Raw genomic sequence first — 57,671 nt, forward strand, 5'->3', positions numbered from 1 at the left:
ATTCCAGTTCAGGCGGCCGCTGCCGATTCTTACTCCGGATACTTGTGATGGAGCAGTTCCGTTATCCCGAATTTCATTTCCATCTGTTACAACAATATTGCCCCAGTTTGTTTTATTTGGCAGCAATTCTTTTAAATCGCTGAAGCTGCTTAAATGATGCCTTTGCAGAATTTCCTTTTTCAGCATCACACCTTGCTGAACGAATTCAGAAGGAGCAGAAGGGGGTACCTTATAAGCTCTGTCTTTAACAAATACGTATTTTCCGGATGTTAAACTGTCATCTGTTTTTGTTGGAACGAACTTCGCATTAAAAAGGTCTGTTGCAACAAGTCCCGCCTGCTGGCACATACTAGACGGCAAGTCCCCGGAGAGAGCGCAGTATGATTTTTGAACGATTCCGCCGGGCATTTTAAAGGTTTCTTTCGGTGCGATGAGCCCCGGATTCACGTCATGGGCTGCATTCATCAGCTTAGACCATAATAGGATGTTCCGGCGGCTGTAGGACATGCCCTTATAATCTTTTTGAACAGATTTAGGAGTATCGTATCCGATCCAAGTTCCAAATGAAACATTCGGATTTGTGCCTACAAACCATATATCCTTATAATCTTGGCTCGTTCCTGTTTTTCCTGCCCAGTCCGCGCTGAATGACAAGTAGCTCTTTGCGGATGAACCCGTTCCTTGTTTGATAACATCGCGCATCATGTCGATTGTTAAATAGGATGTCTGAGGTGTGAATACATCTACTGCATTTGATTTATGCTGATAAATGACTTCACCTGATTTTGTCTCAATTTTTTCAATGAGATAAGCATCGATAAACTTTCCGCCATTTGCAAATGTTGCATAAGCGTTTACGTTTTCTTCAACGGTAATGCCATTAGTCAGCCCCCCGATTGAAGTAGCTGGACCGCCATCAGCTTTAGAGATCGTTGTGACTCCCATTTTCTTTAAATAGTTAAGAGGATTCTGATCAATCACTTTTAAATAGGACTTAATCGCAGGTATATTATATGACTTTTCAAGTGCATAGCGTGCGCTTGTAAATCCGTGAAAGCGGCCATCGAAATTTTTAGGGCTCCATTCGCCGATTTGCATCGGTACATCGGCAAGAACCGATCCAGGCTGGATGGCGCCGGTTTCCATCGCCGGAGCATAGGCGAGCAGCGGCTTCATCGTTGATCCATTTGATCTCGGCGTATCCATCGCATGATTAACCTGTTCTCTTTTATGATTTCTGCCCCCGACGAAACTGATGATTTTTCCTGTTTTATTCTCAATTAAAACAGCACCGACCTCAACGGGCTCCTGAACTTGTATCTTCTTCCCGGTATCTTTGTCTATTTTCACTTCAGGTTTATCGTTTCCGTAGTATTCATACGATTCAGCGATGGTTTTCATTTTGTCATAAATATCTTTTTGAATTGTTGTATGGATTTTATAGCCGTTTTGCCTTAAGTTACGGTCAGCAAGTGCTTTGTATTCAGCGTATAATTCTTTATTTTTTTTCAGTTCATCCATTTTATGGCCGTCTTTTACAGCAAGCTGCGTTAAAATAATATCAGTAGCGCGCTCTTCGATTTCATAAGTCAGCCAAGGGTATTGTTCGATGGAAGAAGGCTTGGCCTTGGCCAGGCTTTTTCTTAAATCAAATTTGCTTGCTTCATCGTATTCTGCTTGCGTGATGAAGCCTTTTGCGTGCATGCGTCTAAGAACCGTCCTCATTCTTGATGTGCCGGCATCGAGGTTTTCCTTTATTTCACCCCTGTTTGTAAATGGGGTATAGCCAAATGGACTCTGAGGAAGTCCTGCAATAAAAGCGGATTGGGGAAGGGATAAATCCTTCGCATCCACACCAAAAATCCCTTGCGCAGCAGCCTGTACACCGGCTATATTTCTGCCGGAAGCGTTTCTGCCCAAGTCTGCTACATTCAGATAGGCCTCCAAAATTTCCTCTTTTTCAAAGAAGCGCTCAAGTCTGAGAGCAAGCAGGATTTCTTTGGCTTTGCGGTCGAAAGAGACTTCATCTGTAAGAATTTGATTTTTTATCAGCTGCTGAGTGAGTGTGCTTCCCCCAGAACGGTTGGAGGAGTTTGTGACTTCTTGAAAAAGAGCACGCATGATCGCTTTAGGGACAACCCCGTCATGTTCGTAGAAAAACTCGTCCTCTGTAGCGATGACAGCATTTTTTACGTGTTTTGAAATCTCATCAATCTTTACTTCCTGCCGTTCAATATCCGCACGGAGCTTTCCTAAATACACAGAATCAGAAAAATAGATCTGCGAGGTTTCTTCGTAATTATAAATATCTTTTTTCATGGAACTATAAGTGCGGAGAGGTTCATCTTTAACAAGCGATGCAAAATAACCTGCACCGATTCCGCCGCCAAATGATGCGGCAATTAAACCGATGACAAAAAAGATCAGCATCAGGTTCCAGACGACACCGTAAGTAATATTAAACCCTTTAACTGTTCTATGTTTGTAAGGCATAAATTTGCTGTACCAAGTTTTGAATTTATCCATTTATGTATCATCCCCCTATACAATCCTCTCAATTATATCATATAAAAACAGTACTTTTGTATGATTATGTCAGATGTTGAAGAATCGTTTGACAAGTGAAATTCTATATGGTAAAAAAGATTTATTAGAATTTAAAAATGCTTTGAATGGAATAAGTAGTGAACATCTCCCTGTTTTAGAAAGCTGATGTTTGATGCAAATCAGTACACAGATGAATCATGAATTACCTCCAGGAGCTTCTTTTGTGAACGGCTTATCCGCCAAATAGCAGAAGACGGTTAAAGTCCGTTATCTTTTCGAGACGGGAAGCATGCTTCCCAAAGCAGGGTGGTACCGCGTATTCCACGCCCCTTCATTTTTTGAAGGGGCGTTTTTTGTATTTTATGAAAAAGGAGAGAGTCAAAATGAGTGAATTGCTCAATGATCTTCAGTTCAGAGGATTAATTAATCAAATGACAGACGAAGAAGGCCTGAAAAAGGTGCTTGAAGAGGAGTCTGTTAAATTATATACAGGATTTGACCCGACAGCAGACAGCCTGCATATCGGCCACCTGCTTCCAATCTTAACTCTTCGCCGTTTTCAGCAGGCAGGACACCGTCCGATTGCCTTAGTAGGGGGAGCAACAGGGATGATTGGAGATCCATCCGGCAAAAAAGCAGAACGTACGCTGAATACATCTGATATCGTCAAAGAATGGTCAGATAAAATTAAAAACCAGCTGTCACGTTTCCTTGATTTTGATCCTTCAGGCAAAAATCCTGCCATTCTTGCAAACAACTTCGATTGGATCGGTTCCATGGATCTGATTACGTTCCTCCGAGATGTGGGCAAAAATTTCGGCATTAACTACATGCTCGCCAAAGATACGGTCTCATCAAGAATTGAATCCGGCATCTCGTACACTGAATTCAGCTACATGATTCTGCAGTCATACGACTTTTTGAACCTGTACAGAACAGAAGGATGCAGACTTCAGGTTGGAGGAAGCGATCAGTGGGGAAACATCACAGCAGGTCTTGAGCTGATCCGCAAATCAGAGGAAAATGCAAAAGCGTTTGGTTTAACGGTACCGCTTGTAACAAAATCAGACGGCACGAAATTCGGCAAAACAGAAGGCGGTGCCATTTGGCTTGATAAGGAAAAAACAACTCCTTATGAATTCTACCAGTTCTGGATTAACACAGATGACCGCGATGTCATAAAATACATCAAGTTTTTCACGTTCCTTTCTCATGAAGAAATTGCTTCACTAGAAAGGGAACTGACAGATGCTCCGGAAAAGCGTGCAGCTCAAAAAGCACTCGCTGAAGAAATGACAAAGCTTGTGCACGGAGAGAAATCACTAGATCAAGCCATTAAAATTTCACAGGCTTTGTTCAGCGGCAATATTAAAGAGCTGACTGGAGATGAAATCGAGCAGGGCTTTAAAGATGTGCCTGCATTTACAGTAGAAGAAGCTGAAATCAGCTTAATCGATTTGCTTGTTAATGCTAAGATCTCGCCTTCAAAACGCCAGGCAAGAGAAGATGTTTCAAATGGAGCAGTATACATCAATGGCGAGCGCATTCAGGACACGAACAAAATTCTTGGAGCGGAAGACCGCATTGATGCTAAATTCACGGTTATCCGCAGAGGGAAGAAGAAGTACACGTTAATTCAATACAAGGACTAACGAAAGTGGTTGTCCGATGAGTCTTTAAAATGAAGCAGGCAGGAAAACAAATGTTTTCCTGCCTGCTTTTTTCTGTAGTTTTTTTAATAAACTTTGTTGTTTAATAGTCTGAATATTGAAGATCCTAAGTGACTGGGGCGGAAAGGAATATTTATCATCAAAATCAACAATTTATGAGAAGACTTTCTGAACAGCCCTTTTTGTTGTAAAGAAATAATCTCGCCTAAGAATGTAATGGTTAAGTCAGTCAAAAGGTTTTTTTAAATACATTCTTCTATAACAGTATTTCTTCCAAAAATTACACAAAATGAATTTATTCTTATCCGTTGTAATAGAACGTTTGTTTGCATATGATGAAAGTAGAAAAAGGGGCTGATACGATGAAGGTTTTATTGGAGAAATCAAAAAATCAGCAGATGCCGATTGAAATGATTTATCTTTCTGAAAAAGGATTGCTTACGCAAAGAATGATTTTAGTGAATGAAATAAATGAACATTACATTAAGGCCTACTGTTTCTCTAAACAGCAGATAAGGATCTTCAAAAAAGGCAATATTCTTTCAGCTGCGATTCAAAAGAGAAAAAGAAACTTTGCTTAGTAGTTTATAAGGCAGAAGATTATGATTCGGCGTGAGGAATGCAGAAGTTTTTATATAAAAAGAAAAACCCTGGAAATCGTTTCATCAACGTTTCCAGGGTCTTTACAAAATTAACGTGAGTAGAACTCAACGATAAGAGCTTCGTTAATTTCAGCAGGCAATTCAGAACGCTCAGGTAAGCGAGTGAAAGTACCTTCTAATTTGTCAGCATCGAAAGTTAAGAATTCAGGAACGAAGTTGCTTACTTCGATTGATTCTTTAACGATGTCAAGGTTGCGTGATTTTTCACGTAAAGTGATTGTTTGACCTGGTTTCACTTGGAATGATGGAATGTCTACGCGGCTTCCATCAACCATGATGTGGCCATGGTTAACGATTTGACGTGCCTGACGGCGAGTGCGTGCTAAACCAAGACGATAAACAACGTTGTCTAAACGAGACTCAAGAAGAATCATGAAGTTTTCACCGTGTTTACCAGTCATTTTAGCAGCTTTGTCAAATGTGTTGCGGAATTGACGCTCGTTCACACCGAACATGTGGCGAAGCTTTTGTTTTTCTTGTAATTGTAAGCCGTACTCAGATAATTTTTTGCGTTGAGTCGGGCCGTGCTGACCTGGCGCGAATGGACGCTTTTCTAATTCTTTACCTGTTCCGCTTAATGAAATTCCCAAACGACGGGAAAGTTTCCAACTTGGACCTGTATAACGAGACATATATGTCTCCTCCTTACATGTTTTTATTTGGCATAAAATAAAAACAGACTGACCCTGAACTGACATGCACATTTTGTTTTCATATATCCTCGCTCCAGCAGCAGAGAGTTACACGATACACCTCACAATGGAGGAACAAAATGAAATCACAGCAGTGGTATCAATAGGCTGCGAATATTTATTTTACACAACGAATATTATATGATTTTAATAATATAAAGTCAAGCAAACATTCGAATAAAAGTGGAGAGCGGAAGATTAGAAAAACACATGAAATAGATAAATTGGAAAATATTCTATGTTATACTGAAATAAATAATGCAGGATTTGACAGTACGGGGGATTTTTGTGATACATCTATCAGAGTATACGTTAATGTCTATTAAGAGTCTTTTCTTTGATTATATCAGCAGCGAATGCCTGCAGAACAGCAAAAGGCATGAAGAATATTTTGTCTGCACTCTGCAAAAAGCAATGGAATCAGAGGATGCGGCTCTTTTTAAATATGAAAATCATCAATATGTTCTGCTTGCTTCAACAGCTGGCTTCTATCAATGCGATCGATTTATAAAACAGCAGGAACAGATTGAAGTGCATGATCTCAGGGCGGAGCTATTGATCCCTGGTGAATATCTTATAGTAATAAAGAATAAGAATGCTTTCAGCAAAGAATTTTACGAAAAGCTTCATAGTGAATGCGAAAAATTCCTTTCCTATTTTATTAGAAAGTCCAATAAAATGGAGAGTGATGCTAAATATAAATCACTGTATAAGCTGACTGAAAAACTTCATTCGACAATGAATAAGGACGAGGTATTGGATCAGCTGATCGATTCCCTTCAAACGATGTTTCCGGCCTATCTTTTTTATCTTTTTCTCTCACAGGATAATGATAACAAACAAAATTTGCCGATCAAGAGCTTGGATTACGAAGGGAATTACGGAAATGAAAAAGCGATGCAGGCGTATTTGTCGGGTGATGTGCAGTGGGAGCTGTATAAACAATCAAATCATCTTGTTGTTTATGCTCCGCTTAGAGGAAAACAGGGGGTTTACGGAGTTTTAGAAGCCACCAAGCAAAATCAGTCTCACTTAGACAAAGAAGTGATGGTGATTATTGAATCTCTTGCAAAGGCTGCGGGTCATGCACTTGAGAATGCAAAGCTTTATGAACAATCAAAAAAACTTGTTTCAGATCTGCAGCTTATTAATGAAACATCTCACCGTCTGAATAAAAACTTGAGGCTGGTTGAAACGATGACTTTCATGTCAGACCGAATCATCCGTTCATTTTCTGCTGAAGAGGTTGGCTTTTATTATATGAATAAGGATGGTCAGCCTTGTATATTGCCGGGCAGTACGCCTTTTTTTCACGAAGGAGAATCAGAGCCTTATTTGGATTTGGTTCACAGCAAATTCAGCCGGCACCTTGAAGGATTGTTTATCGGAGAAGCAAGTGGAGGAGATAAATCAGTATTTTCCTCTCTGATTGCCATACCGATGATTCAAAGCGAGCAGCTGAAAGGATTTGTTATTGTTCTTCATTCTGACTCGTATCATTTTACCTTTGAAATGTTTAAGCTGATGCAATCACTGATTCATCATTCTACACTGGCACTTATGAATTCCATGCTTCGGGAAGAGCTTGAGATGCTTGTGAAAACCGATCATTTAACTACTTTACATTCCCGCAGCTTCTTGGATGAGTTTGTACAGAGTTCTCTTGGAAAAGACAGCCAAGGAACGTTCATCCTTATGGACATAGATGATTTTAAGCTGGTGAATGATACATATGGACATCAGGTTGGTGATGAAGTTCTCATTCAAGTCGCAAAGATTATTAAAAACAATATCCGTGAACATGATGTGGGTGCAAGGTGGGGCGGAGAAGAACTTGCAGTTTACCTGCCGCAGACGGATCTTGCAACAGGTATCTCAGTAGCAAACCGCCTTGTTGGGTCCGTGCTCAAAGGAACAGAACCGACAGTCACTGTTTCTTGCGGAGTCGCTCATTGGAAGGATGACCGGAATGATACGCTGAAAAGAATTATCAGACGTGCAGACAAAGCTTTATACAGTGCAAAAGAAAGCGGGAAAAACCGTGTCATTTTTCAGCAGGATATAGAGGTCGGGTAAAAACGGTGTCACCTTACAGAGGTGATATCTTTTTTTATCGTTAAGAAAGCGCTTTCAAAATCTGTGGAACTATCATATGATAATGAATGTAAACAGAGAAGGGGGAGAGAACACTGGGGAAGGAATTCAGCTTTGAAACAAAAGTCATTCACGGTCAAAAACAATTGAAGGACCCATATAACAGTTTGACGCCTCCGCTTTATCAGACAGCGACGTTTGTATTTGACAGGGCGGAAACAGGAGAAAAGCGTTTTGCGGGAGAAGAAGAAGGTCATATTTATTCCCGGCTGGGAAATCCGACAGTACAATTGGCAGAACAGAAAATCGCGGCAATTGAAGAGGCGGAAGCGGCTCTTGCTTTCGGTTCCGGTATGGGTGCTGTATCAGCGGTTCTCATGTCTATGGTCAAAACAGGTTCCCATATTCTATGTTCTAAAGGAATCTATGGATGTACGTTTGGATTGCTGAAAATGCTTGAAGAAAAATTCGGGATCACTTATTCATTTTCAGAATTGAACAGTATAGAAGTAATAGAAGCAGCTATTAAGCCGGAGACTGCATGCATCTATATTGAGACACCCATTAATCCTACTATGCAGCTGATTGATTTAGCAACCGTGACTGCTGCTGCAAAAGCCCGCGGTTTAAAAGTAATCGTTGATAATACTTTTTGTTCGCCATATCTGCAGCAGCCGCTTTTGCTGGGGTGTGATATTGTTCTGCACAGTGCAACAAAATATATCAGCGGTCATGGAGATGTGATCGGCGGTTTTGTTGCAGGCAAGAAAGAATACATTCACAAACTTGCCATGACGGAAAGAAAAGATATCGGAGCCATTATGTCTCCTTTCGATGCCTGGCTGCTGCTTAGAGGATTAAAAACACTGCCTGTACGAATGGACCGGCACTGTGAAAATGCAGAGGAAATTGCAAAGAGGCTGCTTGTTCATCCATCTATTGACCGTGTTGTCTATCCATTCTTGGGAAATCCGGAACAGGTTGCTCTTGCTAAAAAGCAAATGAAAAAAGGCGGAGGACTCATTACCTTTACTCTTAAAAACCATGATAAAGCAGAAACACAGGCATTTATCAACGCGCTTGGGCTGATAAAGATTGCTGTTAGCCTTGGAGATGCAGAGTCATTAATTCAGCACCCGGCAACAATGACGCATTCCGTAGTGCCAGAGTTTGAAAGAATACAAATGGGAATCGAAGATAATCTCGTCCGGCTGTCTGTAGGTCTTGAAAGCGTTGAAGATATTTGGGGAGATCTAGAACAGGCTTTAGAGCGGAAATAAAATAAAACCGGAACTTTAAGGGTTCCGGTTTGTTCATGTTTACAAATAATCTTTCAGGGCTTCAGTAAATTGCTCTAAGTATTCTTGATCGAGTTCACTGAAGCGGTTTTTTACAGGGCTGTCGATATCAAGCACGCCTAACAGCTCTCCTTCTTTTACAATAGGAATAACGATTTCCGACTGTGATGCTGCATCACATGCAATATGGCCGGGGAAAGAATGAACATCAGCGATCCGGGCTGTTTCTTGTGTGGCTGCAGCTGTTCCGCATACTCCTCTTCCCATAGGGATTCTTACACATGCCGGAAGACCCTGGAAAGGCCCCAATACAAGTTCGCTGTCTTTATATAAATAGAATCCAACCCAGTTTACTTCTTGCAAAAACTGATTCAATAGAGCAGAAGCGTTCGATAAATTAGCGATTTGGTCGCTTTCACCGTCTAATAATGCTTTAAGCTGTTTAATGAGCAGCTGATAATTTTCTTCTTGTTTGCCACTGTATTTTTCGACATGAAACATGATGATTCCCCACCTTTGTGTATTTTTCCCCATTATTAAAATGAGCCGGACAAACTTTGTCGAGAAAACATTAAAGGATAAACCTCCTGCTTCCTTGAAATAACATAGTAATGATGAAAGGGGTGAGAATTATGCCAATCCAGCCGAACGTCCCCAATCAAACGAAAGAAAAGATTATCGACGCCGCTGTAGCATTATTTAACACACAAGGCTTTAATGGGACTTCTGTCAGGGAAATCGCCAAAAAAGCAAATGTAAATGTTGCTCACATCTCCTACTATTTTAATGGAAAGGGAGGCCTCTTGGAGTACCTGGTCTCCAAGTATTATGAAGGATACCTTTCTGTCATTGAAGAAGGCTATATTCGCCTTAGTCATGAAACACCGAAAAATTGTCTTTTGCTATTAATTCAGGATATTTTAAACTACCAGCATCAAAATCGTCAACTTGCAAGGTTTGTTCTAAGAGAAGTTACCTTAGATTCTACCTTAATCAGAGAAGTAATGACGACCTATCTGACTAAGGAGAAATACTTTTTTAAAGCCATTCTTGAAGAGGGCATTAAAACCGGTAATTTCCGCAAGGCGCCAATGGTGCACATTTTAGTGCAATTAAAGAGCCTGCTGAATATGCCCTATCTTCAGCCTCAGTATATGAGTGAAGTTCTCTATATACAGACACACGAATCTTATTTCGTAAAACAATACTTCCATGAAATTGAAATATGGATCGATCATCTTCTTTGTGATCCTGCACAAAAAGAAGCTATTGTTTAAGAGATATATGTAAGCTCTTAAGAAAGAGCCTCCTCATAAAGGGAAAAGTGTGCACCAACATCCTTTGCACTATGGGCGTCAGACCCGTATACGAGAGGGATGTTTTGTTTTTTTGCCTCGTTTATCATCCACGGATCAAGATAAATGGCTCCGCATAAATCTTTCCTTAAACCCGCCACATTAAAATCAAGCTCCATGTACTGTTCTTTAACGGCATGCAGCAGGTCTTGCTGCATGTCTTTTATATTGAAATCTGCCGGAAAACGTTTTTGGAATTTATTGATCAGAGTGAGATGACCGAGCCGTTTAGGTTTATGGGGACCTAGATTGGCTTTGACTGCCGCAAGCATTGTTTCATAATAGGTAATATGAAGAGATTTCAAACTTCCGGCTGCCTCCATCATTTGCAAGAACGTACTCTCATGAAAATCCGCGCAATAATATTCACCATTTAGTTTTAAAAAGTGAACTGACAGCACAGCATCGTCAATATAGTGGCCGTACCGAGACAGAAACGATTCTGTTTCACGTTCAAATCCTTCAATATAATCAATTTCAAATCCGAGATTAATTTTTATGTCATTTGAGTATTTTTCTTTTACTTTTAACACTTGTAAGATATAGTCATTTAAAAGTCTCATATTCATTGCACTGTCTTTATCAGGAACGGGATCGGAAAAACCCTCCGGCAGGGGAGCGTGCTCAGTAAATGTCAGCTCTTCTAATCCCATTTTCAGAGCTTTTTCGATATACATTTCAAAACTGTCTGCTGAACCATGGGGGCAAAATGGCGTATGGACATGTCCGTCTTTTTTTCTCAAGCTTTGTCACACCTCTCAAAAGCCGCGAAATATGGCGATAAATTATGTAAAAAAATTTAAATTATCGGTCAAAAATTGTCGTTTACATGGTATCATAAATACAACGAAATAACATCATTCACAAATAAATACACTTTACATAAGAATTCGACAATCGTTACTTACATTCATATAAAAATATTATACCTTGTTATGACGATTTGCTGGAACACAACGAGGGGGCTCATTATGGAAGTCGTTATTGGACTTATTGTCATTTTGCTGGTTTTATTTAGTGTCGGCTACGTTATCAGAAGGAACATATACAAAGAAGTTGACCGTTTAGAAGCATTGAAGATTGAGATTATGAACCGGTCAATTGTAGATGAGCTTTCAAAAGTCAAAGACTTGAAAATGACAGGACAAGCCGAAGAATTATTTGAACGGTGGAGGAAGGAATGGGATGAGATTATTACAGCCCAGCTTCCTGAAGTAGAGGAGCTTCTGTTTGATGCAGAGGACTATGCGGACAAATACCGTTTTACCAAATCCAAAAAGGTTTTGGAGCATATCGAAAAAACACTTAAGCTTGTTGATGAATCTATTGAAATCATTATATCGGAGATTAATGAGCTCATATCGAGTGAAGAAAAGAACAGCACAGAAATAGAGGACGTTAGGGCAAATGTGAAAAAAGCAAAAAAGACGCTTCTTGCACACAGCCATACGTTTGGAAAATCCCATGCAAAGCTTGATGCGATGCTTGGGGAGATAGTTGAAGCATTAAAACAATTTGAAACAGAAACCGAGGCAGGCAACTATTTGGCTGCAAGAGAGATTCTGCTCGTTCAAAAAGAAGAAATCCTGATTCTGCTGTCTAAAATCGATGACATACCAAAGCTTTTGGCAGAGTGCCACACGGTTATCCCGAATCAGCTTGCAGAGCTTTCGGAAGGCTATCAGGAAATGCTTGATAATGGCTTCCATTTGAAGCATATTCAGCTTGAAACAGAGCTTCACAAAATGACTAAACAGCTAGATTCACATATGGAGCTGCTTGCGGAAGCAAATACAGCTGAAGTAAAAGACAGCCTAGAAGAAATTCAGGAAGCAATTGACACATTCTATGATCTTTTGGAAAAAGAAGTACTGGCACATCATTATGTGCAATCTGCCACAAGCAAGATAGATCAGCAGCTTGCAGACCTTCTCGCTAAGCGAAAAGAAACACAGGAAGAAGCAGAACTTGTAAGACAGAGCTATCAAATTTCTGAAGCTGATTTAGATAAACAGAGGAAACTGGAAAAGCAAATTAACTCTCTTTATAAGCAATTCTCTCATATTCAAAACAACCTGCAGACAGAACAGCTTGCACATTCGATTTTAAAAGAAGAGCTTGAAGAACTTGAGAAGCATATAGCTTCTGTTAAAACCGAGCATCATGATTTCAGCGAATTGCTTCAGGCACTCCGCAAAGAAGAGCGTGAAGCAAGAAAAGCATTGTCTGATGCGAGAAAACAGCTGCACGACTCCAGCAGAAAAATCCAGAAAAGCAATGTGCCTGGACTGCCAGGAAGTCTTGCTCAGCTGCTTCAGGACGCCAGGCAATCGGTTTCTCAGGTGTCACGCAGGCTTGAAGAGATTCCATTGAATATGGTTGAAGTTAATGCACTGCTGGATGAGGCTGTTAAGAACATAGAGACGTTCTCCAAGCAGGCTGAGGAAATGATTGAACAAGTCTATTTAGCTGAAAAAGTAATTCAATATGGAAACAAATACAGAAGACGAAATGGAACGGTCGCTGATCAATTAAAAGAGGCGGAAGTGCATTTCCGAAAATATGAATACAGCCAGTCGCTGGAAAAAGCAGCAGCTGCTCTTGAACAAGTTGAGCCAGGCTCACTCTCGAAGCTTCAAATTATTTTGGATGAAGAGACTAAACCATCTTCATGAAAAAAACTCCCGTACCAAGAGGTACGGGAGTTTTTTTATCAATTTCTATCTTCTTCGCGGGCTTGCCATGGCAGCCCCGTTTTTCTGATTAGTCCTGACAATGGAGATGATATACCCGATTATTCCGCCAATGACAGCAGGAACTAAGAATCCAATGCCGTAGTCGAATAACGGAACAATGGATGTAAGCCACTCGTCAGCTTCGCCTGGGAGCAAGCCTCCAGCTTTTAATCCATCCGCGATGCTAATAACGGTCGTCAAGATTAAACTGCAAATGTATACTTCAGGTGCACCTTTAAAATAATGGTGAAGAAAAGATAGTACAATCAGAACGATTGCAAGCGGATATAAAGCAATTAAAACTGGGACAGAAAAGGCGATCAGCTTTGTTAATCCAGCGTTCGCGACAATTAAACTGAATAAACAAATAATAGTGATGATCAGTTTATACGAAATACTCGGAAAAACCTTTGAGAAATACTTGCCGCAGGCTGAAACCAGGCCAATGCTTGTTGTCAAACAAGCAAATGTAATAGCCGTGCTCAAAATCACATTTCCTAATGAACCAAATAGGATATTCACTGATTCCGATAAAACAGCTCCGCCATTATCGAGATAACCAATTTGAGTTACGCTTGTAGCTCCTAAGTACGCAAGGGAAATATAAACGGCTGCAAGGCCTGCAGCAGCGATTAACCCGCATCTGATGCAGATTTTTGCAATGGCAGAACGGTCTGTAATGCCTCTTTCTTTAACTGCATTGATTACAACGATGCTGAATACTAAAGCAGCAAGGGTATCCATTGTCAAATATCCTTCCAAAAAGCCTTTGAAAAAGGAACCCTCTGCATACTCTCCTTTTGGAGCCTGCAATTCTCCCATAGGTGTTACAAACATCTTAATCGAGATAAGCGCAAGTACAATCAGCAGGATTGGGGTTAAAAGCTTTCCAACTGTATCAACAATCTTCGTTGGATTAAGTGACAGCCAAAACGTAATGCCGAAAAAGATAATGGTGAATATAAACAAAGGCAAACTGCTGTCTGCAGCTGCAGCTGGCAAGAATGGCAATAAGCCAACTTCATATGTGACTGTGCCTGTTCTTGGAATGGCAAAGACAGGTCCTATGGCTAGATATAATATGAATGTAAATACTAATCCGAAAACTGGATGTACCCTGCCTGCAAGAGACTGGACATCACTGCCTGATACTCCTATTGCGACTACACCAAGGAGCGGAAGTCCGACACCTGTTATCAGGAATCCGATCATCGCCTCCCACATGTTTACACCAGCTTGCTGGCCTAATCCAGGCGGAAAGATTAAATTACCTGCTCCGAAAAATAAAGCGAAGAGCATAAGTCCTATAGTTAAAGTTTCTTTTAATGGCAATGATTTTGACATGAAAATCCTCCTGAAGACTGAGTGTTAGAAAATGTATCCGTTTTCATCCTACCACATTATCTAAAAAATTTGTCGAAAAATAAGATTAAATCAGTTTTTATTATATTCAAAAAATTTAATATGTCAAATAGTTAAATATTTATTTCTTATTTTCTGATTTTATGTTATTATGATGGTTTGTTTCGGACACATTACTCTTTTCTTTAACTATACAGATTCAAAACTCCCTTTTTTCAATGTATTGGAGGATCGAATATCTTGATTTATCTTGATAACAGTGCAACCACGAAACCATATGATGAAGTATTGCATGCTTTTGCACATGTTGCAACTCGTTTTTTTGCCAATCCATCCTCGCTGCACAGTCTGGGTGCGGAAGCAGAAAACCTTTTAGCGCAGGCAAGAAAACAAATGGCTGGCCTTTTAGGAGCAGATGAAAAAGAAATCATCTTCACATCAGGGGGAACTGAAGGAAATAATCTAGCCATTAAAGGCACTGCCTTTACCCTTAAAAAGAGAGGGAATCATATTATTACTACCCAAATTGAACATCCTTCTGTTATTGAAAGCTGCAGACAGCTTCAAGATCTTTTTGACTTTGACGTAACGTATCTGCCTGTAAATGAAGAAGGAATTGTTGAGGTTGAAGATATTAAAAAAAACATCAGAAAAGAAACCATTTTGGTATCCGTTATGCATGTGAATAATGAAACAGGATCGATTCAGCCCATAGAAAAAATCAGCAGTCTGCTTAAGGATTTTCCGGGAATTTATTTTCACGTTGACCATGTACAGGGGGCGGCTAAAGTTCCTCTTTCCCTTAATGGCATTGATTTATGTACACTATCAGGCCACAAATTCCATGCATTAAATGGCTGCGGAGTTTTATTTGCCCGAAAAGGAATCAAAATCGAGCCTCTTTTATCAGGGGGCGCACAGGAGATGCGGGCACGCTCAGGCACGGAGAGCGTCGCACTTGCGGTATCAATGGCAAAGGCGTTAAGATTATCCGCTGAAAAATACGAAGCCTGTAAAAATAATTTGCAGAAGATGAAAAGTATGCTGATCAGAGAACTGAATAAAATAGATGGTATTGTCGTAAATACACCTGAAATTATATCAGCACCACATATTATTAATTTTTCAGCACCCGGCATTCAGGCAGAAGTGCTATTACATATGCTTGAACAATCAGGAATCTTTGTTTCAACAACATCTGCCTGTTCGTCAAAAAGAAAAAAGAGCAGCAAGATACTGCTTGCTATGGGAAAAGGCGAAGCTGTGGCATCAAGCTCAATCCGCATAAGCCTTTCATATGAAAATACAATGGAAGAGCTGGAAGAATTTATGGCTGTATTAAAGAAATCTCTTGGAAAATTAACGAAATTAACGAGGTAGTAAGATGAATTATGATCATATTTTAATTCGATATGGAGAAATTTCTACAAAAGGAAAAAATCGAAAACGGTTTGTTGATCAGTTGAAAGAAAATATTAAACTGGTGCTGCATGAGTTTCCGGCCTTAGTCTACAGCAGCAACAGAGACCGTATGTATATAAGGCTTCAAGGAGAAAATCACGTACCTATTCTTGAAAAGCTGGAAAATGTCTTCGGCATCCATTCTTTTAGCTTAGCATTAAAAACAAAGAATGAGCTTGAGTCTATTAAAAGTGGAGCACTTGAGCTGATGTCTGGGCAATATAAACCGGGGGATACCTTTAAAATATCCGCCAAAAGAGCGGATAAAACGTTTCCTCTCCTTACAAATGAAATCAATCATGAAATCGGCAGCCACATTCTGCAAAATACGGCGGAGTTAACAGTAGATGTGCACAAACCTGACATTGATTTAAGAGTTGAAGTCCGTGAAGAAGCAGCCTATTTGACCTGTAAGGATTATCAGGGAGCTGGCGGTCTTCCTGCAGGGGCGAGCGGAAAAGCTGTCTTAATGCTCTCGGGCGGAATTGACAGCCCAGTAGCCGGCTTCTTTGCGATGAAGCGCGGCATCGAAGTGGAAGCCATTCACTTCTTCAGTCCGCCGTATACTAGTGAGCGCGCCAAGCAAAAAGTAATGGACCTGGCAAAAAAACTTACTTCTTTCAGCGGACAAATCAAGCTGCATATCGTACCGTTTACGGAAATACAGGAAACGATTCAAAAACAGGTGCCCGAAAGCTATAACATGACATCTACACGGAGAATGATGCTGAAAATAGCTGACAGAATCCGTGAGAAACAGGGCGGTTTGGCGATAATCACCGGAGAAAGCCTTGGACAAGTTGCGAGCCAGACACTTGAGAGCATGTTTGCTATCAATGATGTCACAAGCACTCCTATTATCCGTCCGCTGATCACTTATGATAAAACGGATATCATCTCTATAGCCAAGCAAATTGGAACCCATGATACCTCCATTTTGCCATACGAAGATTGCTGCACCATTTTTACACCAGCATCTCCAGCTACAAAACCAAAACTTGAAAAAGCGCAAAGGTTCGAAAGTTTTCTCGACTTTGAAATGCTGATTAATAGAGCCGTTGAAAATACGGAAGTAATCGCCATATCACCATCTGAAGATAAGAAGTTAAAAAGTTTATTTTAAACATTTGAATTGTGAACAATTACCAAAATTAGTTTGAATGAAGCCATGTGTTTTTACACAATCTATACTCACAAGGAGGTGAAAACACATGGCAAACAACAGCTCAAACCAATTAGTAGTACCAGGTGCACAACAAGCAATCGATCAAATGAAATACGAAATCGCTTCTGAGTTCGGAGTGAACTTAGGACCTGAAACAACTGCTCGTGCTAACGGTTCTGTAGGCGGTGAGATCACTAAACGTTTAGTATCTTACGCTCAACAAAACATGGGTGGATTTTCAAAATAACTTGAACTAAATAGATATGGCTACGAAGGGTGGGGACCATACCCCACTCTTTTCTATTCGGATTTTTTATGCTTGCGGAGCATTTTAAATAGAGGAGGGTTTATCAGGATGACAAAGAATAATCGTCCAAATACTGAATTTGAAGGCGGACAGGAACAGGATCAAAAACAGCAGAAGTCTAAAAAGCAAGGCAGAAAAAGAAGCAGTGAACCTAAAAATGCAGTAGAATCGAACGAGCAAAGCTGAGCGTTAGTGCGGATGATCATATCCGCGCTTTTTTTTATGGATAGAAACGAAGGAATAAACAGGTAAGATATTTCGCAATAATATTCAAAAATGTTAAAATATTATGTATAATTTACTATGAGATAACAAGGAGGGGTCACAATGCTGAGAGATGAGCTAATTGCGCCAGAAAACTATAACCTAGTAGAAGAAGTAGAAAAGCATGCAAAAGATGCAGACCGGATCGCATTGAAGTGGGAGAATGAAAAAGGTGATAAAGAAGAACTTACATACGGACAGCTTCTTGACAAAGCAAACAGAATTGGAAGCGCTTTATTAAGTAAAGGACTTACACAGGGAGATAAAATTCTTGTCATCATTCCGCGGTTTCCAGAAGCTTATGCAGTATACTTGGGAGCATTAAAAGCTGGCTTTGTTGTGATACCAAGCTCAGAGATGCTGCGCACAAAAGATCTTCAATATCGTGTGACCCACGGGGATGTGAAAGCAATCATCTCTTATACCGATTTCACAGGTGAGTGTAAAGAAATAAATGAATTTGATTCTCTTCACAAATTTTCAATCGGCGGAAACGCTGAAGGCTGGTATTCGCTTGAGGAGGAAGCTGCAAAGGAATCAGGTGAACTTAATCTTGCGGAAACTAAAAGAGACAGTCATGCCTTTTTATCCTATACATCAGGCACCACGGGCAACCCAAAAGGGGTCGTGCATACTCACGGCTGGGCTTTTGCTCATTTAAAAACAGCAGCTGCAAATTGGCTGAGCATTGAAGAGAATGATGTTGTCTGGGCAACAGCAGGACCGGGCTGGCAAAAATGGATCTGGAGTCCATTCCTCTCTGTCCTTGGGTCAGGTGCAACGGGACTTGTCTACAATGGGCGATTTGAGCCAAAGAAATATCTCCAGCTCCTTCAGGATTACAAAGTTAATGTCTTATGCTGCACACCGACTGAATATCGTCTGATGGCTAAGGTAGACAATTTAAAGGAGTATTCTCTTCCTGCCCTGCACAGCGCCGTTTCAGCTGGCGAACCTTTAAACAGGGAAGTTATTGATACATTCAGAAATTACTTTAATATCGAAGTTCGGGATGGATACGGACAGACTGAAAATACCCTTCTTGTCGGAGTGATGAAAGGCATGGAAGTCAAACCGGGTTCAATGGGCAAGCCTACACCAGGAAATAAAGTTGAAATCATTGATGATGAAGGTAATATCTGCAAAGCTGGAGAAGTAGGAGATATTGCAGTCCATGTTGATACACCTGCTTTATTTAAAGAATATTATAAAGACGCTGAGCGTACAGCTATGCAGTTCAGAGGCAGCTATTATATTACCGGGGACCGGGCAAGAAAAGATGAAGACGGGTATTTCTGGTTTGAGGGAAGACGGGATGATATCATCATCAGTTCAGGATATACAATTGGGCCTTTTGAGGTTGAAGATGCACTCGTTAAACATCCTTTTGTAAAAGAGTGCGCCGTCGTGGCAAGTCCGGATGAACTGCGCGGGAGCATCGTCAAAGCGTATGTCGTCTTGCAGGATGATGTGGATGAAAACTCACCAGAACTTATTCCTGTCTTGCAGGATCATGTGAAAGAGCTGACAGCTCCATATAAATACCCCCGGAAAATTGAATTTGTTGCTGAGCTGCCTAAAACAACGTCAGGCAAAATCAGAAGAATTGAATTAAGACAGCAGGAACTTGCAAAATCGTAACTGGCAAACGAACCAGGCGGATGACTCTGCCTGGTTTTTCCATGCGCCGAGTGATAACATGGACTAAAAAAAGATAGCTGGAGGAATGTCACCGTGGGCACGCTTTGGTTTGGCGGAACAATTTATACTTTAATAGAAGAAAACGATACGGTTGAAGCGGTCTATGTTGAAAATGGCCTTGTTGTGGATGCTGGCTCAGAAGAAAAGCTGCGGGCAGAATACCCTTGCACGAAAGAAGTTAATCTTGAAGGCGGTGTGATGATTCCGGGATTTACTGACAGTCATATGCATTTAATGGGTCATGGTGAAAAACTTCTCCGTTTAGACTTTACGGAGATGACCTCATCAGATCAGGTCATTCAAAGTCTTCGCGAGCGGGCAGAAGGGCTTGAGCCGGGAACGTGGATTGTTGGTGAAGGATGGAACGAAAATCAGTTTAAAGATAAGAAGATTATTCATCGCAGTGAACTTGATGAAGTGACTGCCGTTCACCCTGTGATGCTGAAACGAATTTGCCATCATGCGGTCATAGCGAATACAAAAGCAATGGAACTTGCAGGAATAACTGCTGCTACTCCTGACCCTGAAGGCGGAGTTATTGTAAAAGATCATGAAGGCAATCCGACTGGATACTTGCTTGATCAGGCACAGGAACTCGTCTATCAGGCGCAGCCTCAAGTCTCTGAAGCATACTTAAGAAAAGCATTGATGAAATCGATAGAGGATTGTCACGAAAAAGGTCTTGTAGGCGGACATACTGAAGATTTGGCCTATTATGGCAGCCTTGAAAATACTTTGCAGGCTTATGATGAAGTGATTAATCATGAGAAAATGAAATTCAGAGCTCATTTGCTTGTCCATCATTTAGTGACAGATGAATTTCAGCGAAAAGAACGGGATTTAGGCCCATTTATTGAATTCGGGGCAATGAAGCTCTTTGCGGATGGGGCGCTTGGCGGCAGAACAGCTCTATTAAGCGGTCCTTACCAGGATGATCGTGAAACCAACGGAGTAAGTATTCATTCAGATGAAAATTTGAACAATCTGATTCAAACAGCAAGAAACTACGGGATGGAAGTTGCCATCCATACAATTGGTGATTTAGCATTTGAAAAAGCGCTTGATGCGATTGAAGCACATCCGCCTGTGAAACAGAATCAGCACGACCGGCTTATTCATGCACAAATCTTAAGAAGAGATTTAATCGAAAGAGCTAAAAAACTGCCGATCATATTGGATATTCAGCCTCGATTTGTCTCCAGTGACTTTCCATGGGTAATTGACAGAATTGGCAAAGATAAAATGGAGGCTTGTTATGCTTGGAAAACGCTGATATCAGAGGGTTTGAATTGTGCAGGAGGATCAGATGCCCCTATTGAGCCAATCGATCCGCTCCAAGGTATTTTTTCGGCAGTGAAAAGAGAAAGCATATACGACCATCAAGTATATATGCCCAAAGAGAGACTTTCTGTCTATGAAGCTGTGGAATTATACACAAAAGGCAGCGCGTATGCGGTCCATCACGAACATGACCGAGGATGCATAGCAAAGGGATATTCAGCTGATTTCACCGTGCTGAGCGTGGATATTTTTAAAGACGATGCCCTGCTTGAAACAAAAGTGGTAATGACAGTGGTAGATAATACAATTGTCTATAAAAGAGAAAGACATGCAGAATGAGCTGCATGTCTTTCTCTTTTAGTGCTCTGCCCCCGCTCCGCTTTTTTATTTATAAAAACGTGCGTTTTACTTTTTCCCAGAACGAATTGTCTTTTAGTTTTACCGTCTTGATAATAGATTGGCTTAGTGAAAGTTCTATTTTTTCGACGTGGCGGATGCTGAGTGCGTCGTTATCCATGCCGATCACGGGATGATCATTTCCATCCTGGACAATTTTAAGGGTTAATTTTCTGTCTCCGCTTAAGATGAATGGAGATCCAAGTGTACGGTATTTATTATTATTAAGTGACGCAAGCTCGCTTACTTGAAGACACGGAAGAAGCGGATCGACAACAGCACCCTGTACGGATTTATTGTAGGCAGTGCTTCCTGTCGGAGTAGAAATAATCATGCCGTCTCCTCTGAATGTTTCAAAATGCAGGTCGTCAATAAATACATCGATAACAAATGTTTTAATAATGCCGGAGCGAATGGAACATTCATTCAGGCACTGAAACGTCGTGTGGCCGTCGATTGTAACATCGAGAATCGGATAGCGTCTTACTTCAATTTGTGCTTCTTTCATTGCTTCAATGATTTTTTCTGTTTCTTCAATTTTAAAGTCGCAATACAGGCTGACCGTTCCTTTAACGGAAATACCTACATACAGACAGTCATTTCTGAACTTCGTTTTTCTGACGGCCTGAAGGAACGTGCCGTCTCCGCCTATGCTTACAATAATATTTGCCTGCTGTGAATCAGGAACAACTTTAAATCCCTGTTCTTCAGCCAGAGAGGTAAGCCCTTTCACTTTTTGTACTAGTTCATCCTCTTTTTTGTAATAAAAATAAACGTTGCGGCGATTATCCGTCATGATAGTCCTCCTTAATGTTGGAAAAGTTACACAATCTTAGCAAATGGTGTTACAATACTTTATGGTGTTTAGTTTACCATTTTCAGCATAAAGATTAAAAGAATTGCACGTTTTTAATGCCTTTTTTATGAAGTTTGTCTTTTTTATAAGCTATTTTCATACATATTGTTGCCAATGTCTTAAATGTTAAATGCCTTTAGTGGATTGCAGCGGATAAACTTGACTCATGCGGGAAATAGAGCAAAGTTGGAGACCCCACAGGCAAAGCTTGGGAGACTCCCAGGCGGACCGCGGAAAGCAACGGACAACATTTATAATTGAAAACAACACTCTATGCGAAAACTGCCATTAATAAAGAGAACCTGCTTCATACATAATTAAATAAGGGAATAGATTTTTTATTACGTCCCGCAAAAATCAGGGAGGAATCATCATGAATGGAAAACGATGGGGGGCACTTGTCATTGCCGCTGTCCTGTTTGGTATTTCAGTAGTCGTCAGTTTAACCAATATGGCTTTGGCAAACAGCAATGCTTTTACAAATGCCCTCACTGCCGATGAAGAATTTACAGAAACGGTTTTGGAACCTGGAAATGAATCTAAAAAAATTGTTGTGCTTGAAGTAAATGGAGTTATTCAGGATACAGGGGAAAATGTTACCTCCTTTTTTGAAACAGCAGGCTATCAGCATCAGCAATTTTTAGATATGATTGATGCTGCTGCGAAAGATAAAAGTGTCCGCGGCATAATGCTGAAAGTGAATTCTCCGGGCGGGGGAGTCGTTGAAAGTGCGGAAATACATAAGCATTTAATTGAAGCAAAAGAAAAACATAAGAAAAAAATCTATGTTTCTATGGGCACAACCGCTGCCTCCGGAGGATATTATATCTCAGCTCCAGCTGATAAGATCTATGCGGCTCCCGATACTTTGACTGGATCATTAGGTGTTATTATGCAGGGGATTAACTACAGCGGTCTTGCAGAGAAGTACGGCGTGAAATTTGAAACAGTTAAAAGCGGAGAATTTAAAGACATCATGTCTCCTGCGCGCGAAATGACGCCTGAAGACAGAGAAATTCTGCAGACTATGGTTAATAATGCATATCAGGGCTTTGTTGATGTGATTGCAGATGGACGAGGATTGTCTGACGGTGAAGTCCGGAAACTTGCTGATGGCCGGATTTATGATGGCCGCCAGGCAAAGGATTTAAACTTAATTGATGAACTGGGCTACTCAGATGATGCTTTAAAAGGAATGAAAAAAGATTTGAAAATAGAAGGTGCTCACGTTGTTGAATATGAAACAAGTGCAGGGCTCGATTCGCTGCTTGCTCTCGGTGCCAATAAAGTGTTCAGCGAAGAGTTTGAGCTGATGGGATTATACCGCTTTTTCTCACAATCGAATTCACCCCGTATGATGTACTTGTATTCAGAATAAGAGGAGGTTTTGCAAATGGATGCTACGTATGAAGATGGACATAACCACGAGCAGCCTCTTCAGAGAATAGAAGAAAGCCAACAAGTAATGAATGTTCATTACGCAGGCTTCTGGCTCCGGTTTTGGGCTTATTTAATTGATTTAATTGTGATTGGAAGCGTAAATCGCATCGTCTTTCATCCTATATTCACATGGCTTGAGATTCCGACATCAGACAATTTCATTTTCTCCCCTATCCAAATTTGTACAGCAGTCTCTTTCTATCTGTACTTCGTCTTCATGACGAAGTACCTGGGGCAGACATTGGGAAAAATGGTATTCGGGCTTAAGGTCATATCCCTTAAGAACGAAAAGCTGTCGTGGAGCACTGTGTTATTCAGAGAGCTGATTGGACGTTTCATTTCTAAATTCACTTGGATTGGCTATGCTGTTACTGCTTTTACGCCTAAAAAGCAAGGAGTCCATGACCTCTTTGCAGATACATCTGTCATAACGGAATATTTGAAAAAAAATGAACCTGCTGCCGAATAATGGCCGCAGGTTTATTTTTTTTTTTGAGGGTGATAATGAAAGATTGAAAGGTTGTGAAGAAAGGTGTTATGGATCTGGATTAGTGCATGTGCCCTTTTTTTGTTCTTTCTTTTCCTTATTTTCATGAAAATAACGGTGATTTTTGATTTGAAACATATCGGAGACGATGATGAAATAAAAATCAAGCTGAAAGCTGTGTTCGGGCTGCTGAAGTATACCATCAAGATCCCTCTCGTAAAAGTAGATCCGAATGGGCCGAATCTTATTTTAAAAGAAGAGAAAAAAATGGGTGAGACAAGTAAGCCTGAAGAAAAAAATGAAAAAATTTCACCTGATGATTTTTTAACCAGTATAAAAGATGTCAAAGAGCTGACGGAGCATATTGTTCATTTACACGCCATCATTCGAAAATTTTTAAAAAAAGTGCAAGTTGTTAAATTTGAATGGCGTTCTCAAATCGGAACAGGAGATGCTGCAGCAACAGGCATGCTTATTGGTCCGGGCTGGACAATAAAAGGTGCCGCGATAGCGATTATAAGCACCTACATGAAGCTTAAAATCCGGCCAATCTTATCAATAGAGCCGAATTTTTATCAAAAGAGTTCTAAAACAATCCTTACATGTATGCTTCACTTTCGAACAGGGCATGCTATTGTAGCGGGATTACGCTTGCTCAAATATTGGAGAGGCGGACGTCCAACCTTTATTAATCAGCAACTTTCTTTTCTTTCTAAAGAAGAGAAAAATAAACCAGCATAGAGGAGGCTACGTGTCATGAGTGATCATCCGATTCAAGGACTTATGAAAACAGCTATGGAAAACCTGAAACAAATGATTGATGTAAACACAATCATTGGTGATCCTGTAGAAACACCAGATGGCAGCGTCATTTTAACAGTTTCAAAAGTTGGTTTTGGATTTGCAGCTGGCGGAAGTGAATTTAATGCCTCAGGCCATGAGGAAAAAACTCATACCGGAACAGGTGCAGGAGGATCATCGGGAGGCCAGAAGCTGCCTTTTGGCGGCGGAAGCGGCGGCGGTGTCTCCATTACTCCAATCGCTTTTTTAATTGTCGGAACAAATGGCATCAAAATGCTGCATTTAGATGAAAGCACGCATTTATATGAAAAGATTCTTGATACTGCTCCCCAGGCGGTAGAAAAAATTCAGGGGATTTTCAAGAAAAATCGGAGTAACAGCAATCATCAGCAGCAAAATCATCAGCAAAAAGAAGATTTTGATATTTAATAACAGGCGCCTGTCATTCATTGACTGGCGTTTTTAATAGGCAATCAATTCTGGAACATTTATTTCCCTGATAATAATTTAAATATTTTGTAAATGAACAGGCGTAAACATTGCAAACGCGGTCGAATCAAGCTATATTTACACTGTACATACTTATTAGGGAGGAGTTTTTTTTATGGCATCTATTACATTTAAACAAAATCCGGTTACTCTTATCGGCAACGAGGTAAAAGTTGGAGATGCGGCACCGGATTTCACAGTGCTTGCAAATGATATGTCTGAAGTTTCATTATCTGACTCTAAAGGACAGGTCCGAATCCTATCTGTCGTTCCTTCTATTGATACAGGGGTATGCGATGCGCAAACACGCCGTTTCAATGAAGAAGCAGCTAAATTGGATAACTTAAAAGTATTAACTGTCAGTGCAGACCTTCCTTTTGCACAAAAGCGCTGGTGTGCAGCTAACGGCATTGAAAATGTCCAAACCGTTTCTGATCACCGTGATTTATCTTTTGGAGAAGCGTACGGTGTGCATATCCAGGAATTAAGATTATTGGCTCGTGCTGTATTTGTAGTTGACAGCAATGACAAAGTGACATACGTGGAATACGTAAGTGAAGCAACAGATCACCCGAATTACGATGCTGCAATTGAGGCTGCTAAAGCAGCAAATTGATGATTGCCAAAAAGAACCTCATGGCCCCAGGGCTGTGAGGTTCTTTTTTTCGAGAAGAACGGATTTGTGACCGGAACCGGACTCTTTGATTCCACTTCTCATTATATCGAACGATTTGGGTCCTCACATGAACCCTTAGTTTTCATTTTGTTTGCGAAATAAACAGGACTCGGGGTTTGTGTCTTGAAATATATACTGCTGATCAGTAGAATGAGGAATACGAACATTGAAGGAGGAAACGACCATGCAAGCCGTTTCGAAAGTAGAGAAGCTGTTTAGTTTGATGAACGAATCAGCTGAATTGATTTCAAAAGAATTAAATTGTACATATATAGAGGCAGTCGCTGAAACTGGAGAAAATTTATTTCAAGGTGAAGTTCTTCAAGAGGATATGAGCGAAATCGCCAAAAAGAATCTTGCAAAAAAATATGAACAATCTAATATTCGTTCATATGAAAAAGAAGAAATCCGCAAAGCCTTCCAGCTCGTTATCTTAAAAGGGCTTAAAGAAGGCGCCCATGCAAATCATCAAATGACACCTGATACAGTGGGCTTGTTCACTGGATATCTTGTGAATAAATTCGCTTCAAATCAAAAGGAAATCTCCATTCTTGATCCTGCAGTAGGGACAGGGAATTTATTAACTGCCGTTTTAAATCATTTGAAACAAGAGCATACCGAAAGCTTCGGTGTGGAAGTGGATGATCTTCTTATTAAGCTTGCTTTTTTAAATGCAAACCTGGGAGAGCACTCCGTTCAGTTTTACAATCAGGATTCACTCGAACCCCTGTACATTGATCCAGTCGATTATGTCATTTGTGATTTGCCGATCGGCTATTATCCAAATGATGTTGGAGCAGACAAATTCAAACTTAAGGCAGACAGCGGACATTCATACTCCCACCATCTCTTTATTGAGCAGAGCATTAATTACACAAAAGCAGGCGGCTATCTTTTCTTTATTGTCCCAAATCATTTATTTGAATCAAAAGAAGCTCCAAAGCTGAAGGAATACTTGAAAGAACAGGTCATTGTCCAAGGACTTCTGCAGCTGCCGGAATCTCTGTTTAAAGACAAACAGCATGCTAAAAGCATTTTTATTCTGCAGAAAAAGGGAGAAGGCGCCGCAGCTCCTAAACAGGCAATGCTTGCCGAACTTCCAAAGTTCTCAGATAAAGCAGGCATGCAGTCGATAATGAAACAGCTGGACAGCTGGTTTACAGAGAATAAAAAGTAAAATTCATAAAGGAAAGGCCGATGGCGGTCTTTCCTTTTTCCTGCTGAAAAATCAGAATTAAATGAATATACCCTGTAAACGATTGCATGCCGCAAATGTACTTGAAATGTCTGACATGCAATGTTTAAATGAGAAAGTCAGATAATATTCGGGTTCATTTGTAAAGAATAAGGAAGAGAACGATTTCTTATTTTTTAAATAGGCAAAGTGCTTTATATAAAAAGGAGCGGTAAACATAATGGCAAAAGTAATTGCAATTAATGCAGGGAGCTCTTCTTTGAAGTTCCAATTATTCGAAATGCCGGCTGAGGACGTATTAACAGCTGGGCTTGTAGAACGCATCGGTTTAGATCAAGCAGTATTCACAATCTCAGTAAATGGAGAAAAAATTACAGAAACGACTGATATTCCAGATCATGCAGTTGCTGTTAAAATTCTTCTTTCAAAATTAACTGAGCTTGGAATTATCAAATCCTTGGATGAAATCGAAGGGATTGGCCACCGTGTTGTTCACGGCGGCGAAAAATTCGATGATTCTGTTCTGATTACATCAGAAACACTGAAAGAAATTGAAGAGCTTTCAGAACTTGCGCCTCTTCATAACCCGGCAAATGTTGTCGGCATCAAGGCTTTTAAAGAGGTTCTTCCAAACGTGCCTGCAGTAGCTGTGTTTGATACAGCTTTTCATCAGACAATGCCGGATCAATCTTTCTTATACAGTCTTCCTTACGAGTACTATGAGAAATTCGGCATCCGTAAATACGGCTTCCACGGAACATCTCACAAGTATGTTTCAGAAAGAGCGGCTGAATTATTAGGCCGTCCAATTGAACAGCTTCGCCTTATTTCCTGCCATTTAGGAAACGGTGCAAGTATTGCTGCTATTGAAGGCGGTAAATCCATTGATACGTCTATGGGTTTTACACCACTTGCTGGCGTGGCAATGGGTACACGTTCAGGAAATATTGACCCAGCTTTAATTCCATTCATCATGGAAAAAACAGGTCATTCGGCAATTGAAGTATTGGACATTTTAAACAAAAAATCCGGTCTGCTTGGAATTTCAGGGTTATCATCAGACCTTCGCGACATCACAAAAGCTGCAGAAGAAGGCAACGATCGTGCAAGAACTTCATTAGAAGTATTCGCAAGCAGAATCCATAAATATATCGGATCTTATGCAGCGCGCATGTCCGGTGTAGATGCGATTATCTTCACTGCCGGAATCGGTGAAAACAGTATCGACATTCGTGAACGTGTCCTTCGCGGTTTAGAATTTATGGGTGTATACTGGGATCCTGCTCTTAATCAGGTCCGCGGCGAAGAGGCGTTCGTAAGCTATCCTCACTCACCTGTAAAAGTCATCATTATTCCTACAAATGAGGAAGTTATGATTGCCCGCGATGTTGAGCGTATTGCTAAATAAAAATTTATTAACAAAAAGACAGTCATCGTTGATGACTGTCTTTTTGTTGTCTTCCTTTCTTAAAGCTGCATTAGTGGAATGTCATATTTTTGGCACAATATATAGAAAAGCGAACCGACTGGCCAGACCCGAAAGACAGATAAGGATTCGGAAGAAAGGTTGCCTTTACTGACGAATCTGTTCTGGCTGAGGGGGTAGGAGGTGGAGCTAGACAATAAGAAAAGCGGAACCGGCCGTTCAGACCCGAATCTGTTCAAGAGGCTGGGATGGGGAGTTAAACCCATTCCGCAAATTATGATTTCTTTAATAATTGCTTGAAAGGAAGGAGCAATCTGTTTGGATAACGCCTGGCTTTCACTTGTTCCATTTATTATCGTTATTGCCTTGTCAATATGGCTTAAAGAAATATTGCCCGGACTCGTACTCGGTCTGCTTGCAGGCTCATTTATTGTAAATCCTGATCTCCTGGGAGGACTTGAGGAAGTCCTGAATTATGTCTTGAAAACGCTGTCAGATGATACAAATATGAAAATTATCGGTTTTCTGTATTTGTTTGGCGGGTTAGTCGGAATGATGAAAATATCCGGAGGAATTAAAGGGTTCTCCGAGTGGGTCGGGAAGAAAGTAAAGTCAGAAAGGGGACTGCTCAGCATTATTTGGCTGTCTTTGCCTTTCACCTTCATGATGCCGATGTTCAGAATTATGATGATTGGTCCTGTAATCAAATCATTGATGGAAAAAAGCGAGCTGTCGAAACAAAAAGTTGGGTTTACGATGGATGTATCAACTGCATCAACGATCGTACTTTTGCCTGCAGGTACAGCATTTACTGGTTTTATGCTTTCACTGGTAGAGGGCGGAATTGAAAGAAATCAGCTGGACCTCGCTCCATATGGGATTTTCCTCTCAAGCATACCTTTTAATTTCTTTGCGATTGTCATGCTTGTGCTTGGATTGATCAGCACCTTCAGAATACCCAAAAAACAAAGCCGTGCTAAAAATGAAAAGGCAGCGGAAGAAGAACATCCCTATCATGGAATTGGTCTTAAGCAGGAGCTTGAAGAAGTTAAAGCCGAGCCTTGGCATTTAATTGTTCCTTTATTTTTTCTTCTAGGACTGTCTATGTTTCTTCTTTGGCAGGATGGTACAGAAAAGGGCGGAAATACAGTATTTCAGGCTTTTGCAAAAGCAGATGCGACCTTTGTTATGCTGCTTGCGGTTTTCTTGACACTGGTGATTACTTTCCTGTTTTACGGCATTCGCCGTGTCCCGCTGAAAGAAACTCTTTACCATTTTTATGATGGAGGCAATCAGATGATGCAGGCAATCATCCTCCTCATTCTAGTATGGGCCCTTTCTCTTTCAGCCGAGGATATTGGTTTTTCTGATTTCATCAGTTCGACGCTCGGAAATGTTCTGCCTGCTTCCTTCGTACCGGCCATTATCTTTTTGCTTGGATCTGCTGTCGGTTACTTTATTGGGTCCTCCTGGGGGACATGGGGGATATTTATGCCGCTTGGAATAACACTTGCTGCAGCTTCAGGAGCTTCCATTCCGCTTACAGTGGGTGCAGTATTTGCAAGCGGGGCATTTGGCGCCATGACCTCACCGCTTGGAGACACTACCATTACTACAGCTTCTATCCTCGGTATGCCTGTAGTAGAGTATGCCCGTTATAAATTGAAATTTACCGCAATCGGCTGTGCCGCCGCTGCTGTATTATATGTGGCAGCTGGTTTTTTACTGAACTAATCAGCTGATAAACACTTAATAAGACAAATGAACGTGCACGATTGAATGTGATATAATTGAAGGAATAATGGAGATGTCTGGAAACAGGAGGAAGGAATATGACGCTTTCAAATCGGGAAAGTCAGCTTCTTGCAGAAATACAAGAGTGGGAACAGCGATTAGGGGAGGACTTTCGATCAGATTTCGGCCGTACATATGATAAATGGCTAAATCGAAAGCTTAACGGGATTCCTGAGCCAATTAAACGGAAATTTTTTGATAAGCTTGACGATATTCTCTTTCATTTGCATTCTTTCATTCAGAATTCGCATGTGCAGCATGATGCAAGACAGCAGCTGCTCATGACGGCAAAAACGTTTGATGAAGACATTCATCAAATATATGACCTGAAAAAACTAAGTGTGGATCAGCTGCACTACATTTCAGACTTGCAATTGTCCAAGCATCGGCTTTATTCATTCGTTCAAGGCGGCTTAGCGGGAACAGGCGGATTTCTATTAATGGGAATTGATCTGCCGGCTCAAATGCTGCTGAATCTGCGTGCTGTTCAAATGACGGCTCTAAGCTATGGATATGAAGTGAATTCTCCTTTTGAAATGATGACATCTTTAAAAGTTTACCATGCGGCGCTGCTGCCCAAGCATCTGCGCTATAAGCAATGGGCGGCGCTGTCAGAGGATCTTAGAAATCAAGATGAAAATCCGTTTTTTTATGATGGAGAAGACAAGCTTGCCAATCAGGCGAGCATTGATCACTTAATAAAACAGCTTGTTAAAGTCTCGGTTATTTCCATGCTGCGCAAAAAGATGATTGGCGGTATTCCCTTGATCGGCATGGCCATAGGTGCCGGAATCAATTACCAGCTGACAAGACAAATAACTGACTTTGCCCATCAATATTACCGCTACAGGCTGCTGCTTGAAAAAAAGGATGCCGATTATGAGTTCTATTGAACATAAATTGCATGCGCCTGGGAAGGTATTCTGCAAAATTATTACTGTCAGCGATACTAGAACACCCGATACAGATAAAAGCGGCCGCCTCATATCAGAACTTATGCAAAATGCAGGCCATGAAATTGTGCAGTATGAAATCATACCTGATGAAGAAACGTTAATTAAAAGCGCTATTGTGAGCGGATGCAAATCCAGTGAAATTGATGTGATCCTTCTAAGCGGCGGCACTGGAATCGCAAAAAGAGACGTCACCATTGAAGCAGTTCAAAGTTTGCTTGGAAAAGAGATCCCGGGCTTTGGAGAGCTGTTCAGAATGCTCAGCTATCAGGAGGATATCGGATCATCAGCCATCCTGAGCAGAGCCATTGCAGGCGTTGCTGATGATACTGTCATCTTCTCGATGCCCGGTTCAGCGGGTGCGGTTGGTCTGGCAATGGAAAAGCTGATTATACCTGAACTTGGGCACGTAGTCAGAGAGGTTAAAAAAGATTTAAAATAATGCGCAAAAAACATCACCGCCTCTGGTGATGTTTTTTTATGCATTTCTATTCATTAACCATGCATGCGTTCTGACACGTTCTGATGAAGCCTGAACCAGAGCCATAAATCATTAATAATGGATGCATGCTCAGATATCTCTGCGTTAAGTCTGCATGACCTTGAAAAATCCTCTTCATTATTCAATTCATTCTGCTTAGCATTAATCCGATCTTCTATTTCTGCAATTTGATCGGGTATGCTCCCGCGGATTTTTTCCCATTGCATCAGGATCGCTTCCTGTTCATCGGGATGAATCTTTTCCCACTCCACTTCGAGGTTTGGACAGTAGATTCCAAGCCTCTCGCTATAACGAAAATGTTTCATTGCCATTCCCCCGTGCGTAAGCTTTCCTTCATTTTACATGACACTTGTATAAAATTCACGATTATTTCATAAAAAGTTTTGCAAAATCTATTGAAAAACCATGAATAACTTGTTAAAGTGGTATTTATCAAATGAATAGTTATGAATCTAAATTAATATTTATACATCCGAGAGGGGAAATTAAGATGACTTTAAATAAAAAAGTAGTGTTGGCATATTCAGGCGGTTTAGATACTTCAGTAGCAATCAAGTGGCTTCAGGATCAAGGATACGAAGTGATTGCATGCTGTTTAGATGTTGGTGAAGGGAAAGATCTTGCATTTATTCAAAGCAAAGCGCTGCAGGTTGGAGCCTCTAAATCATACGTAATTGATGCAAAAAAAGAATTTGCCGATGAATTTGCATTGGTGGCACTTCAGTCACATGCTTTATATGAAGGGAAATACCCGCTTGTATCTGCGCTGTCACGTCCTTTAATTGCTAAAAAGCTAGTAGAGGTTGCAGAGCAGGAGAATGCCATTGCAGTCGCGCATGGCTGTACAGGAAAAGGCAATGATCAGGTTCGTTTTGAAGTATCTATTAAAGCTTTAAACCCTGACCTTGAAGTGCTTGCTCCAGTCCGTGAGTGGAGCTGGTCGCGTGAGGAAGAGATTCAATATGCACAGGACAACAATATTCCGATTCCAATTAATCTTGGCAGCCCATTTTCAATTGATCAGAACTTATGGGGCAGAAGCAATGAATGCGGAGTTCTTGAAGACCCATGGGCAGCTCCTCCTGAAGAAGCATATGACCTGACAAATTCAATTGAAAATACACCGGATACACCTGAAATGGTGGAAATAGAATTTGAACAAGGCGTACCGGTTTCATTAAATGGTGCAGCTTACCCGCTGGCAGAGTTAATACTCCATTTAAATGCACTTGCAGGCAAGCATGGGGTCGGAAGAATTGATCATGTAGAAAATCGCCTTGTGGGCATCAAATCCCGTGAAGTATATGAATGCCCGGCTGCGGTTACGCTGCTTAAAGCTCACAAAGAATTAGAAGATCTGACTCTTGTAAAAGAAGTGGCACACTTTAAACCCGTTATTGAAATGAAGCTGACAGAACTCATTTATAATGGCTTATGGTTTTCACCGCTGAAAGATGCCCTGCTTGGATTCCTGAAAGAGACACAAGCGTATGTTACAGGAACAGTACGGGTGAAACTTTTTAAAGGTCATGCCATTGTTGAAGGCAGAAAATCTGCTTACTCTCTTTATGATGAAAAGCTTGCAACATATACAACTGAGGATTCATTTGACCATCAGGCAGCAGTTGGATTCATTTCGCTTTATGGACTTCCTACTAAGGTCAGCAGCATGGTGCAGGGAAAAAAGAAGGTGAACGTATGAAAAAACTGTGGGGTGGACGGTTTCAAAAAACACCTGAAAAATGGGTGGATGAATTTGGAGCATCCATTTCATTTGATAAAGAACTCGTTCTAGAAGATCTAGAGGGAAGTCTTGCACATGTTCATATGCTCGGACAATGCGGAATCATCGAACCTGCTGAAGCCGAGCAAATTAAAACAGGCCTTCTTCTTTTAAAAGAAAAGGCTGAAAATGGCAAGCTTGTGTTTTCCGTTGATTACGAGGACATCCATTTGAACCTCGAAAAGCTGCTTATTGATGAAATCGGACCCGTCGGAGGGAAACTTCATACAGGAAGAAGCAGAAACGATCAAGTTGCGACAGATATGCACCTTTATTTGAAAAATCATGTGAAGGAAATTATTCAGCTGATTACATCTTTTCAGCAGACGCTTTTAGAAAAAGCAAAAGCGAATGTAGAAACGATTCTGCCTGGCTATACTCATCTTCAGCGTGCACAGCCCATTTCGTTCGCACATCACCTCCTTGCCTATTTCTGGATGCTTGAGCGGGATAAACAGCGCTTTGATGAATCATTAAAGCGCATCAACATTTCTCCGCTCGGCTGCGGAGCGCTTGCAGGGACCACGTTTCCGATTGATCGTCACTTAACGGCTGAACTGCTTCAGTTTGAAGGGATTTATGAAAACAGCCTTGACGGAGTCAGCGATCGTGATTTTATCGTGGAATTTCTGAGCAACAGCTCTCTGATGATGATGCATTTATCACGCTTATGCGAAGAACTGATTTTATGGTGCAGCCAGGAATTTCAGTTTGTAGAGCTTGATGATACTTACGCAACAGGCAGCTCCATGATGCCTCAGAAGAAAAACCCGGATATGGCCGAATTAATCCGTGGCAAAACGGGACGGGTCTATGGCCATTTATTTGCTTTGCTGACGACCTTGAAAGGATTGCCTCTCGCTTATAACAAGGATATGCAGGAGGATAAAGAGGGAATGTTTGACACAGTCCGCACAGTGGAAGGAAGTCTGCAAATTTTTATCGGCATGATCGGAACGCTGAAAGTAAAAAAAGAGAAAATGAAGAAAGCGACAACAGAAGATTTTTCAAATGCAACGGAGCTTGCAGATTATCTTGCTAAAAAAGGCATGCCTTTTAGAGAAGCACACGAGGTAGTGGGAAAACTTGTTTATACTTGCATTGAAAAAGGCATTTATTTAAAAGATCTTTCACTCGAAGAATACCAGGATGCGTCTTCTTTATTTACTTCAGATATCTTTGAAACAATCGATCCATATACGGCGGTTGCCAAAAGAATAAGCGATGGCGGCACGGGTTTTTCAAAAGTAAAAGAAGCGATAGCTAAGGCTGACAAAGCATTACTGTAAAATTTGAAGGTATTACCATCGTAAACAGCTCCATTTTCACAAACGATAGTAAAGATACACTATCTGAACAAAAGGAGCTGTTACCGATGGGAAAAGAAAAAGATCCAAAAAATCAATCTGCTTATTATGATTATGAAGGAGAAAATGAAACATCTCAGCTAATTACAGATGCTTATTCAAGCGGAGTAGTTGAGCAGCAGTACGAGCAAAATTTCCTTCAGGAAAATCTTCAGCCGCGGGACGAAGATAAAGAATAGATTTCATTTTAAGACAAGAAAAAGTCATCAATCGTGATGACTTTTTTCTGTTTTAATGAGGATCAAGCAGAGCAGGCCTGAAAAGATAAATGTAAAAAAACCGGGGGGAAAACGATCAGGAATAATGAAATAAATACATATCCCGCAAATAATGGCGATTGCGGCTCTTCCGTTTAGTTGCTTTAAGGAGACTTGTGCTGCTTTAATGTGATTCACGACAAACTCCACAACAATTACAGCAGATAGTGGAATAATGGCCGACCCCATCAAAGAAATGAAATAAGAAGCTTCTGTGACAAACTCAGGAATTGTACTCAAACAGATGGCCGCGATGCCAAAAACAGCTGCACTTTTCAGTCTTCCAAGTGCCGGGAAAATATTCAGCAGGCTGAAGGCTCCTGTATAAGCATTGTTCAGATTGATTGAAAACATGGATAAAATCGAACAAAGTAAAATGACCATCACGACTGGAATGGAATCAGTTAACGTACTTGCTGATATGAATGGATTCAGCTGGTTATAATAAAAGGCACTATAAGCCCCAAAGCAGGCTGTCAGGAAAAACCCAAAAAGATTGCCGGTATATAAGCCGAAAAATCCATGCTTCGGAGATTTCGCATATCTGGCCATATCCGCTGAAGCGCTGACACCGGAAATATACTGGACAAACACAAGGCTTGCATAGAGAACCATTGTCAAAAAGGCAGAATTTGAGTCTATGGGCACATCAGTTGCTGAAGGCGCGGCTGGGCTTGCAGTAAAATATAAATAGAAAATAACTCCTTGCCCGGCAAGCAAAAAAGGCAGGAAATATTTTGTGATTTTTTTTACAGCATCAAAGCCTGCAGCTGCAATTGCAGCCATGCCTGTTCCAAGCAGCATAGCGAGGGGAGCGAATTCAAGTTCAAGTTGCAAATAGCGTCTGCAAATCTCAATGATCATCAGTGTTCCGCCGATTGTTTGAACGCAGAACCAATACAGTGATGTAAGCGTGCGAAGCGGTGAAGAGAAAAAGCGAGCTCCTTTTGTTCCAATAAAAGATCTTATCGCATATTGTGCAGGAATTCCGTGAACTGAGCCAGGAAGCGATAAAAGGGAAACAAAAAAGAAGGCAAGAGAAGCTCCAATCACTGTGCACATTACTGCCTGAAAAAAAGAAAGTCCCCCTTCCATAACGGCCAGCGCAGGAAGAAGAAAATTGCCTGCATTAACAGAAAACGATAATTGAATGATAAAATAGTCAAACCAGGAAGTGCTGCGAAGTTCCTTGGGGACAGCCTCTAATCCGAATTGTTCAAGTTTTGATGCGATCGCAGATTGCGCCATGACTTTTCCGCCTTTGTTAAGTATTCATTTTATGTATCTTGATTAGCTCGTACGTCAGCAGAATTCTTATCTATCTGCCTGAGTCTGAACAGTCGGTTCCGCTTTTCGTATTGTCTAGCTCCACCGCCCAACTCTTCGGCCAGAACGGCTCCGTCTGTAAAGGCAAAAAGCGCCTTTTCAGCCGGATCCTTAGCTGTCTGTCAGAGCTAACCGGGCGGTTCCGCTTTTCGTTATTGTAAGTTTGTTTTCATTTCAATACAATGATAAAGATAAATAATATACTATATCCCGGTGCACCGAGGAGGATTTAAACGTTGAGACATGCCATCATAACAGCTGGTTCAAAAGGTTTAGGAAGAAAAGTGACGGAGCTGTTCCTCTCTGAAGGCTACTCTGTCACAATTAATTACCGCAGTGATGAATCTGCCGTTGAGCAGCTAAAGAAACAATATGCACATTTTGAAGACCGCATGCTTTTTATTAAAGGGGACGTAACAAAAAAAGAAGACCTGCTTTATTTAGTTGATGAGGGATTCAAAAAGTTTGGCCGCATCGACTGTTTAATTAATAACGCAGGCCCTTACATATTCGAAAGAAAAAAATTGGCTGATTATCTTGACGAGGAATGGCATGAAATGATAGACGGCAATTTGACTTCTGTTTTTTATCTGCTGAAAAAAGTGATTCCCATCATGCGAAAACAGCAATACGGACGTATTATCACTTACGGTTTTCAAGGAGCTGATTCATCATCGGGCTGGCTGCACCGTTCTGCATTCAGCGCAGCTAAAACCGGTCTTGCATCTCTTACAAAAACGATTGCGATTGAGGAAGCAGAATACGGTATAACAGCAAATATGATTTGCCCCGGCAATATCACAGGAGAGATGAAGGAAGCAAGCATTTCTCAGGCAAGAGAGATTCACGACCCGGATACTCCGATTGGCAGATCAGGAACGGGAGAAGATATCGGAAGACTGATTGCGTTTTTATGCGGAGAAAATTCAGATATGATTACCGGGGCTGTCATCGAAGCTACCGGTGCTGTAAATGTATTGAACCGCAGACCGTAAAGTGCACCTCAACTCATGTTGGGGTGTTTTTTAGAGAGAAAATAACCTTCGGCGAGAACGTCTCTGTCTGTCTGAGCTAAACGGGCGGTTCCGCTTTTCGTGGCAAAAGCACATTTCCTAGAATACATTTCCAATTTAGGTGAGTTTCCATATGATAAATTAAGGAAATACTTAAAATAGAACCGGATTGAAATGGAATGATACAGGAGGAAAAACGATGAAAATCGGCATACCTAAAGAAATTAAAAATAATGAAAACCGCGTGGCCATGACCCCTGCTGGTGTTATTCCCCTTGTTCAGGCGGGACATGAGGTGTATATTGAGCAAAATGCAGGGGAAGGATCGGGTTTTCCGGATCATCAGTACATGGAAGCGGGTGCGAAAATCGTTGCTTCACCAGAAGAAGCTTGGGCGCTTGATATGGTCATGAAGGTAAAGGAGCCCCTCCCATCTGAATACCAATACTTTCGTGAAGGGTTGATTTTATTTACCTATCTGCATCTTGCTGCTGAATCAGAGCTTACCCGTGCACTGATTGACCGGAAAGTAGTTGGGATTGCTTATGAAACGGTTCAGCTTCCAAACCGCTCATTGCCTCTTTTAACACCGATGAGTGAAGTGGCTGGAAGAATGGCTTCACAAATTGGTGCGCAATTTTTAGAAAAGCCAAAAGGCGGAATGGGTATTTTACTATCAGGTGTACCCGGTGTGAAGCGTGGAAAAGTGGCCATTATCGGAGGCGGGGTAGCCGGAACGAACGCTGCCAAAATTGCCGTCGGGCTTGGGGCAGATGTTACCATGCTCGATGTAAACCCGGACCGTCTGCGCCAGCTGGACGATATTTTTGGAAAAGAAATCACAACGCTTATGTCAAACCCTTATAACATTGCCTATGCTGTCAGTCAGTCAGATCTTGTGATTGGAGCTGTGCTGATACCGGGGGCAAGAGCTCCAAAGCTTGTCTCCGAGGAAATGGTCCAAAGCATGACTCCGGGATCAGTCATTGTCGATATTGCAATCGATCAAGGAGGTATTTTTGCAACTACAGACAGAATTACAACTCATGATAATCCAACATATGAAAAGCATGGCGTTCTTCACTATGCTGTGGCAAATATGCCAGGTGCTGTGCCAAGAACATCAACGATTGCTCTGACGAATGTAACGGTACCTTATGCCGTGCAAATTGCAAATAAGGGTTACAAAAAAGCCTGCCTGGAAAATGAACCGTTATTAAAAGGACTCAATACATTAAACGGTTTTGTAACTTATGAAGCAGTGGCTGAATCTCATGGATTAGCCTACTCAGATGCAAAGGCATTGCTCGGTGAATAATCGAGGACAGCGGACATTGAAAGGAATGTCCGCTTTTTCGTGTCTGTTTGAAGGTTATAATGTGACATCAATGGTGATTTTTAGTACGATAAAATTATCAATGGATTGGGAGTGAGATAATGAAGGTTTCATACCATGGACATTCAGTTGTGAAAATTCAAACGGATAAACATACGATTGTCATTGATCCATTTATTAATGGGAATGGACAGACAGATTTGAAGGTTGAAGATTTGAAAGTTGATGTTATATTGCTCACCCACGGTCATAATGACCATGTCGGAGACACCATACAGCTTGCGAAACAAAACAATGCTCTGGTTGTTGCTCCTTTTGAACTTGCTACATATTTAGGATGGAAAGGATTAAATGTTCATCCAATGCATATAGGCGGATCGCACACATTTGAATTTGGAACAGTTAAATTTACTCAGGCATTTCATGGTTCAAGCTATGAAGAGGAAGAGGAGCAAAAAATCGTTTATACGGGCATGCCAGCCGGGATTCTCTTTAAAAAGGAAGGGAAAACGGTTTATCATGCAGGGGATACGGCGCTCTTCTCAGATATGAAGCTTCTTGGAGAATTTGAAGATCTTGATCTGGCCTTTTTGCCGATCGGGGATAATTTCACTATGGGACCAGAGGATGCTGCGATTGCTGCAAAATGGATCAAAGCAAAAACGGTAGTTCCTATGCATTACAATACATTCCCTGTTATTGAACAGGATCCAAAAGAATTTGTCAGCAGACTCTCCGGCAATACCGGAAAAGTAATGGAAGCTGGAGAATCTATTAAACTATAAAACGCAGGCGGGGGTCGTACCTCCGCTTTTTCTATGTGAATTTTTCTCCTCTCAAATCCATGGTGTTTCGCATGAATGAGAGGATCAGAGCATAAAATGAAACAAGCTGTAAAAAGGAGTTGGACTATCATGCGTATTCTTTATATCTTATTAGCCGGTGCCATTGTCTATTTTGCATTGCCCCGTTTGGATTTTTCAAGCAGCAGTTCTTTGGAAAGTTTCTTTTCACTGGTTTGGCTGATTTTTGCTTTATGTGTGATTGGCGGCAATATGACGGGGCTGATTTATGCTCCTAAAAAACGTTCCTCAAAACGTGCAGCTGTGCGCAAGTACCAGGCAAAAACAAAGCAGCGTGCAGCAGCTCGTTGATATAAAGCGTTCACACCCTTATAATGAAATTGGAAGATAAGAATGGCTGATGAAAAAGGGTGAAGAAGCTTGGCAACAAAGCATGAACAAATACTGCAGCATATTGATTCCCTCCCGATTGGGGAAAAGATCTCGGTCCGGCAGATTGCAAAAGATATGAGTGTGAGCGAAGGTACAGCATATCGTGCAATAAAGGAAGCTGAAAATAAAGGATACGTCAGCACAATAGAGCGTGTTGGAACAATACGGATTGAAAAAAAGAAAAAAGAAAACATCGAAAAACTCACTTATGCCGAGGTTGTAAATATTGTTGATGGACAAGTTCTCGGAGGCCGTGCCGGACTTCATAAAACACTGAATAAATTTGTTATCGGCGCAATGAAACTAGAAGCAATGATGCGTTATACAGGCGCTGGCAACCTGCTGATTGTAGGGAACAGGACGAATGCTCATCAGCTTGCAATAGAAGCGGGTGCTGCCGTTCTGATAACAGGCGGCTTTGACACGGACGACCATGTCAAAAAAATTGCTGATGAGGCAGAGCTTCCGATTATTTCAACGAGCTATGACACCTTTACTGTTGCAACTATGATCAACAGGGCCATTTACGATCAGCTGATAAAAAAAGAAATTGTTCTTGTAGAAGATATTTTAACATCTCTTGATAAGACGGTATGCCTCAAAACGACTGATCCTATTGAAGAATGGTATCAGCATAACTATAAAACAGGCCACGGCCGTTTTCCTGTTATCGATCATAATTTAAAAGTTCAGGGAATGGTTACATCAAAAGATGTGATAGGATACGAGCGCAATGTTTCTGTAGAAAAAGTAATGACCAAAAACCCGATTACCGTTATCGGCAAAACCTCGGTGGCATCTGCCGCACAAATGATGGTCTGGGAAGGCATCGAGGTCTTGCCTGTCGTTGATCAGAACAATCGGCTTGAGGGAATGATCAGCCGTCAGGATGTGCTTCAGGCGCTGCAGATGATTCAAAGGCAGCCTCAAATCGGTGAAAAACTGGATGATATTGTCACAAACCAGTTTGTCGTGATTGCAGAAGATGCTAAAAAGGCGAATGTATATCGCTTTCAGGTCAGTCCGCAAATGACCAATCATCTTGGAACAATCTCTTATGGAGTGTTTACAACGGTCGTCACAGAAGCAACAAATCGCTTTTTGCGTACACAGAAAAAAGGCGAAATCGTTGTTGAGAATATAACCATTTATTTTATGAAGCCAGTTCAGATGGACAGTATGCTTGAGGTTCATCCGAAAATACTTGAAGTCGGACGCAAATTCGGAAAAATAGATGTCGAAGTGTTCAGCAATGGAGTCGTTGTCGGGAAAGCGATGATGATGGTTCAGCTTATAGAGAGAAGCTGAAACAAAAAAAGGACGGTCATCCGTCCTTTTTCTTTTTTAAAAGATAAGAAAGTATAAAATTTTGTGCTTGGATGGCGAGCGGAACCGCCCCGCGGCCAGAACGGATCCGAAAGTATTGGCAAAAAGCGCCTTTGCGGGCGGATCCTTATCTGCCATGCCAAAGCTAAACGGGCGCTTCCGCTTTTCTTATCAGCCTTGCTTGGATTCCTTAAGAGCAAACGGCAAATAATGCTTATATGCTTTATATCCTGCCCAGCTGCTTGCGAGTCCGACGATCATAAAAATGATGCCAACGACTAATGATACAGTTGAATGAAAAAGAAATAATTGATTGAGTCCAAAGAAAAAGACGAAAATTCCAAGGGCAATGCTTGACTTTGCTGAGAGCCATTGCTTCTCCATAGGTTTTTTTGTTCTGTAGAATTTGACTTTATAGAAGAGATAAAAGGAAAAGGCAAAGATGATCAGAATTACGAATACAGGCATTAAGTAAAACCTCCATATTAAACTTACATCCTCTATTTTAATCATTCTTGCAGTGAATTGCCATAACCAAAAGAGAAGATTCGCTTTTCTGCACGATGGTTTTTATGATTTAATTAGTCTATAAGCAGGTACGCAAAGGAGATTACATATGAAAAGTGAAATACTGTCAGCCATAAAAGAATATCAAACGGTCATCATCCATCGGCATGTGCGTCCTGATCCGGACGCATACGGATCTCAGTGCGGGTTAGCTGAAATCATAAAAGCATCATTTCCTGCAAAAAAAGTATTGCTCGCAGGACTTGGGGAGCCGACTCTTGAATTTTTGTATAAAATGGACAATGTTGCAGACCGGGATTATGAGGGAGCGCTGGTGATTGTCTGTGATACAGCCAATCAAGAGCGTGTTTGTGACCAGCGTTACCGTACAGGTGCAAAGTTAATTAAAATTGACCATCATCCAAATGAGGATCCATATGGAGATCTGTTGTGGGTAGATACGACAGCAAGTTCTGTCAGTGAAATGATTTATGAATTTTACCTTTCAGGGAAAGAAGATGGACTTGTTTTGCCTGATAAAGCGGCTCAGCTGATTTATGCAGGCATTGTTGGAGATACAGGCCGTTTTCTTTTTCCGAGCACAACGAAAAAAACGCTTAGGTACGCAAGTGAGCTCGTTGAGTACAACTTTGCTTTCACAGAAATTTACGATGAGTTATATAAGACAAAGGTGAATGCAGCAAAACTCAGCGGATATGTTCTTCAAAATTTTAAACTTTCATCTTCCGGTGCAGCATCGATGATTCTGACAAAAGAAATACTTGAAAAATTTGAAGTAAGTGCTTCTGAGGCTTCTCAACTGGTTGGAATGCTTGGCAATATAGAAGGTCTTCGGGCTTGGGTCTTCTTTGTAGAGGAATCCGATCAAATACGGGTGCGTTTAAGATCTAAAGGGCCGATTATCAATGAGTTAGCCAAGAAATATCGCGGCGGAGGGCACCCGCTTGCTTCGGGGGCATCAATCTATAATTGGGAAGAAGCAGAGCAGGTTCTTGCAGATCTTGAAAAAGTGTGTCAGTCATAATCAATCACTTAACTGGGATAAACCAATATCCGAATTCGGTTGAATCTTCGTGGAAGGTCAGTCCTTGTGCAAGCAGTTCCTTTTTAATTAATGATGCCAGTTCTGCAGACTCTGCATAAGCGGAAAAGCCTTCTTTCAGCCGATCAGCTTTTTCACGGGCCATCTTTTTGTGATTTAATACATACATCACATTCCCTCCTTCTATAAAATGGGTGATTGGGTCTGATGCTATTACCATTTTACCCCATAGATGCGAGGGAGTGCGATGTAATTAATTGAAATTTCTAAAAATAATCCCAATTATTTAGTTGATTCCCTTTTTAACCTGTTTATTCGGTTCGGAAGTCCCGGCTCCTACTTTGCAAATGCTACTTTAAGCTCGATAAAAAGGGTCGTGTATATGAACATTTCCTCAATTTCCACTTTATATTGTTTATCGTCAATTTTATAGACTTTATTTTCAATTGCTTTTTGCATCAGCTTCCGGCTTTTAAAGACACTTTCTAAATCCTTTGCCATCACATCAGAAATATCCTCTTTTACATGGTCTTGAATCATATAGGTCATAAGCGAAGTGAATTGATACCTTTCCCCGTTCACAAGAGTTACATGAATGTTTTGGACCCTCAGTTTTTCCTGATTTATTTTATTGAGCGTCTCAATTTCTTCTTTATAGCTTAGATTGGCTTTTTTCAAATCCGAAATGGTATATTCCTGATCTTCAATTTTAGTTATTAGTTTCTCCTGCCATTCACCGTAAATGTAGAGAAAAATACACCAGCTTACGACAGCGCCGAGAACCATTCCCGCGAAAAGCCGCTGCCAGGAAGGTCTTTTATATAGAGGCGGAATTCTCATTGCGGCTGCTCCTGTGTCAGCCAAGAAATAAGGAGCCAGCCTGTCTGGGCCCCGCCCATAGCTGAAATAATAAGCAGAATCTGTTTGATGACATCCCGTGTTTCACCTTCAAAGAATCCTCTTTCAAAGCTGTAAAACGTATCAAACGTACCGCCGATTGCAGCAACAAGCGCCCAAATTTTCAATCTGTTAGCTAGGCTGTAAATAGTTGACAGCGGAGGCTCCCCGGCTAAGTATGCTCCCACTCCGCCGATTATTGAACCGCCAAGGATCACTCCAAGCGCAATAAAATAACTATTTATAAAGGCTGGTATAAAAGCTTCTTTAACCTCCATTTTTATCATCATCCCCTTATTGATATGTATATGGACAAACACAGGGAAGTATGTGATGAGAAAGCTTCTATTTGTGTCACTTTTCAAACAGGAATATAATAAAACTATGAGAATGCCAGAAAGGATGGGAACATAGATTGCCATTTGTCCATCTTCAAGTTCAAAGCGCCTACAGTCTGCTGAACAGCTCAGCAAGAATAGATAAGTTAATCGAAAAAGCTAAATCATATCAATTCAAGGCTCTCGCTATTACAGATTTTCATACGATGTATGGAGCGGTTGCTTTTTATAAACAGTGCAAAAAACATGGCATCAAGCCAATTATCGGACTGACAGCTTCAATTATTTTAGAAGAGTCCGGTGAGGATGCCGGGTATCCTCTTATACTGCTTGCTAAAAATAATGATGGATACAAGAATCTTTTGAAGATCAGCAGTGTTCTGCAAACAAAATCTCCTCAGGGAATTAAGAGCAGATGGCTGAAATCATACAGCAACGGTTTAGCGGCTATTACCCCTGGCAGAACAGGCCTTGCTGAAAAGTATATTAGCGAGGGGAAAAGTGAAGAAGCAATAAAGCTTCTCGAGTTGTACAAGACCTTTTTTAATGAGGGAGACTTCTATTTATCTGTTCAAAAGCACTCACTTCAAGATGAATTCAAAATGACGGAGGAAATCCTCAAGATAAGCCATCAAACAGGTCTTCCGCTTGCAGCAGCAAATGATGTTCATTACGTGGAACAAGAGGATGCCTTTGCCCATAATTGTTTGCTTTCAATTAAAAATGGATCAAAAATGGAAGATGACAGCGATTATGCACTGCCTTCGAATCAGTATTACTTTAAATCTCCTTCTGAGATGGCTGAACTTTTTCAAGATTGTCCCGAAGCTCTGGAGAATACGCTGAAAATTGCTGAAGAATGCAACGTATCTCTTGAACTCGGAAAAACGCAGCTTCCGAAATACCCGGCACCTGCCGGCCAATCAGCTGATGAGTATTTGGAAAGACTTTGTCTGCAGGGATTAAAACATCGTTTCAGAGAACCTGCAGATACATATTTTAGAAGGCTTGAGTATGAACTGGATGTAATCAAACAAATGAAGTTCAGTGATTATTTCTTAATCGTCTGGGATTTCATGAAGTATGCACATGACCATCATATTTTGACGGGGCCAGGAAGGGGATCTGCAGCGGGATCCCTGGTAGCGTATGTGTTGAAAATTACAGATGTAGATCCAATTGAACATCGCCTTTTATTTGAGCGTTTTTTAAATCCTGAGCGCATCAATATGCCTGATATAGACATTGATTTTCCTGATACAAGACGGGATGAAATGATTGCCTATGTTGCAGAAAAATACGGCTCTATGCACGTAGCCCAGATTGTGACATTCGGAACGCTTGCAGCAAAAGCCTCGCTTCGTGATGTCGGAAGAGTCATGGGGGCATCAGCAAAAGAGGCGGATGTACTGGCAAAGCTCATCCCTTCTAAACCCGGTACAACGTTAAAGCAGACTTATTCAGAGTCTAAAGATCTGCGAAATCTTTTAACAGAGTCAGATTTATATAAAAAAATTTATGAAACGGCCCTGAAGATTGAGGGTCTGCCGCGCCATACATCCACACATGCTGCCGGTGTAGTGTTCAGCAGCGAACCGCTGACGGACATCATTCCCATTCAGGATGGGCACAACGGGATCTATTTGACTCAATTTTCGATGGATTACCTTGAAGACCTTGGATTGCTGAAAATGGATTTTTTAGGCCTTAGAAACTTAACGCTTATCGAAAGAATAACAAGTCATATTGAACGGAATGAGAAGAAAAAAATCGATTTCTCCCAAATTTCCTATAAAGATGAAAAGACATTTGAACTGCTCGGCAAAGGGGATACAACGGGAGTTTTCCAGCTGGAGTCTGAAGGCATGCGGAGCGTTCTTAGAAGGCTGAAACCAACAGATCTTGAGGATATTGTGGCTGTAAATGCCCTTTTTCGTCCGGGACCAATGGAAAACATTCCTCTCTTTATCAGCCGGAAGCATCACAGAGAGAAAATCGAATACCCGCATCCTGCACTTGAGCCTATTTTAAAAACAACCAATGGGGTAATCGTGTATCAGGAGCAGATCATGGAAATAGCCTCAAAAATGGCTGGGTTTTCTTTAGGTGAAGCTGATTTATTAAGAAGGGCAGTCGGAAAAAAAATTAAGGATATACTTGATCAGGAAAGAGAGCATTTTGTATCAGGATGCATGAAAAATGGCTATGATAAAACATCAGCAAACAGCATTTATGATTTAATCGTTAAATTTGCAAACTATGGATTTAATAGAAGCCATGCCGTAGCCTACAGCATGATTTCCTTTCAGCTTGCTTTTCTGAAAGCCCATTACCCTGTATATTTCATGGCGGCACTTTTAACCAGTGTGATCGGCAATGATGAAAAAGTCGCGCAATATATTAGAGAGGCCAAGCAGAATGGCGTTGCTGTTCTGCCGCCATCTATTAATAGAAGTGAATATCCTTTTACTGTAGAAAAGGGAAGCATTCGATTCAGTCTTAATGCCATAAAAAATGTTGGAACAAATGCTGTTAAAGAAATTTATCAGGCAAGAAAGAAAAGGGAATTTGCCGATCTTTTTGATTTTTGCGTAAGGGTATCGATGAAAATCGTCAACCGAAAGGTGGTGGAATCCCTCATTTTTTCCGGAGCAATGGATGAGTTTGAGATGGAAAGATCGACGCTGCTTGCAAGTCTTGATTTAGCAATCGAGCATGCGGCACTTTTTTCTTCAGATGATGAAAATCAATATGATTTGTTTTTGGAAGAGGAAGAATTCAGTATTAAGCCGAAATATATAGAAGTTGAACCATTCAAAACGGAAGAATTGCTTAAATTTGAAAAGGAAGCATTGGGATTTTACTTTTCAAGTCATCCAGCATCAGCGCACTCGTTCTTATTTAATCGTTTTGGGGTTGTGAAAATCAGCGATGCGCGGCAATTGCTGCATCAGAAGGTGAAGGTCGGAGTATTTATTACAGCCATCCGCACGATCCGGACAAAAAAAGGCGAGGTTATGGCTTTTCTTGCATTAAGCGATGAGAGCGGGGAACTTGAAGCAGTTGCCTTTCCGGCTGTTTATACAAAAGCCGGGGATATTTTTTCTCAAGGAAATGTTGCAGTCCTGAGCGGAAAGATTGAGAATCGAAATGACCGGCCACAGCTGATTTTATCAGATGCAGAAACCATTCAAGATCTTGAGAAGAGAACGAAAACACTGTTCCTTAAAATTGAAGAGTCCCATCTGGCTGAGGGGAAACTGCAGATTGTACAAGATACCCTCAAGCAGCACCGGGGCGGCACTCCGGTTTTTCTTTATTACGAGAAGGACAAAAGAACCGTTCAGCTTCCAAAAGATTATTTTGTGGATGCAACTGACCGGTGTTTGTCTGTGCTGAGAGAACTTTTAGGCAATCAGAATGTGGCAGTGAAAGATTAAAAGCAAAAATACAAGTCTTTACAATACCTAAAATTATGTTATGATTTATTATTGGCTGGAGTGGTCAGACCACCTCCAATATGACCCTAAGGAGTGAGAAGATGTCATTGCGAGAAGAAGCATTACATATGCATCTAATTCATAAAGGAAAGCTAGAATCAAAATCAAAAGTACCAGTCAGAAATGCTAAAGACTTAAGCTTAGCTTATTCTCCAGGGGTCGCTGAACCTTGTAAGGCAATTTATGACGATAAAAATAAAGTGTACGACTATACAATGAAAGGCAACATGGTGGCAGTAGTATCAGACGGCACTGCCGTGCTTGGCCTCGGAAATATCGGACCGGAAGCAGCACTCCCGGTAATGGAAGGAAAAGCAGTCCTTTTTAAAAGCTTTGCGGGAGTTGATGCATTTCCGATTTGTTTGAATACAACAGATGTGGATAAAATTGTAGAGACGGTCAAATTGCTTGAGCCTACATTCGGAGGCATCAATCTTGAAGATATTGCTGCGCCGAATTGTTTTGTTATTGAGGAAAGATTGAAAAAGGAAACGAATATTCCTGTTTTTCATGATGATCAGCACGGAACGGCCATTGTTACTGTTGCAGGACTTGTGAATGCATTGAAGCTTGCCGGCAAACAAATGTCCAGCATCAAAGTGGTGGCAAATGGAGCAGGTGCAGCAGGAATAGCCATTATCAAGCTTCTATACCGTTATGGCGTGCGCGATATTATCATGTGCGATTCAAAAGGTGCCATTTTTGAAGGACGTTCGTTTGGGATGAATAACGTAAAAGCGGAAGTCGCTAAGTTTACGAACCGTGACCGTGCGGAAGGCTCATTGGCAGATGTCATCAAAGATGCCGACGTATTTATCGGTGTTTCAGTTGAGGGTGCATTGACAAAAGACATGATTGCTACTATGAAAAAGGATCCAATCATATTCGCGATGGCGAATCCAGTGCCTGAGATCATGCCGAGTGAAGCTAAAGAAGCAGGAGCGATGGTTATAGGCACAGGACGTTCAGATTTCCCGAATCAAGTCAACAATGTTCTTGCATTCCCGGGTATTTTCAGGGGCGCTCTGGATGTGCGCGCTACACATATTAACGAACAAATGAAAATTGCGGCTGTTGAAGCGATTGCTTCATTAATTAGTGCTGAAGAATTATCCGCTGACTACGTTATTCCGGCTCCATTTGATGCACGTGTTGCTCCTGCGGTTGCTGCAGCGGTTGCAAAAGCAGCGATGGAAACCGGGGTGGCTAGACTAAAGGCTGATCCAAATGAAATCGCTGAAAAAACTAAACAGTTAGCGATCATCGAGACAAAGTGAGTGGTGGACTGTGACTGCACCGAAGCCGAAGGTATATATTGAGATACTTCGTCAAATCAGGTCCATCATCCACGAAGATGCTCTTTTGGCAGGGGATAAAATTCCATCTGAAAGAGAACTCGCTGAACGGTTAAATGCAGGGAGATCATCCGTCAGAGAAGCTCTCCGGGCGCTCGAGCTCCTCGGAATGATTGAAACTAGACGCGGCGAAGGAACATATATCAAGGATTTTCGAGAACATGGTCTTGTTGAAATTCTCGGCACGTTTATTTTGCAGGATAAAAATGCGATCGCTGATTTGATTGAAATGAACGGGCTCCTTGAAGCAAGTGCGTTAACATTATTGCTTGCAAAAGATAATCAAGCTGAAGAATTAAAGAATATTGGCTTCTCTATTCAGGATCAGAATCTGAGACATGCGGAGATTATGGCCAAGTTTATGAAGCTGTCGGACAACTACCTTTTATTCCGGATATGGACGGTCCTGAATGAGTATTTAAAGGTAATCCAGCCGGAGCAGAAGACCGGCAGATCAAGCGAATATGAAAAAATAATTGATGGACTCATTTCAAATGATGAAAAGAAGGTTTTTGATTCTTATAAAACCCTGACAAAGAAAGAAAATGTCGAATAGGACATGACACCTTTTTACAAAAAAATTGAAAATAATCCGGTAAAGTAGATAGATATGGCTAAGAGACAGGAATGAATCATTAATTCAATCAGGCGATCTGTCTAGAGACACCGAATGAAGTTCATAGAAAAGGAGGCAACGTTTTGTTAAAGGATTTATTTTCTAAGAAGAACCCAAAAAAGAAGAAATATGCATCCATTCCTTCTGAGCAGGCAAAGCATGATGTGCCTGAAGGAATCATGACAAAGTGTCCTAGCTGTAAAAAGATTATGTACTCTAAAGAATTGAATAAAAATCTGCGCGTGTGTATGAATTGCGGCCATCATCACACCATGACTGCCAGAGAAAGAATTAAAAGCTTATTTGATGAACATTCATTTACTGAGTTTGATAAGGAAATGGTCTCTGAAAATCCGCTTAATTTCCCTGGATATATGGAAAAAGTAGAAAAAGACCGCAAAAAAACAAATCTAAACGAAGCAGTTGTAACCGGAGAAGGCACGATAAACGGCAATAAAACGGTCATTGCCATTATGGATGCAAGCTTCAGAATGGGCAGCATGGGATCAGTTGTCGGCGAAAAGATTACTAGAGCGATAGAGCGTGCAAATGACCGCGAGCTGCCGTTTATTATTTTTACAGCTTCCGGCGGTGCAAGGATGCAGGAAGGTGTACTCAGCTTAATGCAAATGGCCAAGACCAGCTCTGCACTGAAAATGTTCAGTGATAACGGAGGACTGATCATTTCTGTCATGACTCATCCTACAACAGGAGGGGTTTCTGCAAGCTTTGCTTCACTTGGTGATTATAATTTTGCAGAACCGCGTGCACTTATTGGATTTGCGGGAAGACGCATCATTGAACAGACAATCCGGGAAGACCTGCCTGAGGATTTTCAGACAGCAGAATTTCTTTTGAAACACGGCCAGCTCGATGCTGTTATTAATCGATTGGATATGAAGGATACTCTTTCTAACATCCTGGAACTTCATACGTCAGGAGGTGGATCTGCATGGTAGGAGAACTTGAATTTGAAAAACCGGTAACAGATCTAAGGCAGAAAATTTCAGAGCTTAAAGAATTCACAAAAAATACCGATGTAGATCTGACGGCTGAGATTGTGAAGCTTGAAGGACGTCTTGAAAAGCTTGAAAAAGATATCTATACCAATTTACAGCCTTGGGATCGAGTGCAAATTGCAAGACACCCTAACCGTCCCACAACATTGGATTATATTGATAAACTTTTCACAAACTTCTTTGAAATACATGGCGACCGCTACTATGGTGACGATGAAGCTATTGTCGGAGGCATCGCAAAATACGGCGGACTTCCTGTAACGGTCATTGGCCATCAGCGCGGCAAGGATACAAAAGAAAATATCCGCCGGAACTTTGGCATGCCTCATCCGGAAGGCTACCGCAAAGCACTGCGCTTAATGCATCAGGCTGAAAAATTCAACCGTCCGATTATTTGCTTTATCGATACTAAAGGAGCTTATCCCGGCAAGGCTGCAGAAGAACGGGGCCAAAGCGAAGCAATCGCCAAAAACTTATTTGAAATGGCTGGATTAACTGTTCCGGTTATCTGTATTGTGATTGGAGAAGGCGGCAGCGGAGGCGCGCTTGCGCTCGGTGTTGGAAATCATATTCATATGCTTGAGAACTCAACTTACTCTGTTATCTCGCCTGAAGGGGCAGCTGCTCTTTTATGGAAGGATGCAGGGCTTGCAAAAAAAGCTGCGGAAACAATGAAAATAACAGCGCCTGATCTGAAGAAGCTTGGCATCATTGATCAGATTATCAATGAAGTTAAAGGCGGCGCACACAGAGATGTTTCTGAACAGGCAAAAAATATGGATAAAGTCATTCATGCTTCCCTGAAAGAATTATTGAAGCTTGATGGATCTCAACTGGTCCAGCATCGCTATGAAAAGTTTAAAAGAATCGGTCAAGTTTCGTTTGCAGAAGAAATACTTGGGGTAAAATAGATTAACGTGTAGCCTCCGGACAGGAAGGCAGCACGTTTCTTTTTTTAAGGGTATATATTTAGTAATTGATGGTAAACACCTATCCCCTGAGCTGGTAAGATTATTCGACAAAATGAAAAGGAAGCGTTTACTTTATTTAATTTTCAAAGATTCGCTGAAAACCCCTCAAAACAAGAGGTTTTATTGTATAATGAGAAAGGTTTAAATGTAACGTGAAAATTCGACATTTGTCGTTTCTTGTCTATTGTGTTGCCCATTTCTTCATGTTATTTTAATATCACATACTACTTTGGGGTGAGAAAAATGAAAAAAATCGGCGTATTAACTAGTGGAGGAGATTCACCTGGTATGAACGCAGCTGTACGCGCTGTTGTACGTAAAGCGATCTATCATGATGTAGAAGTGTACGGAATTTATCACGGTTATTCTGGATTAATTGCTGGACATATCGAAAAGCTTGAGCTTGGATCTGTAGGAGATATTATCCACCGGGGGGGTACAAAGCTCTATACAGCCCGCTGTCCTGAATTTAAAACAGTTGAGGGACAACTAAAAGGAATCGAGCAATTAAAGAAGCATGGAATAGAAGGCTTAGTTGTCATCGGCGGAGATGGTTCTTATATGGGAGCCAAAAAGCTGACTGAACATGGTTTTCCATGTGTAGGCGTTCCGGGAACCATTGATAATGACATTCCAGGCACTGATTTTACAATTGGATTTGATACTGCACTGAATACAGTCATTGATGCTATAGATAAAATTCGGGATACTGCAACATCACATGAACGTACATACGTGATTGAAGTCATGGGAAGACATGCTGGAGATCTTGCATTATGGTCAGGTCTTGCAGGCGGAGCAGAAACGATTCTGATTCCGGAAGTGGACTATGATATGGAAGATATTCTTGCCCGGTTAAAGCATGGGACAGACAGGGGCAAAAAACACAGTATTATCATCGTGGCAGAAGGCGTAGGAAGCGGAGTCGAATTCGGCAGAAGAATTGAAGAGGCTACTAAGCTTGAAACACGCGTATCTGTACTAGGGCACATTCAGCGCGGAGGATCTCCTACGGCGTTTGACCGTGTGCTTGCCAGCCGTCTTGGTGCTTATGCTGTAGAATTATTGCTTGAAGGAAAAGGCGGACGCGCAGTCGGCATTCAAAGCAATGAATTAACAAACAATGATATCCTTGAAATTTTAGATACACCGCATACAGTTGATAAGAACATGTATCAGCTTTCAAAAGAATTATCGATCTAAATGATATCTGTTTGGTATCGTTTTCATACCTATTAACAGGAGGAATATAACGAATGAGAAAAACGAAAATAGTCTGTACGATCGGCCCTGCAAGTGAAAGTGTTGAAAAGCTTACGCAATTAATGGAAGCGGGAATGAACGTTTCACGCTTAAACTTCTCTCATGGAGATTTTGAAGAGCACGGAGCACGCATCAAAAACATTCGCGAGGCATCAGGTAAACTTAATAAGGATATTGCCATCCTATTGGATACAAAAGGACCTGAAATCCGCACGCATTCTATGCAGGACGGTGCAATCGAGCTTGTTGCAGGGTCAGAAGTGACCGTGTCAATGACAGAGGTGCTTGGAACAGCTGATAAATTCTCAATTTCATATGAAGGTTTAATTGATGATGTACATGCTGGATCAATCATTTTGCTTGATGATGGCCTGATTGGACTTGAAGTTCTTGAAATGAACAAACAAGCGAAAGAAATCAGAACAAAGGTTTTAAACACAGGCACATTAAAGAACAAAAAAGGTGTCAATGTTCCAGGCGTAAGCGTTAAGCTTCCGGGAATCACGGAGAAAGATGCAAATGATATCGTTTTTGGAATTGAGCAGGGAGTGGACTTCATCGCTGCGTCATTCGTACGACGTGCAGCAGATGTTCTTGAAATTCGCGAATTGCTTGAAAAACACGATGCAGGCCATATTCAAATCATCCCTAAAATCGAAAACCAGGAAGGCGTCGATAACATCGATGAGATTCTTGAGGTTTCAGATGGTTTAATGGTTGCACGCGGTGACTTGGGTGTGGAAATTCCAGCTGAAGAAGTGCCATTGGTTCAAAAAGACCTTATTAAAAAGTGCAACGCTTTAGGCAAACCGGTTATTACAGCTACACAAATGCTTGACAGCATGCAGCGCAATCCACGCCCTACACGCGCAGAAGCAAGTGATGTTGCAAACGCCATTTTTGACGGTACTGATGCAATCATGCTATCTGGTGAGACGGCTGCAGGATCATACCCTGTTGAAGCGGTTCAAACTATGAATAACATTGCTTCACGTGCTGAACAAGCTCTTGATTACAAGCAAATCCTTGCAAAGCGCAGCGAACAGGCTGACATGACAATTACGGATGCTATCGGACAATCGGTTGCGCATACAGGACTTAACTTGAAAGCTGCTGCAATTGTAGCAACGACTGAAAGCGGGCATACAGCGAGAATGATTTCAAAGTACCGTCCTAAAGCTCCGATCGTGGCTGTTACTTCATGTGAGTCAGTTTCACGTAAGCTTGCTCTTGTTTGGGGCGTATACTCACGCAATGGTCAAAAAGCGGCATCAACAGATGAAATGCTTGATCAGGCAGTACAAGAATCACTTCAGTCAGGAATTGTTAAGCATGGTGATTTAGTTGTCATTACTGCAGGCGTGCCAATCGGCGAAACTGGCACAACGAACTTAATGAAAGTTCACGTTGTCGGCGATGTGATTGCTAAAGGACAGGGAATCGGGCGCAAAACAGCGTTTGGAAAAGTTGTCGTGGCAAGCTCAGCATCTGAAGCTGAATCAAAAATGACTCAGGGTGCCATTTTAGTTTCTCAAAGTACAGATCGTGACATGATGGGCGCTTTAGAGCAAGCATCAGCATTAATTACAGAAGAAGGCGGATTAACAAGCCATGCTGCTGTAGTTGGCTTAAGTCTTGGAATTCCTGTAATCGTAGGAGTGGAAGATGCAACTTCTATCCTGAAAGATGGTCAGGAAATCACAGTTGATGGATCTCGCGGTGCCATCTATCAAGGACATGCAAGTGTTCTATAAGTAAATAAAGACAAAAAGAGAAGGGCTTTTCCTTCTCTTTTTTGCATGCATTCCATATACTCTTTATATACGACAAAATGAGGTGCATTAGATGAGATATTTGCTGCCATTTTTAATTATCATCCCAGCATGTGAAATTGGCATCTTGCTTTTCTCAGGCAAAACGATCGGAATCATTCCAACTATCTTAATGATTATTGCAACTGGAATAGCTGGAGCGTGGCTTTCAAAGAAGCAGGGAATGGAAGCAATCCGAAAAGTTCAGCGTGAAATCAGCTTTGGAAATATACCGGGTGATGCCATAATTGACGGGCTGTGTGTTCTCGTTGGGGGCTTGCTTCTTTTAACACCTGGTTTTATAACAGATTTAACAGGGTTTGTTTTATTAATCCCCGCAACAAGAAAATTTGTAAAACCGCTGCTGCAAAAGTGGATCAGCAGAATGATCGATCAAAATCGATTTACGATTATACGATAGAACCGTCTGAGCTTTTCGCATCAGCGGTTTTTTTCCTGTTTGCCAATACAGAAAAGCGGAGCATTATCTGACATGTCTGAGCTAAATGCGATTCCGCTTTTCTGTTGGCCCTTACGATTTTTTAGTGATAAATGACCAGATATCTTCAAATATTCCTGCATTGTGAAGGGCATTGAATATAACTAAAGCAACTGGCCCGGCAATTAATCCTAGAAACCCGAATAATTTAAAACCTGCAAATAACGAAATCAGTGTTGCAAGAGGATCAAGTCCAATTGTTGAAGATAAAATCTTCGGTTCCATCATTTGACGCTGAATCAAGATGATCAGGTATAAAACACCTAAACCAATGGCAAACGGCAGATCGCCGCTGAATGCTGAGTAAATGATCCACGGGACGAAGACCAGGCCTGTTCCGAGATAAGGAAGCAAATCAACGATTCCAATCAGCAAAGCAATTGTAATTGCATAGTCCACCCGCAGGAAGAGTAACCCTAGTAATACGATAATAGTTGTGATGCTGATTAAAATCAGTTGAGCTTTAATGAAACCAAGCAAAGCTTTTTTTAAATCATCAACAACCGTTCTGCCGCTTTTTCTCGCTTTTAAGGGAAGGTATTTGCGGAGCAGCTTCTGAAATTTGTACCAGTCTTTGCTGATGAAAAAAGCTGCCAGCAAGGAGAAAATCGTCACTGTAGCAGCGTTCGGGAGCCAGCTGATCAACAGCGGAATGTTCTCTAGCAGCCCTTTTAAAAAGCCGGCTGCATTTGATCCGATTTTTTCGCCTGCATTTTGAATGTTGGCAAGGATTGTTGCCTGCTGACTGGAATCAAGCGTATTAAATAAAGCTGCAATATCTTCATAGACGGGAAGCACACGGTCCCCAATGAATGTCTCAATATAAACGACAAGGGCTTTGAAATGCTCAGGCACGGACGATGCAAGATACGTGGTGCCCGTTACGAGTTCAGTGACCAGCAAGGTAATAATGCCTGCAATAACGACAAATAGAAAGGCGATAGATAGTAAAACGGCAGCACTTCGAACCATTTTTTTTTCAAGCAGATTGACCATAGGATTTATGAACATCGCTAGGATGAGTCCGATTATAAACGGATAAGTGAGCGCCGAGATATAATAGACAGAGGCGAGCGCAGCGGCAATAATGCCTGCAACGGCAAGCGTTCTGACAGTAACTTGTACTACGTAAGCATTCACATGATCCCCTCCTGTTCATTATTCAGATTTTTTAAAGATCGTTAATAATTTTCTGTATTTGTTTCAGGCACGCGGTCCGAGACTCTTTGCCGAAAAGAAATCTGTATCTGCCGCTGTGCTGAAAAAGACTTTTGAAAGGAAGTAAGAAAATGAATCAACCTGTCCTATTCTTAATCATATTATTGATCGTTGGATTTCTTGCCAAAAATCAATCATTAATGTTCGCAGTCGGTTTTTTACTAGTTGTGAAATTGACCGGCCTTGATACGAAATTGTTTCCTCATATCCAGGCAAAGGGGATAAATTGGGGTGTCACTGTAATTACGATCGCCGTACTGGTGCCGATTGCTACCGGTGATATTGGATTTAAGCAGCTGACAGAGGCAATGAGATCGTCCTATGCATGGATTGCTCTTGGAGCCGGGATTGCAGTAGCACTAATTGCTAAGAATGGTTTGACGCTGCTTGCAGAAGACCCCCATATCACTACAGCTCTTGTGTTTGGAACCATTTTAGCAGTGTCTTTATTTGGGGGAGTTGCCGTCGGACCGCTGATTGGAGCAGGAATTGCGTATTTGGTCATGCAAACGGTTAAATTTTTTGGTTAATATAATAAATTCTGATACAATAAATGAGAAGGCGCCTTTAAAACTCATTATTCTTCTTAAATATCATTTTTCTGACAAATTTTTTGGTTCTGGAAATTCTTTTCGTTCACAAAAATCAGATAATTGTTTATAATGGGTATAGGCAGTTTCATTCCGCCTTCTTATTAATGAAAGTCACAATTGAAGATAACATTCGATGTGGCTATTATATTAGCTGTAAATGTAAGCATTTTCTTTTTATAAAATGCTTGAGTATTGAGCAAGCGCTCGGTCGTTTAAACGATTGAAAGATTGGGCAAATAAAAAGAAAAAGACCAGTTTGTCGAATGCTATCTTTTATTGTTGACGAGAAGAGCGGATCAATGGGGATATTTTTGCAAAGGAGAGATTTACATGACAACAACACGGGGTCTAGAAGGAGTAGTTGCTACTACTTCATCTGTAAGTTCTATTATTGATGATACTCTTACATATGCGGGGTATAATATCGATGATTTAGCAGAGAATGCTAGTTTCGAAGAGGTCGTTTATTTATTGTGGCATAGAAAGCTTCCAACGAAAGACCAGCTTGCCGAAATCAAAAAAGAACTTGCTGAGAATGCTGAAATACCGCAGGAGGTTGTCGATCACTTTAAATCATACGATTTAAAAGCTGTACATCCGATGGCTGCTCTGCGCACAGCTGTATCTCTTCTTGGCTTGTTTGACAGTGAAGCAGATGTAATGGATCCGGAAGCTAACTACCGCAAAGCGATCCGCCTTCAGGCTAAACTGCCGACAATTGTTTCAGCATTCGCCCGCATCCGAAAGGGACTTGAGCCTATTAAACCAA

At 41.2% G+C, this 57,671-nt stretch carries 54 protein-coding genes and 1 other annotated feature (2 of these 55 only partly in view); of the genes, 41 read left to right on the forward strand and 13 right to left on the reverse strand.

The window, feature by feature from the left end:
• A protein-coding gene (locus tag ABEQ24_RS04045; RefSeq protein ID WP_430005650.1) for a transglycosylase domain-containing protein crosses the window boundary here: on the reverse strand, positions 1 to 2,493 show its 5' portion. 396 nt of this gene lie to the left of the window's left edge; only the first 2,493 of its 2,889 coding nucleotides appear in the window; the start codon lies at positions 2,491 to 2,493; its stop codon lies beyond the left edge, outside the window.
• Between the two features lie 166 nt (positions 2,494 to 2,659).
• Positions 2,660 to 2,881: a binding site (T-box leader), on the forward strand.
• 49 nt (positions 2,882 to 2,930) lie between these two features.
• Between ABEQ24_RS04045 and tyrS the strand changes: the two genes are divergently transcribed.
• The gene (tyrS, locus tag ABEQ24_RS04050; protein WP_430005575.1) at positions 2,931 to 4,199 is read left to right on the forward strand and encodes a tyrosine--tRNA ligase; all 1,269 of its coding nucleotides are present in this window, start codon (positions 2,931 to 2,933) and stop codon (positions 4,197 to 4,199) included.
• A gap of 380 nt (positions 4,200 to 4,579) precedes the next feature.
• Positions 4,580 to 4,798 carry a hypothetical protein gene (locus tag ABEQ24_RS04055; RefSeq protein WP_430005576.1) on the forward strand — a complete coding sequence of 73 codons (219 nt, stop codon included), beginning with the start codon at positions 4,580 to 4,582 and terminating at the stop codon, positions 4,796 to 4,798.
• Positions 4,799 to 4,908: 110 nt separating this feature from the next.
• Here the strand turns inward: ABEQ24_RS04055 and rpsD are convergent, their stop codons facing one another.
• Entirely contained in the window at positions 4,909 to 5,511 is a 603-nt protein-coding gene (gene rpsD / locus ABEQ24_RS04060; protein WP_070876502.1) for a 30S ribosomal protein S4, read from the reverse strand.
• 348 nt (positions 5,512 to 5,859) lie between these two features.
• Between rpsD and ABEQ24_RS04065 the strand changes: the two genes are divergently transcribed.
• Together ABEQ24_RS04065 and megL are read left to right on the forward strand one after the other, a co-directional pair.
• A complete protein-coding gene (locus ABEQ24_RS04065) occupies positions 5,860 to 7,647 on the forward strand; it encodes a sensor domain-containing diguanylate cyclase (RefSeq protein WP_430005577.1) in 1,788 nt (595 codons plus the stop codon).
• Positions 7,648 to 7,760: 113 nt separating this feature from the next.
• Positions 7,761 to 8,945: a methionine gamma-lyase gene (megL, locus tag ABEQ24_RS04070; RefSeq protein WP_430005651.1), complete on the forward strand. Its 1,185-nt coding sequence runs from the start codon at positions 7,761 to 7,763 to the stop codon at positions 8,943 to 8,945.
• A gap of 39 nt (positions 8,946 to 8,984) precedes the next feature.
• Here the strand turns inward: megL and ABEQ24_RS04075 are convergent, their stop codons facing one another.
• Positions 8,985 to 9,464 carry a GAF domain-containing protein gene (locus ABEQ24_RS04075; protein WP_430005578.1) on the reverse strand — a complete coding sequence of 160 codons (480 nt, stop codon included), beginning with the start codon at positions 9,462 to 9,464 and terminating at the stop codon, positions 8,985 to 8,987.
• Between the two features lie 131 nt (positions 9,465 to 9,595).
• On the opposite strand from ABEQ24_RS04075, the gene refZ reads away from it, so the two are divergent.
• On the forward strand, positions 9,596 to 10,240 hold the full coding sequence (refZ, locus tag ABEQ24_RS04080) for a forespore capture DNA-binding protein RefZ (protein ID WP_430005579.1): 645 nt from the start codon (positions 9,596 to 9,598) through the stop codon (positions 10,238 to 10,240).
• Positions 10,241 to 10,257: 17 nt separating this feature from the next.
• Here the strand turns inward: refZ and hisJ are convergent, their stop codons facing one another.
• A complete protein-coding gene (hisJ, locus tag ABEQ24_RS04085) occupies positions 10,258 to 11,061 on the reverse strand; it encodes a histidinol-phosphatase HisJ (protein ID WP_430005580.1) in 804 nt (267 codons plus the stop codon).
• A 228-nt stretch (positions 11,062 to 11,289) separates the two neighbouring features.
• Here hisJ and ezrA point away from each other — a divergent pair, with 228 nt between their 5' ends.
• Complete coding sequence (ezrA, locus tag ABEQ24_RS04090; RefSeq protein WP_430005581.1) at positions 11,290 to 12,993, forward strand: septation ring formation regulator EzrA; 1,704 nt, start codon at positions 11,290 to 11,292, stop codon at positions 12,991 to 12,993.
• Between the two features lie 45 nt (positions 12,994 to 13,038).
• Here the strand turns inward: ezrA and brnQ are convergent, their stop codons facing one another.
• A complete protein-coding gene (gene brnQ / locus ABEQ24_RS04095; RefSeq protein WP_430005582.1) occupies positions 13,039 to 14,397 on the reverse strand; it encodes a branched-chain amino acid transport system II carrier protein in 1,359 nt (452 codons plus the stop codon).
• Positions 14,398 to 14,655: 258 nt separating this feature from the next.
• Here brnQ and ABEQ24_RS04100 point away from each other — a divergent pair, with 258 nt between their 5' ends.
• The 6 genes from ABEQ24_RS04100 to ABEQ24_RS04125 all read left to right on the forward strand — a co-directional run bounded on the left by ABEQ24_RS04100 (position 14,656) and on the right by ABEQ24_RS04125 (position 20,933).
• The gene (locus tag ABEQ24_RS04100) at positions 14,656 to 15,795 is read left to right on the forward strand and encodes a cysteine desulfurase family protein (protein ID WP_430005583.1); all 1,140 of its coding nucleotides are present in this window, start codon (positions 14,656 to 14,658) and stop codon (positions 15,793 to 15,795) included.
• A gap of 4 nt (positions 15,796 to 15,799) precedes the next feature.
• Entirely contained in the window at positions 15,800 to 16,999 is a 1,200-nt protein-coding gene (gene thiI, locus ABEQ24_RS04105; RefSeq protein ID WP_430005584.1) for a tRNA uracil 4-sulfurtransferase ThiI, read from the forward strand.
• 88 nt (positions 17,000 to 17,087) lie between these two features.
• Positions 17,088 to 17,288 carry an alpha/beta-type small acid-soluble spore protein gene (locus tag ABEQ24_RS04110; protein ID WP_029279082.1) on the forward strand — a complete coding sequence of 67 codons (201 nt, stop codon included), beginning with the start codon at positions 17,088 to 17,090 and terminating at the stop codon, positions 17,286 to 17,288.
• A 108-nt stretch (positions 17,289 to 17,396) separates the two neighbouring features.
• Positions 17,397 to 17,534 (forward strand): hypothetical protein, encoded by a 138-nt coding sequence (locus ABEQ24_RS04115; RefSeq protein ID WP_421174758.1) that lies wholly within the window; start codon positions 17,397 to 17,399, stop codon positions 17,532 to 17,534.
• Between the two features lie 141 nt (positions 17,535 to 17,675).
• Positions 17,676 to 19,253: an acyl-CoA synthetase MbcS gene (mbcS, locus tag ABEQ24_RS04120; RefSeq protein WP_430005585.1), complete on the forward strand. Its 1,578-nt coding sequence runs from the start codon at positions 17,676 to 17,678 to the stop codon at positions 19,251 to 19,253.
• 93 nt (positions 19,254 to 19,346) lie between these two features.
• Complete coding sequence (locus ABEQ24_RS04125; protein WP_430005586.1) at positions 19,347 to 20,933, forward strand: amidohydrolase; 1,587 nt, start codon at positions 19,347 to 19,349, stop codon at positions 20,931 to 20,933.
• 49 nt (positions 20,934 to 20,982) lie between these two features.
• Here the strand turns inward: ABEQ24_RS04125 and ABEQ24_RS04130 are convergent, their stop codons facing one another.
• Positions 20,983 to 21,786 carry an NAD kinase gene (locus ABEQ24_RS04130; RefSeq protein ID WP_430005587.1) on the reverse strand — a complete coding sequence of 268 codons (804 nt, stop codon included), beginning with the start codon at positions 21,784 to 21,786 and terminating at the stop codon, positions 20,983 to 20,985.
• A gap of 433 nt (positions 21,787 to 22,219) precedes the next feature.
• Between ABEQ24_RS04130 and sppA the strand changes: the two genes are divergently transcribed.
• The 10 genes from sppA to ABEQ24_RS04180 all read left to right on the forward strand — a co-directional run bounded on the left by sppA (position 22,220) and on the right by ABEQ24_RS04180 (position 31,549).
• Positions 22,220 to 23,224 (forward strand): signal peptide peptidase SppA, encoded by a 1,005-nt coding sequence (gene sppA / locus ABEQ24_RS04135; RefSeq protein ID WP_430005588.1) that lies wholly within the window; start codon positions 22,220 to 22,222, stop codon positions 23,222 to 23,224.
• Between the two features lie 15 nt (positions 23,225 to 23,239).
• Entirely contained in the window at positions 23,240 to 23,755 is a 516-nt protein-coding gene (locus ABEQ24_RS04140) for an RDD family protein (RefSeq protein ID WP_430005589.1), read from the forward strand.
• A 147-nt stretch (positions 23,756 to 23,902) separates the two neighbouring features.
• On the forward strand, positions 23,903 to 24,514 hold the full coding sequence (locus tag ABEQ24_RS04145) for a DUF2953 domain-containing protein (RefSeq protein WP_430005590.1): 612 nt from the start codon (positions 23,903 to 23,905) through the stop codon (positions 24,512 to 24,514).
• Positions 24,515 to 24,529: 15 nt separating this feature from the next.
• Positions 24,530 to 25,003, forward strand: coding sequence for a GerW family sporulation protein (ytfJ, locus tag ABEQ24_RS04150; RefSeq protein ID WP_430005591.1), 474 nt, complete (start codon positions 24,530 to 24,532; stop codon positions 25,001 to 25,003).
• Positions 25,004 to 25,178: 175 nt separating this feature from the next.
• Positions 25,179 to 25,679 carry a thiol peroxidase gene (gene tpx, locus ABEQ24_RS04155; protein ID WP_430005592.1) on the forward strand — a complete coding sequence of 167 codons (501 nt, stop codon included), beginning with the start codon at positions 25,179 to 25,181 and terminating at the stop codon, positions 25,677 to 25,679.
• Between the two features lie 244 nt (positions 25,680 to 25,923).
• Positions 25,924 to 26,916, forward strand: a complete 993-nt coding sequence (locus tag ABEQ24_RS04160; RefSeq protein WP_430005593.1) for a class I SAM-dependent methyltransferase — start codon at positions 25,924 to 25,926, stop codon at positions 26,914 to 26,916.
• Positions 26,917 to 27,154: 238 nt separating this feature from the next.
• A complete protein-coding gene (locus ABEQ24_RS04165) occupies positions 27,155 to 28,342 on the forward strand; it encodes an acetate kinase (RefSeq protein WP_430005594.1) in 1,188 nt (395 codons plus the stop codon).
• 336 nt (positions 28,343 to 28,678) lie between these two features.
• On the forward strand, positions 28,679 to 30,094 hold the full coding sequence (locus ABEQ24_RS04170; protein ID WP_430005595.1) for a Na+/H+ antiporter NhaC family protein: 1,416 nt from the start codon (positions 28,679 to 28,681) through the stop codon (positions 30,092 to 30,094).
• A gap of 98 nt (positions 30,095 to 30,192) precedes the next feature.
• Positions 30,193 to 31,047, forward strand: a complete 855-nt coding sequence (locus ABEQ24_RS04175) for an EcsC family protein (protein ID WP_430005596.1) — start codon at positions 30,193 to 30,195, stop codon at positions 31,045 to 31,047.
• On the forward strand, positions 31,034 to 31,549 hold the full coding sequence (locus tag ABEQ24_RS04180) for a MogA/MoaB family molybdenum cofactor biosynthesis protein (protein WP_430005597.1): 516 nt from the start codon (positions 31,034 to 31,036) through the stop codon (positions 31,547 to 31,549). The genes ABEQ24_RS04175 and ABEQ24_RS04180 overlap by 14 nt, the downstream gene beginning before the upstream one ends.
• Positions 31,550 to 31,602: 53 nt before the next feature.
• On the opposite strand, the gene ABEQ24_RS04185 is transcribed toward ABEQ24_RS04180, so the two are convergent.
• A complete protein-coding gene (locus tag ABEQ24_RS04185; RefSeq protein ID WP_430005598.1) occupies positions 31,603 to 31,914 on the reverse strand; it encodes a hypothetical protein in 312 nt (103 codons plus the stop codon).
• Between the two features lie 185 nt (positions 31,915 to 32,099).
• On the opposite strand from ABEQ24_RS04185, the gene ABEQ24_RS04190 reads away from it, so the two are divergent.
• The 3 genes from ABEQ24_RS04190 to ABEQ24_RS04200 all read left to right on the forward strand — a co-directional run bounded on the left by ABEQ24_RS04190 (position 32,100) and on the right by ABEQ24_RS04200 (position 34,938).
• Positions 32,100 to 33,311, forward strand: a complete 1,212-nt coding sequence (locus ABEQ24_RS04190; protein ID WP_430005599.1) for an argininosuccinate synthase — start codon at positions 32,100 to 32,102, stop codon at positions 33,309 to 33,311.
• On the forward strand, positions 33,308 to 34,681 hold the full coding sequence (gene argH / locus ABEQ24_RS04195) for an argininosuccinate lyase (RefSeq protein ID WP_430005600.1): 1,374 nt from the start codon (positions 33,308 to 33,310) through the stop codon (positions 34,679 to 34,681). Before ABEQ24_RS04190 ends, argH begins: the two co-directional genes overlap by 4 nt.
• An 86-nt stretch (positions 34,682 to 34,767) precedes the next feature.
• Positions 34,768 to 34,938 carry a hypothetical protein gene (locus ABEQ24_RS04200; protein ID WP_165971054.1) on the forward strand — a complete coding sequence of 57 codons (171 nt, stop codon included), beginning with the start codon at positions 34,768 to 34,770 and terminating at the stop codon, positions 34,936 to 34,938.
• A 27-nt stretch (positions 34,939 to 34,965) separates the two neighbouring features.
• Here ABEQ24_RS04200 and ABEQ24_RS04205 read toward each other — a convergent pair whose 3' ends face one another.
• Positions 34,966 to 36,264: a cytosine permease gene (locus ABEQ24_RS04205; protein WP_430005601.1), complete on the reverse strand. Its 1,299-nt coding sequence runs from the start codon at positions 36,262 to 36,264 to the stop codon at positions 34,966 to 34,968.
• Between the two features lie 314 nt (positions 36,265 to 36,578).
• Here ABEQ24_RS04205 and ABEQ24_RS04210 point away from each other — a divergent pair, with 314 nt between their 5' ends.
• From ABEQ24_RS04210 to ABEQ24_RS04230, 5 genes are all read left to right on the forward strand, one after another.
• Positions 36,579 to 37,337, forward strand: coding sequence for an SDR family oxidoreductase (locus tag ABEQ24_RS04210; protein ID WP_430005602.1), 759 nt, complete (start codon positions 36,579 to 36,581; stop codon positions 37,335 to 37,337).
• Positions 37,338 to 37,554: 217 nt separating this feature from the next.
• Complete coding sequence (gene ald, locus ABEQ24_RS04215) at positions 37,555 to 38,673, forward strand: alanine dehydrogenase (protein ID WP_430005603.1); 1,119 nt, start codon at positions 37,555 to 37,557, stop codon at positions 38,671 to 38,673.
• 119 nt (positions 38,674 to 38,792) lie between these two features.
• Positions 38,793 to 39,476, forward strand: a complete 684-nt coding sequence (locus ABEQ24_RS04220) for a metal-dependent hydrolase (protein WP_430005604.1) — start codon at positions 38,793 to 38,795, stop codon at positions 39,474 to 39,476.
• A 129-nt stretch (positions 39,477 to 39,605) separates the two neighbouring features.
• Positions 39,606 to 39,845: a hypothetical protein gene (locus tag ABEQ24_RS04225; RefSeq protein WP_430005605.1), complete on the forward strand. Its 240-nt coding sequence runs from the start codon at positions 39,606 to 39,608 to the stop codon at positions 39,843 to 39,845.
• 69 nt (positions 39,846 to 39,914) lie between these two features.
• Positions 39,915 to 41,234 (forward strand): DRTGG domain-containing protein, encoded by a 1,320-nt coding sequence (locus tag ABEQ24_RS04230; protein WP_430005606.1) that lies wholly within the window; start codon positions 39,915 to 39,917, stop codon positions 41,232 to 41,234.
• Positions 41,235 to 41,423: 189 nt separating this feature from the next.
• On the opposite strand, the gene ABEQ24_RS04235 is transcribed toward ABEQ24_RS04230, so the two are convergent.
• Entirely contained in the window at positions 41,424 to 41,720 is a 297-nt protein-coding gene (locus ABEQ24_RS04235) for a YtpI family protein (RefSeq protein ID WP_070877736.1), read from the reverse strand.
• A 148-nt stretch (positions 41,721 to 41,868) separates the two neighbouring features.
• On the opposite strand from ABEQ24_RS04235, the gene ABEQ24_RS04240 reads away from it, so the two are divergent.
• Positions 41,869 to 42,804 (forward strand): DHH family phosphoesterase, encoded by a 936-nt coding sequence (locus ABEQ24_RS04240; RefSeq protein ID WP_430005607.1) that lies wholly within the window; start codon positions 41,869 to 41,871, stop codon positions 42,802 to 42,804.
• Between the two features lie 4 nt (positions 42,805 to 42,808).
• Here ABEQ24_RS04240 and ABEQ24_RS04245 read toward each other — a convergent pair whose 3' ends face one another.
• The 3 genes from ABEQ24_RS04245 to ABEQ24_RS04255 form a co-directional block, all read right to left on the reverse strand.
• Positions 42,809 to 42,991, reverse strand: coding sequence for a hypothetical protein (locus ABEQ24_RS04245; protein ID WP_070877734.1), 183 nt, complete (start codon positions 42,989 to 42,991; stop codon positions 42,809 to 42,811).
• 167 nt (positions 42,992 to 43,158) lie between these two features.
• A complete protein-coding gene (ytrI, locus tag ABEQ24_RS04250) occupies positions 43,159 to 43,662 on the reverse strand; it encodes a sporulation membrane protein YtrI (RefSeq protein WP_430005608.1) in 504 nt (167 codons plus the stop codon).
• Positions 43,659 to 43,997, reverse strand: coding sequence for a YtrH family sporulation protein (locus tag ABEQ24_RS04255; protein ID WP_070877732.1), 339 nt, complete (start codon positions 43,995 to 43,997; stop codon positions 43,659 to 43,661). Before ABEQ24_RS04255 ends, ytrI begins: the two co-directional genes overlap by 4 nt.
• Positions 43,998 to 44,134: 137 nt before the next feature.
• Between ABEQ24_RS04255 and dnaE the strand changes: the two genes are divergently transcribed.
• From dnaE to ABEQ24_RS04295, 8 genes are all read left to right on the forward strand, one after another.
• A complete protein-coding gene (dnaE, locus tag ABEQ24_RS04260; RefSeq protein WP_430005609.1) occupies positions 44,135 to 47,497 on the forward strand; it encodes a DNA polymerase III subunit alpha in 3,363 nt (1,120 codons plus the stop codon).
• A 101-nt stretch (positions 47,498 to 47,598) separates the two neighbouring features.
• A complete protein-coding gene (locus ABEQ24_RS04265; protein ID WP_430005610.1) occupies positions 47,599 to 48,834 on the forward strand; it encodes an NAD(P)-dependent malic enzyme in 1,236 nt (411 codons plus the stop codon).
• Between the two features lie 10 nt (positions 48,835 to 48,844).
• On the forward strand, positions 48,845 to 49,468 hold the full coding sequence (locus tag ABEQ24_RS04270) for a FadR/GntR family transcriptional regulator (RefSeq protein ID WP_430005611.1): 624 nt from the start codon (positions 48,845 to 48,847) through the stop codon (positions 49,466 to 49,468).
• A 143-nt stretch (positions 49,469 to 49,611) separates the two neighbouring features.
• On the forward strand, positions 49,612 to 50,487 hold the full coding sequence (gene accD, locus ABEQ24_RS04275; RefSeq protein ID WP_430005612.1) for an acetyl-CoA carboxylase, carboxyltransferase subunit beta: 876 nt from the start codon (positions 49,612 to 49,614) through the stop codon (positions 50,485 to 50,487).
• Positions 50,481 to 51,458: an acetyl-CoA carboxylase carboxyl transferase subunit alpha gene (accA, locus tag ABEQ24_RS04280; RefSeq protein WP_430005613.1), complete on the forward strand. Its 978-nt coding sequence runs from the start codon at positions 50,481 to 50,483 to the stop codon at positions 51,456 to 51,458. The genes accD and accA overlap by 7 nt, the downstream gene beginning before the upstream one ends.
• 303 nt (positions 51,459 to 51,761) lie before the next feature.
• Entirely contained in the window at positions 51,762 to 52,721 is a 960-nt protein-coding gene (pfkA, locus tag ABEQ24_RS04285; RefSeq protein WP_430005614.1) for a 6-phosphofructokinase, read from the forward strand.
• Between the two features lie 53 nt (positions 52,722 to 52,774).
• Positions 52,775 to 54,535 (forward strand): pyruvate kinase, encoded by a 1,761-nt coding sequence (pyk, locus tag ABEQ24_RS04290; protein ID WP_430005615.1) that lies wholly within the window; start codon positions 52,775 to 52,777, stop codon positions 54,533 to 54,535.
• 91 nt (positions 54,536 to 54,626) lie between these two features.
• On the forward strand, positions 54,627 to 55,013 hold the full coding sequence (locus tag ABEQ24_RS04295) for an FxsA family protein (RefSeq protein ID WP_430005616.1): 387 nt from the start codon (positions 54,627 to 54,629) through the stop codon (positions 55,011 to 55,013).
• A gap of 111 nt (positions 55,014 to 55,124) precedes the next feature.
• On the opposite strand, the gene ytvI is transcribed toward ABEQ24_RS04295, so the two are convergent.
• The gene (ytvI, locus tag ABEQ24_RS04300; RefSeq protein WP_430005617.1) at positions 55,125 to 56,231 is read right to left on the reverse strand and encodes a sporulation integral membrane protein YtvI; all 1,107 of its coding nucleotides are present in this window, start codon (positions 56,229 to 56,231) and stop codon (positions 55,125 to 55,127) included.
• A gap of 149 nt (positions 56,232 to 56,380) precedes the next feature.
• Between ytvI and ABEQ24_RS04305 the strand changes: the two genes are divergently transcribed.
• Together ABEQ24_RS04305 and citZ are read left to right on the forward strand one after the other, a co-directional pair.
• The gene (locus tag ABEQ24_RS04305; RefSeq protein WP_070877752.1) at positions 56,381 to 56,839 is read left to right on the forward strand and encodes a DUF441 domain-containing protein; all 459 of its coding nucleotides are present in this window, start codon (positions 56,381 to 56,383) and stop codon (positions 56,837 to 56,839) included.
• 393 nt (positions 56,840 to 57,232) lie between these two features.
• Positions 57,233 to 57,671, forward strand: partial view of a citrate synthase gene (gene citZ, locus ABEQ24_RS04310; RefSeq protein ID WP_430005618.1) — the start only. Its footprint extends 680 nt past the window's final position; only the first 439 of its 1,119 coding nucleotides appear in the window; its start codon is at positions 57,233 to 57,235; its stop codon lies off the right edge, out of view.

Origin of the sequence: Metabacillus idriensis (assembly GCF_050483325.1) — a bacterium.
Lineage (GTDB): Bacteria > Bacillota > Bacilli > Bacillales > Bacillaceae > Bacillus_P > Bacillus_P idriensis_A.

Bases quoted from the DNA above. Each gene is read 5' to 3' on its own strand.
- tyrS (WP_430005575.1), top strand. From the start codon at position 2,931: ATGAGTGAATTGCTCAATGATCTTCAGTTCAGAGGATTAATTAATCAA.
- ABEQ24_RS04055 (WP_430005576.1), top strand. From the start codon at position 4,580: ATGAAGGTTTTATTGGAGAAATCAAAAAATCAGCAGATGCCGATTGAA.
- rpsD (WP_070876502.1), bottom strand. From the start codon at position 5,511: ATGTCTCGTTATACAGGTCCAAGTTGGAAACTTTCCCGTCGTTTGGGA.
- ABEQ24_RS04075 (WP_430005578.1), bottom strand. From the start codon at position 9,464: ATGTTTCATGTCGAAAAATACAGTGGCAAACAAGAAGAAAATTATCAG.
- refZ (WP_430005579.1), top strand. From the start codon at position 9,596: ATGCCAATCCAGCCGAACGTCCCCAATCAAACGAAAGAAAAGATTATC.
- ezrA (WP_430005581.1), top strand. From the start codon at position 11,290: ATGGAAGTCGTTATTGGACTTATTGTCATTTTGCTGGTTTTATTTAGT.
- brnQ (WP_430005582.1), bottom strand. From the start codon at position 14,397: ATGTCAAAATCATTGCCATTAAAAGAAACTTTAACTATAGGACTTATG.
- thiI (WP_430005584.1), top strand. From the start codon at position 15,800: ATGAATTATGATCATATTTTAATTCGATATGGAGAAATTTCTACAAAA.
- ABEQ24_RS04110 (WP_029279082.1), top strand. From the start codon at position 17,088: ATGGCAAACAACAGCTCAAACCAATTAGTAGTACCAGGTGCACAACAA.
- ABEQ24_RS04115 (WP_421174758.1), top strand. From the start codon at position 17,397: ATGACAAAGAATAATCGTCCAAATACTGAATTTGAAGGCGGACAGGAA.
- mbcS (WP_430005585.1), top strand. From the start codon at position 17,676: ATGCTGAGAGATGAGCTAATTGCGCCAGAAAACTATAACCTAGTAGAA.
- ABEQ24_RS04130 (WP_430005587.1), bottom strand. From the start codon at position 21,786: ATGACGGATAATCGCCGCAACGTTTATTTTTATTACAAAAAAGAGGAT.
- sppA (WP_430005588.1), top strand. From the start codon at position 22,220: ATGAATGGAAAACGATGGGGGGCACTTGTCATTGCCGCTGTCCTGTTT.
- ABEQ24_RS04140 (WP_430005589.1), top strand. From the start codon at position 23,240: ATGGATGCTACGTATGAAGATGGACATAACCACGAGCAGCCTCTTCAG.
- ytfJ (WP_430005591.1), top strand. From the start codon at position 24,530: ATGAGTGATCATCCGATTCAAGGACTTATGAAAACAGCTATGGAAAAC.
- tpx (WP_430005592.1), top strand. From the start codon at position 25,179: ATGGCATCTATTACATTTAAACAAAATCCGGTTACTCTTATCGGCAAC.
- ABEQ24_RS04160 (WP_430005593.1), top strand. From the start codon at position 25,924: ATGCAAGCCGTTTCGAAAGTAGAGAAGCTGTTTAGTTTGATGAACGAA.
- ABEQ24_RS04165 (WP_430005594.1), top strand. From the start codon at position 27,155: ATGGCAAAAGTAATTGCAATTAATGCAGGGAGCTCTTCTTTGAAGTTC.
- ABEQ24_RS04175 (WP_430005596.1), top strand. From the start codon at position 30,193: ATGACGCTTTCAAATCGGGAAAGTCAGCTTCTTGCAGAAATACAAGAG.
- ABEQ24_RS04180 (WP_430005597.1), top strand. From the start codon at position 31,034: ATGAGTTCTATTGAACATAAATTGCATGCGCCTGGGAAGGTATTCTGC.
- ABEQ24_RS04185 (WP_430005598.1), bottom strand. From the start codon at position 31,914: ATGAAACATTTTCGTTATAGCGAGAGGCTTGGAATCTACTGTCCAAAC.
- ABEQ24_RS04190 (WP_430005599.1), top strand. From the start codon at position 32,100: ATGACTTTAAATAAAAAAGTAGTGTTGGCATATTCAGGCGGTTTAGAT.
- argH (WP_430005600.1), top strand. From the start codon at position 33,308: ATGAAAAAACTGTGGGGTGGACGGTTTCAAAAAACACCTGAAAAATGG.
- ABEQ24_RS04200 (WP_165971054.1), top strand. From the start codon at position 34,768: ATGGGAAAAGAAAAAGATCCAAAAAATCAATCTGCTTATTATGATTAT.
- ABEQ24_RS04205 (WP_430005601.1), bottom strand. From the start codon at position 36,264: ATGGCGCAATCTGCGATCGCATCAAAACTTGAACAATTCGGATTAGAG.
- ald (WP_430005603.1), top strand. From the start codon at position 37,555: ATGAAAATCGGCATACCTAAAGAAATTAAAAATAATGAAAACCGCGTG.
- ABEQ24_RS04220 (WP_430005604.1), top strand. From the start codon at position 38,793: ATGAAGGTTTCATACCATGGACATTCAGTTGTGAAAATTCAAACGGAT.
- ABEQ24_RS04225 (WP_430005605.1), top strand. From the start codon at position 39,606: ATGCGTATTCTTTATATCTTATTAGCCGGTGCCATTGTCTATTTTGCA.
- ABEQ24_RS04235 (WP_070877736.1), bottom strand. From the start codon at position 41,720: ATGCCTGTATTCGTAATTCTGATCATCTTTGCCTTTTCCTTTTATCTC.
- ABEQ24_RS04240 (WP_430005607.1), top strand. From the start codon at position 41,869: ATGAAAAGTGAAATACTGTCAGCCATAAAAGAATATCAAACGGTCATC.
- ABEQ24_RS04245 (WP_070877734.1), bottom strand. From the start codon at position 42,991: ATGTATGTATTAAATCACAAAAAGATGGCCCGTGAAAAAGCTGATCGG.
- ytrI (WP_430005608.1), bottom strand. From the start codon at position 43,662: ATGAGAATTCCGCCTCTATATAAAAGACCTTCCTGGCAGCGGCTTTTC.
- ABEQ24_RS04255 (WP_070877732.1), bottom strand. From the start codon at position 43,997: ATGGAGGTTAAAGAAGCTTTTATACCAGCCTTTATAAATAGTTATTTT.
- ABEQ24_RS04265 (WP_430005610.1), top strand. From the start codon at position 47,599: ATGTCATTGCGAGAAGAAGCATTACATATGCATCTAATTCATAAAGGA.
- accA (WP_430005613.1), top strand. From the start codon at position 50,481: ATGGTAGGAGAACTTGAATTTGAAAAACCGGTAACAGATCTAAGGCAG.
- pfkA (WP_430005614.1), top strand. From the start codon at position 51,762: ATGAAAAAAATCGGCGTATTAACTAGTGGAGGAGATTCACCTGGTATG.
- pyk (WP_430005615.1), top strand. From the start codon at position 52,775: ATGAGAAAAACGAAAATAGTCTGTACGATCGGCCCTGCAAGTGAAAGT.
- ABEQ24_RS04295 (WP_430005616.1), top strand. From the start codon at position 54,627: ATGAGATATTTGCTGCCATTTTTAATTATCATCCCAGCATGTGAAATT.
- ABEQ24_RS04305 (WP_070877752.1), top strand. From the start codon at position 56,381: ATGAATCAACCTGTCCTATTCTTAATCATATTATTGATCGTTGGATTT.